This is a genomic window from Methylobacterium sp. Leaf85 (genome assembly GCF_001422125.1).
GTDB lineage: Bacteria > Pseudomonadota > Alphaproteobacteria > Rhizobiales > Beijerinckiaceae > Methylobacterium > Methylobacterium bullatum.
Genome location: NZ_LMME01000035.1, coordinates 113,721 through 171,391, shown reverse-complemented (window position 1 = coordinate 171,391; position 57,671 = coordinate 113,721). Strand labels below are relative to the sequence as shown.

Annotated in this window: 43 protein-coding genes and 1 tRNA gene (2 of these 44 cut by a window edge); 18 read left to right on the top strand and 26 right to left on the bottom strand. The window is 67.0% G+C overall.

Annotated elements, in window-relative coordinates:
* Both ASF08_RS25435 and ASF08_RS23455 read right to left on the bottom strand, forming a co-directional pair.
* Positions 1–95: the 5' portion of a hypothetical protein gene (locus ASF08_RS25435; protein WP_187273386.1), read on the bottom strand. The gene continues 67 nt to the left of window position 1, outside the view; only the first 95 of its 162 coding nucleotides appear in the window; the start codon lies at positions 93–95; its stop codon lies beyond the left edge, outside the window.
* A gap of 889 nt (positions 96–984) precedes the next feature.
* A tRNA-Glu gene (locus ASF08_RS23455) sits at positions 985–1,060 on the bottom strand.
* 95 nt (positions 1,061–1,155) lie between these two features.
* Here ASF08_RS23455 and ASF08_RS23450 point away from each other — a divergent pair.
* Together ASF08_RS23450 and rpoH are read left to right on the top strand one after the other, a co-directional pair.
* Positions 1,156–2,157, top strand: coding sequence for an RluA family pseudouridine synthase (locus ASF08_RS23450; RefSeq protein ID WP_056150111.1), 1,002 nt, complete (start codon positions 1,156–1,158; stop codon positions 2,155–2,157).
* 308 nt (positions 2,158–2,465) lie between these two features.
* A complete protein-coding gene (gene rpoH, locus ASF08_RS23445; protein WP_026175648.1) occupies positions 2,466–3,356 on the top strand; it encodes an RNA polymerase sigma factor RpoH in 891 nt (296 codons plus the stop codon).
* Between the two features lie 189 nt (positions 3,357–3,545).
* Here rpoH and ASF08_RS23440 read toward each other — a convergent pair whose 3' ends face one another.
* The 5 genes from ASF08_RS23440 to purB all read right to left on the bottom strand — a co-directional run bounded on the left by ASF08_RS23440 (position 3,546) and on the right by purB (position 9,441).
* The gene (locus tag ASF08_RS23440) at positions 3,546–5,075 is read right to left on the bottom strand and encodes a histidine kinase (RefSeq protein ID WP_425324814.1); all 1,530 of its coding nucleotides are present in this window, start codon (positions 5,073–5,075) and stop codon (positions 3,546–3,548) included.
* A gap of 250 nt (positions 5,076–5,325) precedes the next feature.
* Complete coding sequence (locus ASF08_RS23435; RefSeq protein ID WP_056150105.1) at positions 5,326–6,618, bottom strand: adenylosuccinate synthase; 1,293 nt, start codon at positions 6,616–6,618, stop codon at positions 5,326–5,328.
* A gap of 137 nt (positions 6,619–6,755) precedes the next feature.
* Positions 6,756–7,094, bottom strand: a complete 339-nt coding sequence (locus ASF08_RS23430) for a hypothetical protein (protein WP_018042152.1) — start codon at positions 7,092–7,094, stop codon at positions 6,756–6,758.
* Between the two features lie 91 nt (positions 7,095–7,185).
* Positions 7,186–8,031 (bottom strand): D-amino-acid transaminase, encoded by an 846-nt coding sequence (locus ASF08_RS23425; RefSeq protein ID WP_056150102.1) that lies wholly within the window; start codon positions 8,029–8,031, stop codon positions 7,186–7,188.
* Between the two features lie 102 nt (positions 8,032–8,133).
* The gene (gene purB / locus ASF08_RS23420; protein WP_056150099.1) at positions 8,134–9,441 is read right to left on the bottom strand and encodes an adenylosuccinate lyase; all 1,308 of its coding nucleotides are present in this window, start codon (positions 9,439–9,441) and stop codon (positions 8,134–8,136) included.
* Positions 9,442–9,873: 432 nt separating this feature from the next.
* Between purB and ASF08_RS23415 the strand changes: the two genes are divergently transcribed.
* Positions 9,874–11,970, top strand: coding sequence for a TonB-dependent receptor (locus tag ASF08_RS23415; RefSeq protein ID WP_443136833.1), 2,097 nt, complete (start codon positions 9,874–9,876; stop codon positions 11,968–11,970).
* 48 nt (positions 11,971–12,018) lie between these two features.
* On the opposite strand, the gene ASF08_RS23410 is transcribed toward ASF08_RS23415, so the two are convergent.
* A complete protein-coding gene (locus ASF08_RS23410) occupies positions 12,019–12,765 on the bottom strand; it encodes an arginyltransferase (RefSeq protein ID WP_018042156.1) in 747 nt (248 codons plus the stop codon).
* 401 nt (positions 12,766–13,166) lie between these two features.
* Between ASF08_RS23410 and ASF08_RS23405 the strand changes: the two genes are divergently transcribed.
* Positions 13,167–14,762 carry a glycosyltransferase family 39 protein gene (locus ASF08_RS23405; protein ID WP_056150094.1) on the top strand — a complete coding sequence of 532 codons (1,596 nt, stop codon included), beginning with the start codon at positions 13,167–13,169 and terminating at the stop codon, positions 14,760–14,762.
* On the top strand, positions 14,759–15,988 hold the full coding sequence (locus tag ASF08_RS23400) for a glycosyltransferase (protein ID WP_082473341.1): 1,230 nt from the start codon (positions 14,759–14,761) through the stop codon (positions 15,986–15,988). Before ASF08_RS23405 ends, ASF08_RS23400 begins: the two co-directional genes overlap by 4 nt.
* A 34-nt stretch (positions 15,989–16,022) precedes the next feature.
* Here ASF08_RS23400 and ASF08_RS23395 read toward each other — a convergent pair whose 3' ends face one another.
* The 4 genes from ASF08_RS23395 to hemB all read right to left on the bottom strand — a co-directional run bounded on the left by ASF08_RS23395 (position 16,023) and on the right by hemB (position 19,286).
* Positions 16,023–16,520: an RDD family protein gene (locus ASF08_RS23395; RefSeq protein ID WP_048437773.1), complete on the bottom strand. Its 498-nt coding sequence runs from the start codon at positions 16,518–16,520 to the stop codon at positions 16,023–16,025.
* 102 nt (positions 16,521–16,622) lie between these two features.
* Positions 16,623–17,681, bottom strand: a complete 1,059-nt coding sequence (locus ASF08_RS23390) for a methyl-accepting chemotaxis protein (RefSeq protein ID WP_274534511.1) — start codon at positions 17,679–17,681, stop codon at positions 16,623–16,625.
* A gap of 173 nt (positions 17,682–17,854) precedes the next feature.
* On the bottom strand, positions 17,855–18,229 hold the full coding sequence (locus ASF08_RS23385) for a hypothetical protein (protein WP_056150091.1): 375 nt from the start codon (positions 18,227–18,229) through the stop codon (positions 17,855–17,857).
* 1 nt (position 18,230) lies between these two features.
* Positions 18,231–19,286 carry a porphobilinogen synthase gene (gene hemB / locus ASF08_RS23380; protein WP_056150087.1) on the bottom strand — a complete coding sequence of 352 codons (1,056 nt, stop codon included), beginning with the start codon at positions 19,284–19,286 and terminating at the stop codon, positions 18,231–18,233.
* A 235-nt stretch (positions 19,287–19,521) separates the two neighbouring features.
* Here hemB and ASF08_RS23375 point away from each other — a divergent pair, with 235 nt between their 5' ends.
* The 3 genes from ASF08_RS23375 to ldtR all read left to right on the top strand — a co-directional run bounded on the left by ASF08_RS23375 (position 19,522) and on the right by ldtR (position 21,757).
* Positions 19,522–20,616, top strand: coding sequence for an enoyl-CoA hydratase/isomerase family protein (locus tag ASF08_RS23375; RefSeq protein ID WP_056150085.1), 1,095 nt, complete (start codon positions 19,522–19,524; stop codon positions 20,614–20,616).
* Positions 20,613–21,080, top strand: coding sequence for a DUF6163 family protein (locus ASF08_RS23370; RefSeq protein WP_056150082.1), 468 nt, complete (start codon positions 20,613–20,615; stop codon positions 21,078–21,080). The genes ASF08_RS23375 and ASF08_RS23370 overlap by 4 nt, the downstream gene beginning before the upstream one ends.
* 164 nt (positions 21,081–21,244) lie before the next feature.
* A complete protein-coding gene (gene ldtR / locus ASF08_RS23365; protein WP_018042165.1) occupies positions 21,245–21,757 on the top strand; it encodes a transcriptional regulator LdtR in 513 nt (170 codons plus the stop codon).
* A gap of 324 nt (positions 21,758–22,081) precedes the next feature.
* Here ldtR and ASF08_RS23360 read toward each other — a convergent pair whose 3' ends face one another.
* The 6 genes from ASF08_RS23360 to pqqA (ASF08_RS24420) form a co-directional block, all read right to left on the bottom strand.
* Positions 22,082–22,306 (bottom strand): hypothetical protein, encoded by a 225-nt coding sequence (locus ASF08_RS23360; RefSeq protein ID WP_018042166.1) that lies wholly within the window; start codon positions 22,304–22,306, stop codon positions 22,082–22,084.
* Positions 22,307–22,343: 37 nt separating this feature from the next.
* Positions 22,344–22,694 carry a 4-fold beta flower protein gene (locus ASF08_RS23355; RefSeq protein WP_056150079.1) on the bottom strand — a complete coding sequence of 117 codons (351 nt, stop codon included), beginning with the start codon at positions 22,692–22,694 and terminating at the stop codon, positions 22,344–22,346.
* A 7-nt stretch (positions 22,695–22,701) separates the two neighbouring features.
* Positions 22,702–23,052, bottom strand: coding sequence for a hypothetical protein (locus tag ASF08_RS23350; RefSeq protein ID WP_238254130.1), 351 nt, complete (start codon positions 23,050–23,052; stop codon positions 22,702–22,704).
* Between the two features lie 221 nt (positions 23,053–23,273).
* Positions 23,274–23,537 carry a hypothetical protein gene (locus ASF08_RS23345; RefSeq protein WP_026175651.1) on the bottom strand — a complete coding sequence of 88 codons (264 nt, stop codon included), beginning with the start codon at positions 23,535–23,537 and terminating at the stop codon, positions 23,274–23,276.
* A 206-nt stretch (positions 23,538–23,743) separates the two neighbouring features.
* Positions 23,744–23,833 (bottom strand): pyrroloquinoline quinone precursor peptide PqqA, encoded by a 90-nt coding sequence (gene pqqA / locus ASF08_RS23340; RefSeq protein WP_018042171.1) that lies wholly within the window; start codon positions 23,831–23,833, stop codon positions 23,744–23,746.
* A gap of 63 nt (positions 23,834–23,896) precedes the next feature.
* Positions 23,897–23,986, bottom strand: coding sequence for a pyrroloquinoline quinone precursor peptide PqqA (gene pqqA / locus ASF08_RS24420; RefSeq protein WP_081612606.1), 90 nt, complete (start codon positions 23,984–23,986; stop codon positions 23,897–23,899).
* Positions 23,987–24,514: 528 nt separating this feature from the next.
* Here pqqA (ASF08_RS24420) and mgtE point away from each other — a divergent pair.
* A complete protein-coding gene (gene mgtE, locus ASF08_RS23335) occupies positions 24,515–25,885 on the top strand; it encodes a magnesium transporter (protein ID WP_018042172.1) in 1,371 nt (456 codons plus the stop codon).
* Between the two features lie 48 nt (positions 25,886–25,933).
* Here the strand turns inward: mgtE and ASF08_RS23330 are convergent, their stop codons facing one another.
* Positions 25,934–26,404 (bottom strand): YidB family protein, encoded by a 471-nt coding sequence (locus tag ASF08_RS23330; RefSeq protein ID WP_026175652.1) that lies wholly within the window; start codon positions 26,402–26,404, stop codon positions 25,934–25,936.
* Between the two features lie 286 nt (positions 26,405–26,690).
* Here ASF08_RS23330 and treZ point away from each other — a divergent pair, with 286 nt between their 5' ends.
* The 5 genes from treZ (at position 26,691) to glgB (ending at position 42,661) form a co-directional block, all read left to right on the top strand.
* A complete protein-coding gene (gene treZ / locus ASF08_RS23325) occupies positions 26,691–28,496 on the top strand; it encodes a malto-oligosyltrehalose trehalohydrolase (protein ID WP_056150073.1) in 1,806 nt (601 codons plus the stop codon).
* Complete coding sequence (locus ASF08_RS23320; RefSeq protein WP_056150068.1) at positions 28,493–33,403, top strand: malto-oligosyltrehalose synthase; 4,911 nt, start codon at positions 28,493–28,495, stop codon at positions 33,401–33,403. The genes treZ and ASF08_RS23320 overlap by 4 nt, the downstream gene beginning before the upstream one ends.
* Before the next feature lie 134 nt (positions 33,404–33,537).
* Positions 33,538–36,921: a maltotransferase domain-containing protein gene (locus tag ASF08_RS23315; protein WP_056150064.1), complete on the top strand. Its 3,384-nt coding sequence runs from the start codon at positions 33,538–33,540 to the stop codon at positions 36,919–36,921.
* 169 nt (positions 36,922–37,090) lie between these two features.
* Positions 37,091–40,348, top strand: coding sequence for a maltose alpha-D-glucosyltransferase (gene treS, locus ASF08_RS23310; protein ID WP_056150060.1), 3,258 nt, complete (start codon positions 37,091–37,093; stop codon positions 40,346–40,348).
* Positions 40,349–42,661: a 1,4-alpha-glucan branching protein GlgB gene (glgB, locus tag ASF08_RS23305; protein ID WP_056150057.1), complete on the top strand. Its 2,313-nt coding sequence runs from the start codon at positions 40,349–40,351 to the stop codon at positions 42,659–42,661.
* 306 nt (positions 42,662–42,967) lie between these two features.
* On the opposite strand, the gene glgA is transcribed toward glgB, so the two are convergent.
* Both glgA and ASF08_RS23295 read right to left on the bottom strand, forming a co-directional pair.
* Positions 42,968–44,500: a glycogen synthase GlgA gene (gene glgA / locus ASF08_RS23300; RefSeq protein WP_056150055.1), complete on the bottom strand. Its 1,533-nt coding sequence runs from the start codon at positions 44,498–44,500 to the stop codon at positions 42,968–42,970.
* Positions 44,501–44,646: 146 nt separating this feature from the next.
* Positions 44,647–46,272, bottom strand: a complete 1,626-nt coding sequence (locus ASF08_RS23295; RefSeq protein WP_056150053.1) for an alpha-amylase family glycosyl hydrolase — start codon at positions 46,270–46,272, stop codon at positions 44,647–44,649.
* A 318-nt stretch (positions 46,273–46,590) separates the two neighbouring features.
* Here ASF08_RS23295 and ASF08_RS23290 point away from each other — a divergent pair, with 318 nt between their 5' ends.
* Positions 46,591–49,122 (top strand): glycogen/starch/alpha-glucan phosphorylase, encoded by a 2,532-nt coding sequence (locus ASF08_RS23290; protein WP_056150050.1) that lies wholly within the window; start codon positions 46,591–46,593, stop codon positions 49,120–49,122.
* A 185-nt stretch (positions 49,123–49,307) separates the two neighbouring features.
* Positions 49,308–49,682: a VOC family protein gene (locus ASF08_RS23285; protein ID WP_056150048.1), complete on the top strand. Its 375-nt coding sequence runs from the start codon at positions 49,308–49,310 to the stop codon at positions 49,680–49,682.
* Between the two features lie 128 nt (positions 49,683–49,810).
* On the opposite strand, the gene ASF08_RS23280 is transcribed toward ASF08_RS23285, so the two are convergent.
* Together ASF08_RS23280 and ASF08_RS23275 are read right to left on the bottom strand one after the other, a co-directional pair.
* The gene (locus ASF08_RS23280; protein WP_056150045.1) at positions 49,811–50,227 is read right to left on the bottom strand and encodes a DUF779 domain-containing protein; all 417 of its coding nucleotides are present in this window, start codon (positions 50,225–50,227) and stop codon (positions 49,811–49,813) included.
* Between the two features lie 59 nt (positions 50,228–50,286).
* Entirely contained in the window at positions 50,287–52,491 is a 2,205-nt protein-coding gene (locus ASF08_RS23275; protein ID WP_056150038.1) for a 3-hydroxyacyl-CoA dehydrogenase NAD-binding domain-containing protein, read from the bottom strand.
* A gap of 111 nt (positions 52,492–52,602) precedes the next feature.
* On the opposite strand from ASF08_RS23275, the gene ASF08_RS23270 reads away from it, so the two are divergent.
* Positions 52,603–53,391 (top strand): EAL domain-containing protein, encoded by a 789-nt coding sequence (locus tag ASF08_RS23270; protein WP_056150034.1) that lies wholly within the window; start codon positions 52,603–52,605, stop codon positions 53,389–53,391.
* A gap of 125 nt (positions 53,392–53,516) precedes the next feature.
* Here the strand turns inward: ASF08_RS23270 and ASF08_RS23265 are convergent, their stop codons facing one another.
* The 3 genes from ASF08_RS23265 to ASF08_RS23255 form a co-directional block, all read right to left on the bottom strand.
* Positions 53,517–54,005 (bottom strand): hypothetical protein, encoded by a 489-nt coding sequence (locus tag ASF08_RS23265; protein WP_018042186.1) that lies wholly within the window; start codon positions 54,003–54,005, stop codon positions 53,517–53,519.
* A gap of 101 nt (positions 54,006–54,106) precedes the next feature.
* Positions 54,107–55,315 carry an acetyl-CoA C-acetyltransferase gene (locus ASF08_RS23260; protein ID WP_056150031.1) on the bottom strand — a complete coding sequence of 403 codons (1,209 nt, stop codon included), beginning with the start codon at positions 55,313–55,315 and terminating at the stop codon, positions 54,107–54,109.
* A gap of 206 nt (positions 55,316–55,521) precedes the next feature.
* A complete protein-coding gene (locus tag ASF08_RS23255; protein ID WP_056150029.1) occupies positions 55,522–57,309 on the bottom strand; it encodes an acyl-CoA dehydrogenase C-terminal domain-containing protein in 1,788 nt (595 codons plus the stop codon).
* 285 nt (positions 57,310–57,594) lie between these two features.
* Between ASF08_RS23255 and ASF08_RS23250 the strand changes: the two genes are divergently transcribed.
* Positions 57,595–57,671 carry the 5' end (the start) of an SEL1-like repeat protein gene (locus ASF08_RS23250; protein WP_244474613.1) on the top strand. The gene runs 3,421 nt beyond the window's last position, so only the first 77 of its 3,498 coding nucleotides appear in the window; the start codon lies at positions 57,595–57,597; its stop codon lies beyond the right edge, outside the window.

Sequence of the window (57,671 nt, the reverse complement as noted above, 5' to 3'; positions counted from 1 at the left end):
TGGAGCCGGGTGAGGCCGCTCACGAGGGCCGTCGGCCCGCGATAGACCGTATAGGTGCCGTCATGGGTCGGTTTGACGTGAATCGTCTGGGACATGGCGTGTCTCCCGGCCTCAACGAATCGGTCGATTCGTTCTTTCGGAGTAGGCAGTGTTAATCGGGCGTTCATGAGTCGCAAGGCCGGCGAACGCCTATCCCGGCGATATTCGTCATTGCGCCGCACTTTGACGATGTGGGACGCCGGGCGGCCCGCTGCGTGAAACCTGCGTGCGTTCAACGGGTAACCGACGGGGGAGTGCAGTGCACAACGATCCGCGAGCGTTGTCGTCGCGATCAGCCTCGGGCGGGTCGGCGGGGCTCTTTCGGATGAGGAGCCATGCCGGGACGCGCAGCTCCGATGTCGACGGGGAGGGCACCCCGAGTGTCCGCCGAAGGATCGGCGACTTTCAGGACGTAGAAGCGCCTCGTCACGCCATCCTGCCGAAATATGGGGTCTGCGACGGAGAGTCGAGGACGGCGTTCATGGCGTGACCGGAGCGATCGGGGCGGACCCCGAGGGCGGGCCACGAGCGATCGCCCGAGCGACCGGGGAGGCTCCTCGAACTCGACGCCTTGCGCGGGATCGCCGCAATCCTCGTCGTCGTCTTCCACACCCCCCCCCAGAACATGCCCCAGACGCCGGCATCCCACCCTTGTGTCATGGGATCCCCCACGAAGACGAGGCGGTGCGCGCTGAGATCCTGTCCGCTGAGCCGCGCGGAGCGCTACGCTCGCGCAGTTCGGGCACCGCCAGCGCTCGAGGCCTCGCCTCCTGCGGCATCGGCTGACGTGCCGGAAGCGCCGGACAACGCGATCACCTGTTTTGCAGCGCAGAAAGGGCGAGACCGAAGAGTGTAGAGAGCAGGGTTCTGTGTATCGCTGGCCTCGAGCCGATCCGGGGGAGGGGCGAGGCCGTGTCGTCAGGACGACTGACTTACAAGAACCGCTGGCGCTCCCAAGGGGAATCGAACCCCTGTTTTCGCCGTGAGAGGGCGACGTCCTAGACCGCTAGACGATGGGAGCTTTCCGGCCGGTTGGCGATCGTATAGCGACGGTCGGGCGGGGGAGCAAGAGCTGCCGCGCGCTTAAATGTCATCGGCATCGAAAGAGATCACATCGTGCAAGAACCGCAGGATCGCCGCGTCGTCCTCGACCTGGACGCGCAGGCGGAGCGCATCGACAGGGCGCTCGCCCGCGCGCTGCCGGACGTGTCGCGCTCGCGGCTGCAGGACCTGATCCGCACCGGCCAGGTGAGCAAGGACGGAATCGTCGTCCTCGACCTGTCGCTGAAGGTCGGCGCGGGCGCCGTCCTCGACGTGACCATTCCCGCGCCGGTGGACGCGACGCCGGTGGCGGAGACCCTCGATCTCGTCATCGTGCACGAGGACGACGACCTGATCGTCATCGACAAGCCGGCGGGGCTGGTGGTCCACCCGGCCCCCGGCCACGATGCCGGAACCCTGGTGAACGGCCTCATCGCCCATTGCGGGGAAAGCCTGTCGGGCATCGGCGGCGTGCGCAGACCCGGGATCGTGCATCGGCTCGACAAGGACACGAGCGGTCTCCTCGTCGTCGCCAAGAATGATCTCGCCCACAAGGGGCTCACGGCGCAGTTCGCCGACCATGGCCGCAACGGACCCCTGGAGCGCGCCTATCTCGCCCTGACCTGGGGAGCGCCGGAGCCCCGGCTGGGCACGATCGACGTCGAACTCGGACGCAGCCAGCGCAATCGCGAGAAGATCGCCATCATGCGCCCGGGCGAGGGGCGCACGGCGATCACGCATTACGTCGTCGAGGAGATCCTGGATGCGGGAACCGAAGTCGCCCTTGTCCGGTGCCGGCTCGAGACCGGGCGAACCCACCAGATCCGCGTCCATCTGAGCCATCGCGGCCATCCGCTTCTCGGCGATGCGGTCTATGGCAACGCCTTCAAGACCAAGGCCGCGCGGCTCGGGTCGGCGGCGCGGGCCGGGCTGGAAGCCTTGGGCCGGCAGGCCCTCCATGCCGCCATTCTCGGGTTCGAACATCCCCGCACCGGCGAGGTCCTGCGCTTCGAGAGCCCGATCCCGCCGGACATGTCCGCCCTCATCGCCGCGTTGAGGGCGAACGACCGATCCTGACGAAGCGGGTGGCGCCCGGGTGCGGGCCAGTGTCCGGCCGGGGGAACCCTCGACCACCGGTCCTGTTGCAGAGGTGTCGCTGTCAAGGGTCGCCGGCAAACAGGTGTGCCGGCGCACCCCGGGGCGCGGCCTTTCGTGTCACCTTCGGGCGATCGGCTCGCTGGCGCGTTGATGGCGATGGTCGAGTCACGGACCGCTACCGCACCGTTTCCTTTCCGAGTAGTGTCGGGGAGTGGGACGGTCGGCTCGAAGAGCGGCGGTTCGTTTCTGGTCTGCCCGTTCGGGGGACCTTGCAAGGAGAGATGACTATGGCAGGCGCACTACCCGTGCTCGCCACCGAGGGTGGCCTTTCGCGCTACCTCGATGAAATCCGCAAGTTTCCGATGCTCGAGCCGAACGAGGAGTTCACGCTGGCCAAGAGCTGGCGTGAACAGGGCGACCGCGATGCGGCGCACCGCCTCGTCACCTCGCATCTTCGGCTCGTGGCGAAGATCGCCATGGGCTACCGTGGATACGGCCTGCCGATCGGCGAGGTCGTGTCCGAGGGCAACGTGGGCCTGATGCAGGCCGTCAAGCGCTTCGAGCCGGACAAGGGCTTCCGCCTTGCCACCTACGCCATGTGGTGGATCAAGGCCGCGATCCAGGAATACATCCTGCGCTCGTGGTCGCTGGTGAAGATGGGCACCACGGCGAACCAGAAGAAGCTGTTCTTCAATCTCCGGAAGGCCAAGGGCAAGATTTCCGCCCTGGACGAGGGTGATCTCAAGCCGGATCAGGTGGCTCAGATCGCCGTCAAGCTCGGCGTGCCCGAGCAGGACGTGATCGACATGAACCGCCGCCTCTCGGGCGACACCTCCCTCAACGCTCCGTTGCGTGAGGAAGGGGAGGGCGAGTGGCAGGATTGGCTGGTGGACAACAGCCCGAGCCAGGAGACCGTGCTCGCCCGCGAAGAGGAGGGCCAGAACCGTCTGACCGCCCTGCGCGACGCATTGTCGGTCCTCAATCCGCGCGAGCGCCGCATCTTCGAGGCGCGCCGTCTCGCCGATGACCCGATCACCCTCGAAGACCTGTCGGGTGAATTTGGGGTGTCACGCGAGCGCGTCCGCCAGATCGAGGTCCGGGCGTTCGAGAAGATTCAGGAAGCGGTCAAGCGAAACCTCGCCACTCGCGAGGCGCCACGGGCCGCCGCCCACGCCTGATCTAGGGCCTCGGTGAGCCTGACTCAGCGAGGCCAACCCGTGCGACCGCGCGGCGGTGGTCGTCCGCCGGAGCTCATGGATACGGACCTGTGTTTCAGGGTCGTGAAAGGTGGACGAGACGCTGCAACGGGGGGCGATGACGAAAAAGCCGGTTCCGCTGCTGCGGGACCGGCTTTCTTTGTGTCGCCCCTATCGACGCCATTGCTCGAAGGCGGAGCGGATGACCTGATTGCCCGATGAACCCTTCTCGAAGGTCAGCACGCCGCGAGGCCCGGCGGCGAACTTCATCGGCAGGTCGAACCAGTTGCGGTGCTCCAGAAGGTCGGTGTTGCGGTCCACGTCGGCCTGCAGCGACGACAGGCCGATCAGGAACAGGTTCTCCTTCACGCGCACCGGCAGGCCCGAGACCGGCGAGCCCCGGCCGCTCTCTTCTTCCTTCGCACTCAGCAGGCCGACATCCTGGACGGAATGCGTATCCCCGGCCGGACTCGTCGTGGTGAAGGCCAGTTCGATGGTGTGGGAGGCGGGGAAGGTGGCGTCGAGGTTCCGCCGGATGGTCATGACCAGAGACAGGCCGGCCTCGGCGAAGGTCACACGCCCCCGGATGACGGTTTCCAGCGGCTGGCCCTGCTCACCGTTCATCGCCTCCAGGCGCCATACGACCATGCCCTGGAAGGTGATTGGCTGGGCGTTTCCGCCCGCCGTGTTTTCCTCGAAGAGAACGGCGCGCTGCGCGACGGCCACGTCGGGCTGGGCCGGCGGTTTGGTCGGATCGGCCGGCGTCGTGGCTGGCGGCCGGGCGAGCGTCTGGCGGGCGGAGGGGTCGCGTCGTTCCGTGGAGGCGGGAGCATCCCCCCCGATCCGGTCGGCATACTTCGCGGCACCGGACTCGGAAGTCTCTTCCTGAGCCTCGGTAGTGCCGGGCTGCAGGTCCGAGGGCTTGTCGCGCAGCATGAAGGCTGCCACCGCGATCAGCCCGACGACGATGAGCAGGACGCTTCCCACGAAGACGTTGCGGATCAGACGAGGGCGGCCCTTGCGCGGGGCGACGACGTCGATGCGTGGGCGATTGCGCGCATGGCCGCCATCCGCCGCTGCGGGCATCGTTGCGCCTTCGGCGACCGGCGGCTCGGGCGTCGGCTCGCCGGCCGGTTCCGGCTGGATCCCTTCGCTCGCGGTCTCATCGTTCGATGCCTTCCGCGCGGCTTCCCGGGCGGCCTTCCTCTCGGCAACCCTGTCCACTGATTTCGCCTTGCGGGGCTTGATCGGCAGGACCGTCGCGGGCTCCTGGGAGACCGGAGCTGGTCCATCCCCCACCGGCGGCAGCGGCGCGGGCGCCGGCGCATCGGGCTGCGCGCCCGGCTGGCGATCCGGCCGGGAAGGGCGGATCCCGAGATTCGGCTCAGGGGCCGGTGGCAGGCCCGGCTCGGTGATGCGGCCTCTCTCGGTGTCGGCGGATCGCTCGGGCGCCGCCGCTTCCGGCAGCACGTCGCGCTCCTCCGGTACGGCGAAGACCGGTGGCGCGACATCGTTGGCGACGGTGGCGGGCGGCCCACCATGCTCGCTCTCGACCCGACTGATCGCGGTTTCGAGGGCCTTGCTCTCGAGGTCGATATCGGCTTCGGACAGGGGCGGTTCGAGCGAGCGGAGTTGCCCGATCAGGGCGCCGCGTGCCCGGTCGTAGACCGCCTTGCGCAAGGCCGGAGAACGATCCGGCATCGCTTGGAGCGCTCGTGCCAGCAAGGGGTAATAGTCGGCCATCGAACCTCGGTCCGCCCTATACGGGCCGGCCGGCAGGCCGCCCTCTTCTCACTGCAGGGATGGAACACCCTTGGGCGAGGCACGTCGGCATCATCCGCGATGTCCGCCCTTCGGACGAGGCTTCATCCACCCGCACGGCGCTTCATCCCCTGTCATTCGTCCACCGGTTGCCCTGGAGGAACCGGTGGGCCTCGCCTCGGCCGGACGCTCAATCCTCGAAGGGATTGTGCATCAGGATGGTGTCGTTGCGCTCCGGTGACGTGGAGAGCAGTGCCACCGGCGCTCCGATCAGTTCCTCGATCCGGCGCACGTACTTGATCGCCTGAGCGGGGAGGTCGGCCCAGGAGCGTGCTCCGGCGGTGGTGCCGGACCAGCCCTCGATGGTCTCGTAGATCGGCTCGACCTTCGCCTGCGCGGCCTGGTTGGCGGGGAGGTGGTCGAGCACCTGTCCGTCGAGGCGGTAGCCGGTGCAGACCTTGATCTCGTCGAACCCGTCGAGGATGTCGAGCTTGGTCAGGGCGATCCCGTCGATGCCGGAGGTCCGCACGGTCTGGCGCACCAGCACGGCGTCGAACCAGCCGCAGCGGCGCTTGCGCCCGGTATTGACGCCGAACTCGCGGCCCTTGGCGCCGATCGTCTCGCCGATCTCGTCGAAGAGCTCGGTGGGGAACGGCCCCTCGCCGACGCGGGTCGTATAGGCCTTGGCGATGCCGAGCACGTAGCCGATCGCCGACGGCCCCATGCCGGAGCCGGTGGCGGCCTGGGCGGCGACGATGTTCGAGGAGGTGACGAACGGGTAGGTGCCGTGATCGACGTCGAGGAGGGCACCCTGCGCGCCCTCGAACAGGATGCGCTTGCCCGCCCGGCGCTCGTCGTCGAGGAGCTTCCATACGGTGGTGGCGTAGGGGAGGATCGTCGGCGCTATCGCCTTCAGTTCGGCGAGGAGCGCGCCGGCATCGACCTCGTCGATCCCGAGGCCCCGTCGCAGGGCGTTGTGGTGGGTGAGGACCCGCTCGATCTTCGATTCCAGCGTGCTCTCGTCGGCCAGATCCACCACGCGGATGGCGCGGCGGCCGACCTTGTCCTCGTAGGCAGGGCCGATGCCGCGCTTGGTCGTGCCGATCTTCAGGCCGGCATTCGAGGTCTCGCGAAAGTGGTCGAGCTCGCGGTGCAGCGGCAGGATCAGTGTCGCGTTGTCGGCGATGCGCAGGGTCTTGGGCGAGATCTCGACGCCCTGCGCCTGGAGCCGGGCAATCTCGTCCACGAGGTGCCACGGATCGACGACGACGCCGTTGCCGATCACCGACAGCTTTCCGCCCCGGACGACGCCGGACGGGAGCAGGGCGAGCTTGTAGGTCACGCCGTCGATGACGAGCGTGTGCCCGGCATTGTGGCCGCCCTGGAAGCGGACCACCACGTCGGCCTGCTCGGAGAGCCAGTCGACGATCTTACCCTTGCCTTCGTCGCCCCACTGGGCGCCCACGACGACGACGTTCGCCATTCACTTCAACCTGTCCGGTGCCCGCGTGGAAACGCCCCGCCGCGAGGGCGGGCCGACACGCATCTCCGGGGTCTTTCCGCGATCCCTCGCAGGAAATCAAGCAAACCGCGCCCGAACGCTTGGGGTGCGCCCAATTCCTAGCGCGCTTCCGTCCCCGGTTCGCTGCCCGGCAACTGGCCCGGCTTGATCACCGGCATGCCGCTGTTCCCGGTCTCGGGAGGCTTGACCACCAGGCCCGGGGCGGAATTACCGGGTGGCGTGATGACGCCGTCGTTCTTCTCAAGCTTGTCGCTCAAGGTCGAGCCGCCGGTCCCCTCCTCGGACGGACGAACCTTCTCCGGCACCGTCTCCGTGGAGGGCGGGATGTTCGGGGAGGTGTCGCGCCCTTTCAGCGGTGCATCGGGCGACTGGGCATAGGCGCCCGACGCCGTCAGGGCGAAAGCGAGCAGTGCGGCGTGACGAAACGGTGTCGGCATCGATGTCCCCCAGGAAGTCGGGAGACAAACCGCTCCGGCGGCGATGCAGTTCCTATGGCGGCGCCGGATGACGGATGAGACCGGCCCGCCCTTATGCCCCGGCCATCTCCAGATAAAGTGCGCGCAGGCGCTTCGTCAGCGCGCCCGGCTTGCCGTCGCCCAGTTCGTGCCCGTCGATGTCGATGACGGGCATCACGAAAGCCGAAGCGCTGGTGTAGAAGGCCTCCTGCGCCGCGAACGCCTCCTCCACGGAGAACAGCCGCTCCTCGATCGTCAGGCCTGCTTCCTCGGCAAGGCGCATGACGGCAAGGCGCGTGATGCCGGGCAGCAGGGCGGTGGAGAGCGGGCGGGTGACCACCTTTCCGCCGGTGATGATGAAGGCGGTCGACGAGGAGCCCTCGGTGACGAAACCATCCTCCACCATCCAGGCTTCCGCGACGCCGGCCCTGGCCGCTTCCTGCTTGGCCAGAACCTGGGCGAGGAGCGCCACCGACTTGATGTCGCGGCGCTTCCAGCGGATGTCGGGGACGGTGATGACCTTGGCGCCCCGCTCCGCCAGCGGGTTCCTGGCCACGGTCTTGGCCTGCGTGAACATCACCACGGTGGGTTCGGTCTCGGCCGGCGGGAAAGCGAAATCCCGCTCGAAGGCGCCCCGCGTCACCTGCATGTAGACGAGGCCCTCGTCGACGCCGTTGCGACGGACCAGTTCGGTCTCGAGCCGGATCCACTCTTCGGTCGGGTAGGGATTGCGGATGCCGATCTCGCCCAGCGACCGGTCGAGCCGGGCCAGATGCGCCTCGTTGTCCACGAGACGGCCGCCGAGGACGGCGGACACCTCGTAGATGCCGTCCGCGAACAGGAAGCCCCGGTCCATGATCGACACGGTCGCGGCCTCGAAGGGCACGAACTCGCCGTTGACGTAGACGATGCGCGACATCGAACTTCCTCTTCTCTGGATAGAAACGGCGGCCTCGCCGCTACGCGATCCGCGAAGCACGAAGCGTGCTCCGCGGATCGCCGAGTCGGGGACGGTCCTGGCTCAGGCCGTACCGAAGACGCGCGAAAAAATCGTGTCCACGTGCTTGAAATGGTAGCCGAGGTCGAAGCACTCCTCGATCTGCTCCGGGCTCAGCGACGCGGTGACGTCCGCATCCGCCTTCAGCAGGGTGAGGAAGTCGCCTTCGCCGCGCCAGACCGGCATGGCGTTGCGCTGGACCAGGCGATACGCGTCCTCGCGGGACACGCCCGCCTGCGTCAGGGCCAGAAGCACCCGCTGCGAGTGGACGAGGCCGCCGAGCTTGTCGAGGTTGCGCTGCATCTGCTCGGGGTAGATCAGCAGCTTGTCGATCACGCCGGTGAGCCGCGCCAGGGCGAAGTCGAGGGTCACCGTCGCGTCGGGGCCGATCATGCGCTCCACCGAGGAATGCGAGATGTCGCGTTCGTGCCAGAGCGCCACGTTCTCCATGGCGGGCAGCGCGAAGGAGCGCACCATGCGGGCGAGGCCGGTGAGGTTCTCGGTGAGGACGGGGTTGCGCTTGTGCGGCATGGCCGACGAGCCCTTCTGCCCCTCGGAGAAGAACTCCTCCGCTTCCAGGACTTCCGTGCGTTGCAGGTGGCGCACCTCGATGGAGAGACGCTCCACCGAACTCGCGACCACGCCCAGGGTGGCGAAGAACATGGCGTGGCGGTCGCGGGGGATGACCTGCGTCGAGACCGGCTCGGGTGTGAGGCCCATCGCCTTGGCGACATATTCCTCCACGCGCGGATCGATATTGGCGAAGGTGCCGACGGCGCCCGAGATCGCGCAGGTGGCGACTTCCTCGCGGGCGGCGACGAGGCGGGCGCGGGCGCGCTCGAACTCGGCATAGGCCTGGGCGAGCTTCAGGCCGAAGGTCACGGGCTCGGCATGGATGCCGTGCGAGCGACCGATGGTCGGGGTCAGCTTGTGCTCGAAGGCCCGGCGCTTGATCGCGGAAAGAAGTGCATCGACATCCTTGATCAGGATGTCGGCGGCCCGGACGAGCTGCACGTTGAAACAGGTGTCGAGGACGTCCGACGAGGTCATGCCCTGGTGCACGAACCGCGCATCGGGGCCGACGATCTCGGCGAGATGCGTCAGGAAGGCGATGACGTCGTGCTTGGTGACCGCCTCGATGGCGTCGATGCGGGCGACGTCGAACACCGCGTCGCGGCCCTTCTCCCAGATCGTGGCGGCGGCCTCCTTGGGCACCACGCCGATCTCGGCCAGCGCCGTGGTGGCGTGAGCCTCGATCTCGAACCAGATGCGGAAGCGGCTCTCGGGAGACCAGATCGCCGTCATCTCGGGGCGGCTATAGCGGGCAATCATACGGGCGCCTCGGGTCGGACGGATCGGGACAAGGAGGCTGGCGCCTAGCATGAGCGGGGCCTGCGCTCAACGCGCGGCCCCAGGGGGCGCTCTGTGCGAAGTGATACATTTCTGCATCGCCTCGGTGAAACCAGATGTGCTCGACTCTCAGCGCTGCTTTGCGGGCGAGGCGTTTTCCGCCGCGCGTTCCGTCGCTTAGTCGGTATCTTAGAACGCTTATTAAATGACCTGCAAAATTACAGCGTTGTCAATCCGATTATGACAGGTTGCCGATCAACTATGCGTGTCTATTAGACGAATGTGATCTGCAGATAAGCGTAATATTTCTCCGCTTATGCAGAATAGTACCAATAGAATTGAGACGCGCCGATGCATCCTTTCGCCCGTATACGTCTGATCACGGTTCTCTCGGCCGTGCCTTTCCTATCGGACATGCGGGTCGCGGAAGCACAGGCCGTTGCCGCCGATCCCGGCAACCACACTGAAGTGACTCTCGACCAGCTCAGTGTGGACGGGGTGGGGGGCCATACCGTTGGCTACCGCGCCAACCGCAGCCGGAGCGCGACGAAGACGGACACCCAGCTGATCGACACCCCGCAGGCGGTGACGGTCGTGACGCGCGAGCAGGTCCAGGATCAGGGGTTTCAGGGCGTCACCGAAGCATTGCGCTACGTGCCCGGCGTGTTCCTGCACCAGGGCGCCGCCAACCGGGACGAGGTCGTGATCCGCGGGCAGCAATCCAGCGCCGATTTCTACGTGAACGGCATGCGCGACGACGCGATGTATTACCGCGATCTCTACAACGTCGAACGGATCGAAGTGCTCAAGGGGCCGAACGCGATGATCTTCGGTCGCGGCGGCGGCGGGGGCGTCGTCAACCGCGTGCTCAAGGACGCCACCGGAACCCCGGTCCGGGAAGTCATCCTTCAGGGTGGCCAGTATTTCAACAAGCGGGTGGCCGTGGATGTCGGCGACCGGGTCTCGGACAGCGTGTTCTTCCGCCTCAACGGCATGTTCGAGGACAGCGGCACCTATCGTGACTACGTCGACCTGCGGCGCTGGGGCATCAATCCGACGGCGACGATCCTGCTCGGGCCCGAGACCACGCTGAAACTGTCCTACGAGTATTTCCACGACGACCGGACGGCGGATCGCGGCATCCCGTCCCAACTCGGACGTCCCTATCGCTATCGCGACAACATCAGAACGTTCTTCGGCAATCCCGACCTCAGCTACTCCCGTGTCGATGCGCATATCGCGACGGCGGTTCTCGATCACCGCTTCGCCTCGGGCGTCGAGATGCGGAGCCAGTTCCGCTACGCCGATTACGCCAAGGCCTATCAGGTCGTGTATCCGAGCATCCGCTCCGGCGGCGCGGTGAACGCCGCCGGGACGGCCGTCGATCTCAGCGCGTTCAACAACGACACGCCGAGGACGAACTTCTTCAACCAGAACGATTTCACCTACAAATTCGCCACGGGGCCGCTGGCCCATACGCTGCTCGCGGGTTTCGAACTCGGCAAGCAGGACGGCATCACCTACCGGGAGGACGGCTTCTTCGCGACGACCGGAACGCAGACGCTGACCGTCAATCCGCTCTCGCCGGTCTCGCGAGTCCCCGTCACCTTCCGCAACCTGGCCTCGGCCTCCAACAGCCGCTACGACCTCGGATTGGCTGCGGTCTACGTCCAGGATCAGATCCAGATCGGTCCGCATGTCCAGGTGATCGGCGGCCTGCGCTACGATCACTTCGATTTCTCCTCGACGGACCGGCGCACCAACGTCACCAATTCCCGCATCGACGACCTGCTGTCGCCGAGGGTCGGGCTGGTGTTCAAGCCGGTGGACACCCTCGCCTTCTACGGCAATTACAGCGTTTCGTACCTGCCATCCGCGGGCGACCAGTTCACCGCCTTGTCCGAAGGGCTCGCCATCGCCGAGCCGGAGCGGTTCGAGAACCGCGAGGTCGGCGTGAAATGGGACGTCTCTTCGACGCTCCAGCTGACGGGCGCGCTCTACGACCTCGACCGGTTCAACCAGCGCCTCGCCGATCCGAACCGCCCCGGCTTCTTCCTGCTGAGCGGCCAGACCAACGCGAAGGGCGTCGAGATCGGCGCCAACGGCTACGTCACCGATTGGTGGCAGGTCGCGGGCGGCTATGCCTTCACCGATGCGCGCATCGTCAGCGGGTTCAGTTCCGCGGCCATCGTTCCGGGCAACCATGTGGGGTTGGTGCCGTTCAACGCGGTCACCGTGTGGAACAAGTTTGCGGTCACGCCGTCCTTCTCGTTCGGCGTCGGCGCGATCCACCAGACCCATACGTTCGCGGCGGCCGACAACACGGTCAGGCTCCCCGGCTACACCCGCTTCGACCTCGGCCTCTTCTATCAGGTCACGGATCTGGTGCGGGCGCAGATCAACATCGAGAACGTCTTCGACCGGGGCTACATCGCCACGGCGGACGGGAACAACAACATCAGCCCGGGCGCGCCGAGGATCGTTCGCGCTCAAGTCATCGCCAAATTCTGACGCGTGGTTCGCGTCGACGCCGTTCCGGCGAATGATCGGGGCGGCGGACTATTCCACCCGCTGCCAGCCCGGTCCCATCAAGCGTTCCTGGGGTCGGAAGCGGGCCTTGTAGTCCATCTTGCGCGAGCCATCGACCCAATAGCCGAGATAGAGATACGGCAGGCCGAGGGAGGCGGCGCGGCGGATATGGTCGAGGATCATGAAGGTCCCGAGCGAACGCTGGGCCTCCGCCGGATCGTAGAACGAGTAGACCATCGACAATCCGTCGGAGAGTACGTCCGTCAGGCACAGGGCCACGGTCGGCCCGGTGCCCCTTCCGTTGATCGCCGTATCGGGACCGCGCCGACGATAGGCCACGAGATGGGTGTCCACATGGCTGTCCTCGATCATCATGGCGTAGTCGAGCACGGTCATGTCGACCATGCCGCCATCGCCATGGCGCGCATCGAGATAGCGGCGAAACAGGGCATATTGCTCCGAGGCCGGGCGGTTGGGCTCGGGATTGCCGATGAGATCGGCGTTTCGCTGAAGGATGCGGCGGTGACTCGCCGAAGGCAGGAAATCCGCCACCACAACCCGCACCGAGATACAGGCCCGGCAGGTCTCGCAGGCCGGCCGATAGGCGATGGTCTGCGAGCGCCGGAAGCCGCCCTGGGTGAGAATCTCGTTGAGGTCGCGGGCGCGCCGCCCCACGAGATGGGTGAACACCTTCCGTTCCTCCTGCCCCGGCAGGTAAGGGCAGGGCGAAGGCGCCGTCAGATAGAATTGCGGTGTGTCGCGGGGATGGCTCGTCACGCTTGCAGCTGACCTCGGGGCCGGCGGGAGCGTTCCCCGCACGAGACGAGTGTACCCGCCCCGTGGCGGGGCTCAAGTGGGTGAGCGTCGCAGCGCCCCATTTTCGCGAAGGGTGGCTGGCATGGCAGGGCTGCTGCCCCTATCAATGGCGCCATAGGTAGACCGGTCGCGTTTCCGACCCAATTCGGGATGAATGCACCCGTTGTCGCGGGGTGGCCATCGGTGACGGGCGGAAACACGGTGGCAAAGTTCGCGCGCGCATGGTGCCCGCCGCCTTCCGGGGGTGGGCCGGAACACGTGAGGCGGCTTCACGGGATCGCCGGTCCCCGCCGCTGCCGAGGGTGACCCGATCTTTCAAGACCGGATAGGGAAATCGTCTCATCAACGCTCACGCAACATCGATGCCGCGTTCCGACCGTTCGCGTGAAGCCTCGGCCGGTCCCTCGCGTGAGGAAGCCGGACCTGCGGATTACACCCGTCGTGTCGTCGCTGTCCTGATCGCCTCTTTCCTCGCCCGTCTCGTGGTGGTGCGGTTCCTCGACCTCACCTTCATGGAAACCTACGGTGCGGTCGTCGCGAGGCAGCCGTCGCTCTCGTTCTTCGACCAGCCGCCGCTGACATGGTGGACGATCGCGGGCGCCATGCGCCTGTTCGGCTCCGACGATGCCTTGATCGTGCGTCTGCCGTTCCTCGTCATGTCGGTGATCTCGGGCTGGCTGATCTATCGGATCACGACGCGTCTCTTCGATTCCCGTGCGGGATTCTACGCGGTCTGCGCCTATCTGCTGTCGCCGCTTCTCGGACTTTCGGATGGGAGTCTCGCCCAGACGAACGGGCCGATGACCGTCTTCATTCTCGCGGCCCTGCTGACGTTTCTTCACATCGACTTCGCCGCGTCGCGCATCCGCGACAACGGGATCTGGTACACCTGCGCATTCCTGTTCGGATGCGCCCTCGCGTCCAAGTATCTCGCGATCCTCCTGGTCCCCGGACTGCTCGTCGCCGTGGCGAGCCGGGCGGAGGGGAGGCGCTGGCTCCTGCGGCCCGCCACCTATCTCGGCCTCGTTGTCCTGCTGGTGCCGCTTCTCCCGGTCATCGTCTGGAACGCCGAGCACCGCTGGGTCTCCTTCCTGTATCAAGGTGCCCGCGCCGGTGGGGACGGCAGCATCAACATGGCGCGGGCATTCCGCTGGACCCTGACACAGGTCTTGATCGTCCATCCCCTCGTGTTCGGCCCGGCGCTGTACATGCTGTATCGCGGCCTTCGAAACGGGCCGAGGCAGGAGGGGCCGTGGCTTCTGGCCTGCATGTCCGCGCCGGTCCTCCTGTTCATCTTCGGCGTCATGGTGTGGAGCAGCCACCCGCTGCGCGGCTATCACTGGGCCTCCATGGGCTATCTTCCATTGCTGCCCCTCGTCGGCGCCTGGGCGGGTGGCCTCGCCGCCGATCGGCCGGACGCCGCACGGCGCTGGCTCGCCACCCTGGCCGCGACGACGATCCTGGTGATCGGTCTTCTCATGACCCATGTCTTCACCGGCTGGGCCGAGCGGGTCGCCCCGGCCAAGGCTTTCCGGTCGCAGGACCCGATCCTGCTGGAACTCTACGATTGGGACGATCTTCCCGTGGCGCTGACGGCGCGCGGGTTCGATCCCTCGCGCACCTTCATCGCCGCGACCCGTTGGGAGGATTGCGCCAAGGCCTTCTATGCCGTCGGGGACAGATTCCGCAGTCTGTGCCTCGCGGGCGACAACATCCACTTCACGTATCTCGCCGATGCCGAGAAATTCCGCGGCATGGATGCCGTCATCGTAGACAGGTATGCCAATCTCGATGCGGTCAGATATAATCTCGACGGGCATTTCGAGACGTTCTCGGAAGATGTGCCCATCCGCCTGAATTTCCACGGGCGTAAGATGCATGATCTCAGGATCGTCCGGGCGACCCATTTCGATGGGACCTGGCCAAAGCCCAGGATCGGCGCGAAAGGCCGCCAGTGACGCTTCCCTCTACCCAGACATCGTCCGCCTCGCAGGCGGATCGGCCCCTCCTCACGATCGTCATCCCCACCTTCAACGAGCGGGACAACATCGCCGTCATCTGCGGCCGGATCGCCACCGCGCTCGCGCCGCACCGTTTCGAGGTGATCGTCGTCGACGACAATTCGCCCGACGGCACATCCGCCGTCGTCGAAGAACTGGCGAGGAGCGATCCGCGGATCAGGATCATCACCCGGACCGGCCGGCGGGGGCTCGCGGGAGCCTGTATCGAGGGGATGCTGGCGGCCCGTTCCGACCTCGTCGCCGTGATGGATGCGGACCTGCAGCACGAACCGGCGACGCTGACGCCGATGCTCGATCTGATGATGTCCACCGATTGCGACGTGGTCATCGCCAGCCGCTACCTCGACGATCCCGACGTGGCGGCCTTCTCGTCGGTCCGCAAGGCCCTGAGCAATGCCGGAAACCGGCTGGTGCGCGCCTTTCTCCGGGTTCAGACCAGCGATCCCATGAGCGGCTTCTTCCTCATGCGCCGGAGCATTCTGGTGGAGGCCGCGCCACGCCTGAGCCGCGACGGCTTCAAGCTCCTGGCGGATATCCTGGCCCAGGGTGGCCGGTCGCTGAAGATCGGGGAAGTCCCCTATGTCTTCGGCCCTCGACTGACCGGACAGAGCAAGCTCGACGAAAGGGTTCTCTTCGATTTCGCGGTCCTTCTCATCGCGAAATCAGCCTTCGGCGTGCTCCCGACCCGGTTCGTCTCCTTCGCCCTCGTCGGCGGCCTCGGCGTCCTCGTCCACCTGTCGCTGCTGGGGCTCATGCTCTTCGCCCTGAACGACAATTTTCTGATGTCCCAGACCATCGCCACGCTCGGCGCGATGACGGCCAACTTCTTCCTGAACAACATCCTGACGTATCGGGACCAGCGGATCGTCGGCGCCGACCTCCTGCGCGGGCTCGCGGTCTTCTGCCTGTCCTGCTCCTGCGGCGCGTTCAACAATATTCTCGTTGCCCACCTCATCTACACCGGGACCGGCATCTGGTGGCTGGCCACGGGAGCGGGCATTCTGGTGGGCGCAGCCTGCAATTACGTGCTGTCGGCCCTCACCGTATGGCGGCGCTTCGAAAAGCAGCCGGACCGGGAGAAGCAGGTCCACCAGAGCGATGCCGCTCTGGCGAAGGGCGGCGGAGACCTCGGCATTCCCCAGCCTCCCTCCCTGTCGCGGTAGTGGCGAAGTCCCAGCTGGATTTCGCCCGGTAGGCTCAGACCCGCACCACCGCCAGACCGACGAGCACGTCGTGGCCCAGGCGCCGGTCCGACCTCATGAGCCCGAACAGGATATCGACGAACCACAGCAGGAACGTCGAGATGGCGACGTAGAACAGCAGGGCGTGGATGGCGGCGGTGAGGAAATCCACCCGCAGGCCGCTGGCCGGAGTCACCACGCGCAAACCCATCATCCGCATGCCCCAGGTGCTCTGGGCGGCGCCGCCCACCGTCACCGCGCTGTAGAGGATGCCGCTGGCGGGAAGGATCGCAAACAGGGTCCAGCCGAGGCCGAAGGTCAGCACTCCGAGCACCGTGATCGCCAGGGTGAGGAGCGCGGTGAAGCCCAGGATGAAGAGGATGTCGAGGAGATAGGCGACGAAGCGCGCCCCGAGGCTCGCCCTGACGAAGGGGACCGGGAGGGCGTTCGGGAAGCCGGTCCCGTAGCGCTCGGCATAGCCGGCGGGGTCGTAGCCTGGGGGCGTATTGAGCATGGCCGATAGCCTTCGAGAGGGGAGACGATTCTCCCTCGTGAAGAAGACATGGGAGGACCCATGCCTTCGCTCAAGGTCGCACGGGCTTTGTCGGGTTCGAGGTCAGGCGGATTGCTCGATCACGCCGCGCCATCCCAGTCCGCGATACGTCTCGTAGCCCGGGGTCTCGTGGAAGGCGACGAGGCGCCCCGCTGCATCGATGTAGCTTCCCTGGCTCCGTCCGTCCGTGCGGAGGGGATAGCGCTCGGTGAGGAGGCCATTGCCCTTGGAACAGGCGATGACGCGGTTCTCGGCATCGAGCAGCATGACACGGCTATGGGCCCGCTCCGCCGGCGCGAGGCGGACGCCCTCGACGATGGTGCGTGCCTGCGGTTCCCAATCGAAATGGATCGCGAGAAAGCCGATGGGCTTGCCGTTCGCCTCGCCGCCTTCCCGCACGGAGGCGACATAGGTGGCGCTCTGTGCGCCGTTGAGCGCGGCGACCCGTGCCACGTTGGCCACCGCGAACTCATCGCCGGAGGCCAGCGGCTTGGCGCGGGCGAACCACGGCTCCTGGCTCATATCCTGGCCGACGACATTGAACCGGTCGGGCCGGCCATTGGCGATGACCTTGCCGTCGAGGCTGCACAGCCAGAGATCGAGATAGACCGTGTAGGCGGAGAGGATGACTCCGAGCCGGTGGGAGGCGTGGTTTCTGACCGCTTCGGTCGGAGAGACCGCGCATGCGACCACCGCGGCATCGGTCGCCCACCACCTCACGTCGCAGGTCCGCTCGTAGAGATTGCGGTCGATGATCTCCACGGCATTGAGCGCGAGATCGATGCAGCGCGCGGAACGGCTCTCGCTGGCCAAGTGCTCCACGGCCTGGGTCAGGCTGTCGACGCCGTCGCCGAGAGCGCTGCCGAGGCCCGAGACCAGACCCTCGATTTCGCCCGCGACGCTGCGAACCTCATTGGCGACGACAGAGAAGCCGGCGCCGCGCTCGCCCGCATGCGCCGCTTCGATGAGGGCGTTCAGGGCCAGCAGATTCATGCGCCGTGTGATGGACTTGATCGAGCCGACGCTACGATGGGTGAGAGACTTCAGCTGCTGGGTCGATGTCTCGACGAGCATCGAGAGACTGTCGGCCGGGTGATCTATCTCGTTCAGTTTTGTCGACATCGCATCCTCAAAATGGACCGCCCAAGCTCAGCGCTTGGTATTTCGTATATGTATTCAAGACTGAGATTGGCCGGCAGGCGACTGCGAACGTTTCGAGGTCTGCCGGTCAGAGACAATCCTGCCGCCTCCCCAAGCAAACCGAAGCAATAAGAATGCCAGGGCCGCGCGAATGCCTAGCGCGCCGGCGCGGGGTCGTTTGCTTCGGAATCTAATGTTTCGAGATAGTATTTCTTAAGCATGAAAAGCGCCCCGCCCGACACCGCCTTGTGGTCCATGCGGATGCCGATGAGACCCGCGCCACCGTCGAACAGGCAGTCGATGCGGTGCTGGCGTTGGCCCAAGGCGTAATCGACGCGCACGCTGTCGGGCGCCGATCCACGGCCGACATGGAGCAGACGCGGCGAGAGGTCGGCTGCCACCAGCGCGGGAAGCGTCCGCCGGCAGGTGGTGATCCGCAGCCGGTCGACGGAGCTGTCGCAGGCCGTCAGGAATGCGACGACCGCGATCGGCAGGAGCGCGCCGGCGGGCCGAGCCGCCCGCGGGCGCATCTCAGATGCCGTCGCGCAGGCGTTCGGCCACGCGGGGCGCGTAATAGGTCAGGATGCCGTCGGCGCCGGCGCGCTTGAAGGCGAGGAGGCTCTCCGTCATGGCGCGAGTGCCGTCGAGCCAGCCGTTGAGGGCGGCGGCCTCGATCATCGCGTACTCGCCCGAGACCTGATAGGCGAAGGTCGGAACGCCGAATTCGTCCTTCACCCGGCGGATGATGTCGAGATAGGGCAGGCCCGGTTTGACCATCACGGAATCCGCGCCCTCCTCGAGATCGAGGGCGACTTCCCGGAGGGCTTCGTCCGAATTGCCCGGATCCATCTGGTAGGTGCGCTTGTCGCCCACCAGGGCGGCCGAGGTGCCGATGGCGTCGCGGAACGGGCCGTAGAAGGCGCTGGCGTACTTCGCCGCGTAGGCCATGATCTGGACATCGCGAAAACCGGCCTTGTCGAGGCCGGTGCGGATCGCGCCGACGCGGCCGTCCATCATGTCGGACGGGGCGATGATGTCCGTGCCCGCCTCGGCCTGGATCAGGCTCTGCTCCACGAGGAGCGCCACCGTCTCGTCGTTGAGGATGGCCCCGTCCTCGATCAGGCCGTCATGGCCGTGGCTGGTATAGGGATCGAGGGCGACGTCGGTCATCACGCCGATTTCCGGCACCGCCTTCTTCACGGCACGCACGGCGCGGCAGACGAGGTTGTTGGAATTGAGGGCTTCCGATCCGGTCGGGTCGCGCAGGGACGCTTCGGTATAGGGAAAGAAGGAGATGGCCGGGATGCCGAGCCGCGCCGCGCGTTCCGCCTCGCGGACGATCTCGTCCACGCTGAGGCGCTCCACGCCGGGCATCGAGGCGATGGGCTCGCGCCGTCCGGTCCCCTCGATGACGAAGAGCGGCCAGATAAGGTCATCCACCGTCAGGGTATTTTCGCGCACGAGGCGGCGCGACCACTCCGCCTTGCGGTTGCGCCGGGGGCGCTGGGTGATGCTCAGCGACGCGGCGGAACTCGCCTTGGCGCTCTCGATGGCGAGGGGACGCGGGGTCGGGGTCGCTTCGGTCATGGTCTCTACGTCTCGAAGGCCCGTCGCGGGCGCGTCGGGGCCGGCCTAACACATCCCCAAAACTCTTCGAAACCCGGGCCGATCGCCGCCCCCCGATTGACGGGTCACGGCAGAGTTCGTCTAAGCGACACGGTGAACGCGGCGTTTCCTCGACCCCGCACCGCGCGACGCGCGGAATCCCGCGAGCCCCCGAGGGTGAGGCAGCCGCCGACCGGAGGCCAATCGGAGACGATGGATGACAGGCGCAGACGAACCGGAGATCCTGTTCGAGCGGCGCGGGCACGCCGGCCTGATCACCCTGAACCGGCCTAAAGCCTTGAACGCGCTCACGGTCTCCATGACGACGGCGATGTATCGCGCCCTGTGGGAGTGGGAGCGCGACGACACGATCACCCGCGTGGTCGTCCGCGGCCGGGGCGGGAGGGCGTTCTGCGCCGGCGGTGACATCCGCCAGATCCACGACCTCGCCCGCCGGGGGCTGGACGACGAGGTGAGGCGGTTCTGGCTCGCGGAGTACCACCTCAACGCCTATGTGCAGCGCTATACGAAACCCTACATCGCCCTGATTGAGGGGATCGTCATGGGCGGCGGGGTGGGTTTGTCCCTGCACGGGAGCCACCGGGTGTCCTCGGAGCGCTACACCCTGGCGATGCCGGAAGTGGGAATTGGGTTTTTTCCCGATGTGGGAATGACCCATTCGCTTCCGCGCCTGGCCGGTCGCGCAGGGGTCTATCTGGCCCTGACCGGCGCCCGGATCGGTGCCGGCGATGCCCGCGCTCTGGGGCTCGCCACCCACCATGCGGCGGCGGAGAATTTCGACGCCATCACGGACGAGCTGGCCGGCGGTGGCGCCATCGAACGGGCTTTCGACCGCCACGCGACGGCCTTTCCCGAGGTCGGTCCGATCACGGCGCATGGCGCCACGATCGAGGCTTGTTTCTCCGCCGACAGCGTCGCCGGGATCCTCGCGAGACTCGACGCGGACGGGTCGCCCTTCGCCACCGAGACCGCCGCGCTGATGCGCACGCGCTCTCCCCACTCCCTGTGCATCGCACACGAGCAGATGAGGCGGGGCATCGGCATGGACTTCGCCGAGGCGATGCAGGAGGAGTATCGCCTCGCCATGCGGGCCATGCATTGGCACGACTTCCACGAGGGGGTCCGCGCCGTGCTGGTGGACAAGGACAACCGCCCGGACTGGCGGCCCGCCGCCCTGGCCGACGTGGACCCGGCCGGGATCGCCGAGGCGTTCACCGACCTGCCCGATGGCGACGCGCCGAGATTCGATGGATCGGCGACATTCGATGGATCGGAAAGGATGCCGTCATGAGGGGACTGACCAAGGTCGGCGCAACGCGGGACGGGCGCGGGCGCGCCAACGACGTGGCCGGTGACCGCATCGAGCGGTCGCCGCGTGCGCCGCAGACGGGGTGGGACGTGGTCCTGGTCTGGTTCATGCGCGTCACGGCCGTGTTGTGGCTGGCGAAAGGCGTCTCGACCTGGGCGACGATCCTCGACATCTTTCCGGGGGCGCGCCCGTTCGAAGCCGAATCGCTCGGCCGCCAGACGGTCATCGTCTACTTCGCCGTGATCGACTTCATGGCGGCGATCGGGATGTGGCTCACCAGCGCCTGGGGCGGTGTGGTCTGGTTGCTGGCCGCCACGAGTGCCGTCACCCTGGCGATCCTCACGCCGCATCTGCTGCCGATGTCGATCCCGGTCCTCGGAAGCCTGGGTGCTATTGTTGTGATCTATTTCGCTTTGTCTTGGGCTGCGGCGCGCGAGGTCAGGTAAACAACACCTTACTGGATTACTTTCATTTTGCATTTACCGACAGAGGTAAATTGCAAATTCATCGTATCGCTTAAACCGTCTTTCACCCGTGACTCGTAGATTGGCTTCATAAGCGGTGCCGAACACAACGGCGCCCGACCCAAGAACCCTGACGAGGCACCCAGATGAAGTCCCAGTCCGCCAAGGTGATCGAGAGCAACACCTCCGCCGAGACCAGCCCGGCGCACGGTTCCTATCTCGAAGCGCTGCACCTCGTGGAGCGTCTTCACCGCCGCCTTCTCGACGTGATCAAGGACGAGTTCGAGCGTCGCGGCCGTGAGGACGTCAACAGCGTCCAGGCGCTGCTGCTCTACAACATCGGCGACAAGGAACTGACGGCCAGCGAGCTGCGGACGAAGGGCTACTATCTCGGCTCCAACGTCTCCTACAACGTCAAGAAGCTCGTGGAGGCCGGCTACCTCCACCACGCCCGGTCGAAGACCGACCGCCGCTCGGTGCGCATCAGCCTCACCGACAAGGGCCGCACGATCCACGACATCATCCAGGGCCTCTACGACAAGCACGCCCGCACCATCCAGCCGATCGGCGGCATCTCCGACGACGATTTCGGGCGCCTCAACGTCGCCCTCGGCCGCCTCGAGCGCTTCTGGACCGACCAGATCCGCTACCGGCTCTAAGTACCTGTTCGAGCGGTTCGTCCAAGGTTTCACCTCATCCAGAGATGCCGCGGAGCGGCCTCGAAGGAGGCTTCCAGGGATCGCGCGACGACTGGAGGGCTCCCTCGAGGCCTCCGCTACGCTCCGGCACCTCAGGATGAGGTGGTTGGTTTGGACGATCGACTTTGGCAGCTGTTCGGCGCTGGCGCGAGCATCCGCTGAGAAATCTCATCGAGCGGGTTTTGAGAACCGCTCCGAGACGAGCGCGCACCGCCAACCCGCTCGTCATCGACGTCCCGGAACGTCCCGGATCCGTCTCGGGCCATTCCTCGTATCGACCCAGCCCTATGAGGGCTGCTCCTCGCCGACATGTTCTTCCTCCTCCGTGAGAGGGGGCTTTTCGTCGGCATCGTCTCCGACCAGCTCGTCGAGTTCGTCGATGAGGTCGTTCACCTGATCTTCCGTGGCGAGGATGCGGAAGATCTCGCCGTCCACGGTTTCGATGGTCAGGCGATAGCCTCCGTCCGTCTCGTCGGTGAGGACGCGAGCCAGCTTCTTCGTCGGTGTCATGCGGTTTCCCTCTCGTGCGAACGGGTTCGGTTAGGGATCAGATCAGGTCGGAAAAGACGCGATCGGACCAGGCCGTGGAGGCGGCGGGGCGGGGCGGGGCTTGCCCCGGTTCGGCGCGCGCGGGCTTCGTGCGCCTCGGGCCGGGCGTCGTCTTCGCCTGCCGCGCGGGCTTGTGAGGGCCGCCCACGGCGTCGTGTTCGAAGAGGAGGCAGGCTCCGTGCTCGTCCGAGATCCAGCCTCGGTCCGCCCAGCCGATGAAGCGGCCGTCATAGGCGTAGACCTTGTCGTCATGGATGAAGGCCGCGGCTCGGCCGTTCCAGAGGTAGAGGGAGTGCCCGTCGTGGCAGTACGCCGCCTCGCCGCCCTGTCTGTCGAAGAACTCGATCATGGACGGCTCAAGCCCCGATCTGGCTGTTGTGCAGCGTGCGGAGCTCGACGTAGCTCATGGTCTCGCTGCTCCAGGTCGGTCCGTCGGAATCGTGCAGGCGCTTTGCGAGCGGCTTGTGCTTGTCGCCCTGATAGAACCCCATGATGACGGTCTGGCCGTCGGTATCCTCGGCCTCGATCCGGTAGGCCGGCTGGGTGCCCGATCCGAGCCGGCTCAGGCGAACGCGCAGGGTCGGATTGCGGGTCTGGTCGGGGACCATGTTGAGATAGACGCCCTTCAGATATTCGAGGCGGTCCGCTTTCCGTCCGGCGAGATCCGCGATCGAGACGTTCTCGGCGAGCATGTCGGGCTTGTTCATGAAGGATCTGCTTTCTAGTGGATGTGATGGGGCGCGGGCCACTCGCATAGACAGGGCGCATCGACCTGCGATGTTCCATGCGGCGACCGGAGCGGTGTCGGGTATGGGCCGGGCCATCGTCGGCGTGTTCGCCCTCTGAGGCCGGCGAGAGGGGGACGACACCACCGCCATCCACCACATCGCTTGCTGCGTGGGGCGGAGGAGGGCCGATCCGGATCGTGTCAGTGCAAGGTCGGCGGCGGTTCGAGGAACGCGCGCATGCCGTCACCGTCCTCGATGGCCTCCATGAAGGCGTCGAGGGCGTCTTCGTCGGAGGCGAAGGTCGTATCCCAGACGGTGGACCAGCCGGTCTGATCGATGACTTCGAGCGTCCACGGATCCTGCGTGCCGGCGAAGCGATAGACGTTCACCGTCACCGTGATGCCGTTCTGGGTCGCCCGTCCGGTCAGGTCCGAGAATTCCATAGTTGGCATCTCTTGGGTCATGGGGTGTTTCTCTCGAACGACGAGTTCACCGCAGGGACCCGAACGTGTCCCTATCTCATGAGCCGAAGTGCCAGTTCTAGCAGAGTTCTTGCCGGAACGGTTCCGAAAACTTTGAAACGGCCGGGCATCGAGCCCGGGCGAGCACGAAAAAGGCGGCATCCCTGCTGGAACGCCGCCCTTTCATACCGCTCTTAAAAGCGATCGACTTAGTTGAAGGTGTCGATCTCAGCCGACTCGTAGCTGGTGACTTCCATGCCGACGCACACTTCCTGAACGATGGGGGCAGACCACGTCATGACGTTTCTCCTGGCTGGTGATGATGGGGCTTGGTGACACGGGCCCGTGAGGGCGCCGATCCCTTAGTTGAAGGGATCGATTTCCGCCGACTCGTAGCTGGTGACTTCCATGCCGACGCAAACTTCTTGAACAACGGGGGCAGACCAACTCATGGCGAAACTCCTTCGTGTCCGACGCCCTCAAGATAGGCGATACATTGGGCGCAATACAAGCGGGCGCGAGACTTATATTTTTCATATGATGGCTCGTCGTGGCCGGATTTCCCCCGATAAGCGGACGATCTTCCTCCCATAGAGAAATATGTTGCAGGATTGTGCTCCGTCGGCGAGCGATCCCGGTCGTGTCGCTGCCCGTTCCGAAGGCGGAAACGGCGGCTCCCACGGCCGTCCCGCGCGTCCCGCCGGCAGGTCCGAAAGACAGGAGGAAATTCATCTTGACGCGCCCCGTGGCGGAGCGCATGGGGGCGCCGCCGACGGCTTCCCCTCGGCGATCCGCATGTGCGGATCGCAGGTGGACGCCTTGGAGCCCGAATTCCCCATCCATGCCCAGCGACAGTCCCGTCGATCCAGCCCGCCCGGCCGCTATCGTTCTGACCGCCTGAGGCCCTGTCGGGTTCACGCGCGGCTCACCGCGATCCGGCCGAACACGGCCCGATCGCACTCCTCCCCCGAGGTGAGCCCATGAACCAGATCGCCCCCTTCCCGACCAAGATCGATCCCTCCGTGCTGGCCGCCCGGTTGTCGGACGAACGCGCGCCCGACATCGTCGAGGCGCTGAACGAGGAGGCGCCCGAGGTCGCCGCCGCGATTCTGCTGGGGCTGCCCCACGACCGGGCGGTGGAGGTGCTCGACCAGCCCGAGCTCGACCTCGCCGCCGACATCATCGAGATGCTGCCGCGCGACCGGGTGGCGTCCTACCTGTCGGGCATGTCGGCGGACCGGGTGACGGACGTGTTCCGCGAGATCGAGGAGCCGGGCCGCTCCGATCTGAGGGCGCGGCTCGATGCGGAGACGCGCGGCACGATCGACCGGCTCAGCGCCTATGGCGAGGAGAGCGTGGGCTCGCTGATGACCACGGAATTCGTCACGGTGCCGGGCAACTGGACGGTGCAGCAGACCCTCGACCATGTCCGCACCGTCGAGAAGACCCGCGAGACGATCTACGCGATCTTCGTCCTCGACCCGCGCACCCAGGCGCTGACGAAGGCCGTGCCCCTGCGCCGGCTGATCTCCGGCAATCCCGACGACAACGTCCTCAGCGTCGCCGCCGGCCGGCGGCCGCTCGCCGTCTCGCCCACCGCCAGCCGCGAGGAGGCGGCGCGGCTGATCTCGAAATACGATCTGCTGGCCCTGCCGGTGGTGGATGCGGTGGGCCACCTCATCGGCATCGTCACGGTGGACGACATGATCGACGCCATGGTGGAGAAGCAGACGCAGGACGTGCAGCGCTTCGGCGGCATGGAGGCCCTGCCCGAGCCCTATATGGATATCGGCTTCGGCACGATGATCCGGAAGCGCGCCGGCTGGCTCTGCGCCCTGTTCCTCGGCGAGATGATGACCGCCACGGCGATGCAGGGGTTCGAGGGGCAGCTGGAGAAGGCCATCGTCCTCACCCTGTTCATCCCGCTCATCATGAGTTCGGGCGGCAATTCGGGCAGTCAGGCGACCTCGCTCCTCATCCGCGCGCTCGCGCTCCACGAGGTCCGCCTGCGCGACTGGTGGCGCGTGGCCCTGCGCGAGGTGCCCACCGGGTTGCTGCTGGGCGCGATCCTGGGGACGATCGGCATCGTCCGCATCGTGGTCTGGCAGAAGGCGGGGCTCTACGATTACGGCGAGCACTGGATGCTGGTGGCGGCGACGGTGGGGGCCGCCCTGGTCGGCATCGTCACCTTCGGCTCGCTGACGGGATCGATGCTGCCCTTCGTGCTCCAGCGCCTCGGCTTCGATCCGGCGACGGCCTCGGCGCCCTTCGTGGCCACCCTCGTCGATGTGACCGGCCTCGTCATCTACTTCTCGGTGGCGATGCTGATCCTGCGCGGCACGCTGCTCTGACCCTTATCGATCCTCCCGGGCGGAGTGAGCCCGGGAGGAGACGACGGCTTACGCCGGCACGCGGCCGTCGGGGGTGTAGCGGTCGATGGCCTGCGGCAATTCCCGCGACAGGCGGGACAGCAATTCCTCGCGGGTCAGTCCCGTCTGCTGCGCGAGGGTCGCCAGGATGTCCGGGCCGATCGCCTTTTCGAGGTTCTGCGGCGCGATCTCTTGGTTCGGACCCTGGTTGACCCAGGAGGACGCCGTCTCGCCGTGGCCGTTCTGGGTGAAACGCTCCACGAGCTCGCTCAAGCCCCCGCCGAGGAGGCCGCCGGCCCCGGCACCCCCGAGGGCGCCTCCCAGCTGGCCGAGGATGCCACCGAGACCGCCCTGGTTGTCGGTCGCGGCTCCCGGCGTTCCCGGAGCCGTCGTCTTGTTCGTAGCACCGCCCAGGAATTCGGCGATCTTGTCCCTGTTCTGGTAGCCCGCGACGGCGAGCAGACCCAGCAAGGCGGTCATGGACGGATATCCGCGGCTCATGCGCTGTCTCCCTTGAGGTTCGCCGCCGGCTCATCGGCGAGGCGACGCTCACTCAACGTGCCTATGGCGCGGCGGGATGCATCGGGCCGCCGGAATGCCCACGATCGAGGCGCCATGGCGCGCCGCACACAAAACTTGTCCGCCCGGCGGTTGTCGACCGTGACCCGCGCATTACGTCGCAAGCGAAGCCGTATGGCGAGGGAACCAGACCCTCGCGGACGGCCTTCTCCCCCGTGGCCGGTGCGACCCGGCCGCGAGGTTTCCCAATGAGCGAGATGGCGGTCTGATGCGGCGCACACACGACATGAACTTCGGTGCCGCGATCGCGGCGGACGGCGTGCGCTTCGCCCTCTGGGCACCCACGGCCAAGGACGTGGCCCTCGTGGTCGACGGGGCCGAGCATCCCATCCCAGAGGCCGGCGAAGGCTGGCGCCGCACCACCGTGCCGGATGTCCGCCCCGGTGCCCGCTACGGTTTCCGCATCGACGGCGACCTCGTCGTCCCGGATCCCGCCTCGCGCTTCCAGCCGGACGACGTGTCGGGCCTCAGCGAGGTCATCGACCCGAAGGCATTCGACTGGAGCGACGGCGAATGGACGGGTCGCCCGTGGGAAGAGGCCGTCCTCTACGAGCTGCATGTGGGCACCGCCACGCCGGAGGGGACCTATGCCGCCCTGGAGGCCAAGCTCGAAGACCTGACCCATCTCGGCGTCACGGCCATCGAGCTCCTGCCGCTCGCCGACTTCAAGGGCACCCGCAACTGGGGCTATGACGGCGTGCTGCCCTACGCGCCGGATGCGGCCTATGGTCGGCCGGACGAGCTCAAGCACCTGATCGACAAGGCCCATTCGCTCGGGCTGATGGTGTTCCTCGACGCGGTCTACAACCATTTCGGCCCGGCCGGGAATTACCTCCACGCCTATGCCAAGACCTTTTTCACCGAGCGTCACCAGACGCCCTGGGGTGCGGGCATCAATTTCGACGGCGAGACCAGCGGCAAGGTCGTGCGCGACTACTTCATCGAGAACGCGCTCTACTGGCTGGAGGAATACCATTTCGACGGCATCCGCTTCGACGCGGTCCACGCCATTTTGGACGATTCGCCCAAGCACTTCATCGGCGAGCTCGCGGAGACGATCCGCACGCGCCTGCCCGGACGGCACATCCACCTCGTCCTCGAGAACGAGGCCAACCAGGCCCGCTGGCTCGAGCGCAACGATCAGGCCCAGCCGCTCCAGCACACGGCGCAATGGGCCGACGACCTCCACCATTGCTGGCACGTGCTGCTGACCGGCGAGGACGCGGGCTATTACGTCAGCTTCGCCGACAAGCCGGTGGATCATCTCGCCCGCTGCCTCGCGGAAGGCTTCGCCTATCAGGGCGAGCCGTTCCCGAGCCTCGACAACCACCCGCGCGGCGAGCCCTCCGCCCATCTACCGCCCTCGGCCTTCGTCACCTTCCTCCAGAACCACGATCAGGTGGGAAACCGTGCCCTCGGTGAGCGCCTGAGCGCGCTCAGCGACCCGGACAAGCTCAGCCTGGCCCGCGCCGGCCTGCTCCTTGCTCCGCAGATCCCGATGCTGTGGATGGGCGAGGAATGGTCGGCCACGGCGCCGTTCCTGTTCTTCGTCGATTTCGCGCCGGACGAGGAGTTGAACAAAGCGGTGCGCGAGGGGCGCCGGCGTGAGTTCAAGAGCTTCGCGGCTTTCGCCGACGACACCTCGGTCATCCCCGATCCGACCGCCGAGCAGACCTTCGTCGATTCGAAGCTCGACTGGGCGGAGCCGGAGCGGCAGCCCCATCGCGGTGTCTGGGCCGACACCCGCAACCTGCTCCAGATCCGGCACCAATCCGTCGTGCCCCTGACGAAGACCCGCTATCTCGGGGCCGACGTGACCCGGCCGTCCCCGGATTCCCTCGACGTGACGTGGCGCTATGCGGGCGGCACCCTGCGCTTCGTCGCCAATTTCGGCGAGGATCCCCTCGCCGTCGATTCCCATGGAGGTCAGGTGATCTGGTCGAACGGTCATACGGGCAGCGAGATCGAGCTTCCCACCTGGACGGGTATCGTGCTGACGGGAGCCGCCCGATGAGCCGCGACCTCGAACGGCTGGCCGATCTCCTCGGCATCGCATCCGGCTATACCGACGCCTTCGGCCAGCCCGTGGCGACCGACATCGAGACCCGGCGCGGCATGGTCGCCGCCCTGGGTTTCCCGGCGGGCAACGACGACGAGATCGCCAGCAGCCTCGCGGAGGTGGAATCCGTGCGGCTCGGGCTCGTCCCGTCGCTGATTCCGGTCGAGGCGCGGCGCGCCTCGACGATCCCCGTTCACGCCGTGGACGCGCATGGCGCCGTGTCGTGGCGCCTCGTCGACGAGCGCGGCCTCGCGCGGGAGGGGAGGGCGTCGATCACGGGGGCGGGCGAACCCCGTATCGAGTTGCCGCCCCTGACGCCCGGCTACCACCGTCTCACCGTGGCGCTCGGCGAGCGGAAATCGGAATCCTGGGTCATCTCCGCCCCGCAGCGCTGCTGGCGCCCCGCCGCCTATGCCGACGAGGGCGCGCGGGATTGGGGCCTCGCCGCGCAGCTCTACGGCCTGCGCTCGCCGCACAATCTCGGCATCGGCAGCTATGCCGATGCGGGCCGCGCCGCGCGGGATGCCGGCATTCGCGGCGCCTCGTTCCTGGGCCTGAGCCCGGTCCATGCGCTGTTCGAATCGGACCGCAGCAAGATCTCGCCCTATTCGCCGTCTTCGCGCCTGTTCCTCGAGACCCTGTTTATCGAGCCCGGCGCGTTGCCCGGTTTCGCCGGCTCGCGCGCCGCTGCCTTGTTGGGAGAGAAGGCCACCGAGATCGCCGGCCTTCAGGCCGCGACCCTGGTCGACCATCCCGGTATCTGGGGTGTTCTGTCTCCCGTGCTGGAAGCGTTCTGGCACGAATCCCCGGCGCGCGCGGGTGACGACGCCGCCTTCTCGGCCTTCCGCGACGCGGGCGGCGCGGATCTCGAAGCTCATGGGACGTTCGAGGCGCTGTCCGCCCATTACAAGGCGCTCGGCGCTTATTGGTCCGGCGACTGGCCGGAGGAGATGCGCCGCGCCGGGACGCCGGCCGTGGAGGCGTTCGCGCTCGCCCATGCGGAGGCCGTCACCTACCATATCTGGCTGCAATACCTCGCCGATCGCCAATTGGCCGATGCGTCGAAGGCGGCCCTCGAGAGCGGCATGCGCCTCGGCCTCTACCGCGATCTCGCTGTCGGCGCCGATCGCGGCGGATCGGAAGTCTGGTCGCATCCCGAACGCTTCGCCAACGGCGTCTCCATCGGTGCGCCGCCCGATCTGCTGGCGCCCAAGGGCCAGGATTGGGGCCTGCCGGCCTTCCACCCCCTCGAAATGGAGCGCGACGGGCTCGCGGCGTTCCGCGCCCTGGTCCAGGCGAACATGCGCCATGCTGGCGCGATCCGCATCGACCACGCGTTCCAGCTCGCCCGCCTCTTCCTCATCCCTGTCACCGGATCGGCGAAGGACGGCGCCTATGTCGCCATGCCGTTCGAGCCCATGCTCGCGGTGCTGCGGCTGGAGAGCCACCGGGCGAAATGCCTCGTCATTGCCGAGGATCTCGGCACCGCGCCGCAGGGCTTCTCGGATGCGCTGATGCAGGCCGGCATCCTGAGCTACCGCATCCTCGCCTTCGAGCGCGAGCATGGCGGCCGCTTCAAGAGCCCCGGCGCCTATCCGCGCGACGCGCTGACCGCCATCACCACGCACGATCTGCCGACCTTCGTCGGCTGGTGGCGCGGGGTCGATACCGACACCCGCCAGGCGCTCGGCCTCTACGACGCCGAGCGGGCGGAAGCGGAGCGCCGGGAGCGCGTCACCGAACGCTCCCGCCTTACCGAGGCGCTCGCCTCCGAGCAGCTGCTGCCGAGCTACGACGTGCCCGAGGTGGCGCCGTTCGAAGCGGCGGCGCGCTACTTGGCGCGTGCACCGTCCATGCTCACGGCGGTGCAGTACGAGGACGTCGTCTCGGAATTGAGCCAGGCCAACGTGCCGGGCTCGACGGAAGGCTATCCCAACTGGCGGCGCAAGCTCGACCGCACCCTGGAGGCCATCGCCGCGCCGGGCGGTCCGCTGGCGAAGCTTGCCGCCGCGCTCTCGGCCGAGGAACGCGGCCCCCGTTCGGGTGCGGCGCGTCTCTCCTCGCCGCCGCCGCGCGCCACCTATCGGCTGCAGTTCCACAAGGACTTCACTTTCGCCGATGCCGAGCGGATCGTGCCGTATCTGGCCAAACTCGGCATCAGCCACGTCTATGCTTCGCCGATCCAGAAGGCGCGGCCGGGCTCGACCCATGGCTACGACATCGTCGACCATTCGACGATCAACCCGGAACTCGGCGGCGAGGAGGGCTTCGTCCGCTTCTCCGACGTGATGCACCGGCACGGCCTGAAGCTGCTCCTCGACATCGTACCCAACCACATGGGCGTCGGCGGCGCGGACAATCCGTGGTGGCTCTCCGTCCTCGAATGGGGCGATCTCTCGCCGCTGGCGCACGCCTTCGACATCGACTGGCAGCGGCAGGGCGCCCGCAACAACCTCGTCATCCCGTTCCTGGGCGACCGCTACGGCGAAGCCCTCGAACACGGCACCCTCGACTTGAAATACGATGCCGCCGCCGGCGCCTTCAGCGTCTGGCATTACGAGCATCAGTTCCCGATCTGCCCGCTGCAATATCCCTCGATCCTAAACCGGGCGCTTGCGGCGCATGGCGAGATCGGCGACGACGCGGCGGCAGAAGTTCTCGCCGTCTCCGAGCGGCTGCGGCTGATGAGCGAAGAGACGAATGCGGAGCGCCGCCGGGGCTTCCCGGAGGAGGCCGACGGCCTCAAGCGCCGGCTCGCCGACGCGGTGGAGGCTTCGCCGGCCATCGCGAAGGCCATCGACCGCACGCTGACCCTGCTCAACGGTTTCGAGGGACGGCCCGACAGTTTCGGGCCGCTCCACCGGCTCCTCGAGCAGCAATCCTACCGTCTCGCCCATTGGCGCGTGGCGGCCAGCGACATCAACTACCGTCGCTTCTTCGACGTGAACGGCCTCGCGGGCCTGCGCGTGGAGAAATCCGACATCTTCCACCGCTCGCACGAGACGGTGTTCCGCCTCATCTCCGAGGGGCGGATCGACGGGCTGCGGATCGACCATATCGACGGTCTCGCCGACCCGCAGGGTTATGCGCGCGCCCTGCAGAGCGCGGTCGGCCCCGGCTTCTACGTCGTGGTCGAGAAGATCCTCGAACCCGGCGAGAAGCTGCGGCCCTGGCCCGTCGCCGGAACCACCGGCTACGACGTGCTCAACCAGCTCGACGGCATCCTGGTGGACCAGGAGAAGCACACCCGGATCACCCGGTTCTATCGCTGGGCCACCGGCATGGACGAGCCCTACAAGGCGCAACTCCGGGCGGCCAAGGCGGAGATCCTCGAGATCAGCTTCGCCAGCGAGCTCGAAGTGCTCACCGCCGACCTGAAGCGCATCGCCGATGCCGACCGGCGCACGCGCGACTTCTCGGTGAACGCCATCCGCCGGGCGCTGATCGAGATCATCGCGCGCTTTCCCACCTACCGCTCCTACCTGGCGAGCGACCTCGACGAGAGCGATGTCGAGGACGAGGACGTCCGCCTCATCGAGGGGGCGGTGGCCAAGGCCAAGCGCTGGAGCGCTCTGCCGGACCGGTCGGTCCACGACTTCGCCTCGAAGGCCTTGCTCGGCCGGATCGATGCCGGGGGGCCGGGGCGTCCCGATCCCGCCGTCATCCTGCGGTTCCGCCGCCGGTTCCAGCAGCTGACCGGTCCGGTCATGGCGAAAAGCCTGGAAGACACGCTGTTCTACCGCTTCTCGGAACTCCTCGCCCTCAACGAGGTCGGCGGCGATCCGGGGGAATACGGCATCGATCTGGAGCATTTCCACGCGCTCCAGGCGGCGCGGGCGCGTGACTGGCCGAACGCCATGATCACCACGGCGACCCACGACACCAAGCGCGGCGAGGATGCCCGCTCGCGCTTGCTGGCCCTGTCCGAGATCCCCGAAGTCTGGGCCGAAGCCTGGACCATCCTCGGCCAGTCGGCCCGCACCCACCTCACCGCCATGGAGGAGGGGCCGGCGCCCGATGCCAACGACCAGTGGATGTTGCTCCAGGCCATCCTGGGCGCCTGGCCGCTCGAATTGCTGGAGCGGGACGACGAGGCCGCCATCGCGGAGTTCCGCGACCGTCTCGACGCTTATTCCGAAAAGGCCCTGCGCGAGGGCAAGCGCCGGTCGAGCTGGGTCAATGTGGATGAGCGGTACGAGGCCGCGGTCAAGCGGCTGTTCGCCGGCCTGATCGCGCCGGGCGCGAAGTTCATGACGCTCATGCGCCCGATCGCGCGGCGGCTCGCCCATCTCGGCATGATCGCCGGCCTCGGCCGGACGGTGCTGAAGGCGACCCTGCCGGGGCTCCCCGACGTCTACCAGGGCACCGAGTTCTGGGACTTCTCCTTCGTCGATCCCGACAACCGCCGCCCGGTGGATTACGCGGCGCGGGAGGAGGCCTTGAGCGACACGGCCGATCTGCCCGCCTTGCTCGACCATTGGCCGGACGGGCGGGTGAAGCAGGCGACGCTGGCGCGTCTCCTCGCCGACCGGGCGGAGCGACCCAGCTTCTATGCCGATGCCGACCATATCGCCGTGACGGCCGACGGCAGGCTCGCCGCCCATGTCATCGCATTCACACGCTCGGATGCCACAAGCGGGGAGGGCGACCTTCTCGTGGCGGTGCCGCGCCTCGTCTCCGGCCTCGTCGGCGACGCGACGTGGTCGGGCGAGGCCTTTGCCGGCACCACCCTTCCGGTGGCGGCGGAGAGCCGCTGGATCGACCTCATGACGGGCGGCGTCGTCCAGCCGGAGGGAACTTCGGTCGATCTCGGCCGGTTGTTCGCGCGTTTGCCCTACGCGGTCCTGAAGCGGATCGCCTGAGTCCCGGATCCGGGACGGTCGCCGAACCTTGAAGGGTGGTCCTCGCCGAGGACCGCCCATCCCCACCCCACCCGCCGCCGCGCGGGAGGCTCCTGCGGGAGACGGGGATACGTCTTTACGAGAACGGAGTACGCATGAACGCGCCGAGCCCAGCCAAGATCTCCGCCGAGCGGACCGAAGCCGGAACCGTGGCGCTGCCTGCGGGCCTTGCCCCCCGCGCCGAGGGGCCGCGCATCTACAACCTGTTCCCCCTCCTCGTCGGACGGGTCTCGGCCTGGACGGCGGAGCTTCCCCGCATTGCCGGGATGGGGTTCGACTGGATCTACCTCAACCCGTTCCACCAGACCGGCGGCTCGCGCAGCCTCTATGCGGTCTCCGATCCGGACCGGCTCGACGAGCGGTTCCGTGACGATGACGGCACCTCGGACGACGAGCAGATCCGCCGCTTCTGCGCCGCCGCCGCGGCGCATGGCATCGGCGTGATGACCGACCTCGTCATCAACCACACCGCCAAGGACGGTCCCCTCGCGCGGGAGCGGCCGGACCTGTTCCTGCGCGACGAGGCCGGCAACATCGAGAGCCCGGCGGCCGTCGATCCGGACGATCCGTCGATCCGCACGGTCTGGGGCGACCTCGCCGAGCTGAACTACCATTCGGCGGGTGCGCGCGAGGAGCTGACCCGGCTCTGGGCCGGCTACATCAACCGGATGCAGGATCTCGGCGTCGGCGGGTTCCGCTGCGACGCCGCCTACAAGGTGCCGCCGGACGTCTGGCGCAGCCTGATCGGCGCCGCCAAGGCGCTGGAGTCCGATTGCCTGTTCGCCGCCGAGACCCTGGGCTGCACTTTCGAGGAGGCCCAGGCCACGGCCGGCGCCGGGTTCGACTACCTGTTCAATTCCTTCGCCTGGTGGGACCTGAAGGCGCCGTGGGCGCTCGAGCAGTACGACCGCCTGCGCGTGATCGCCCCCTCCATCGCCTTCCCCGAGAACCACGACATGCCCCGCCTCGCCGCCGGCCTCGGCGGTAGCGCGGAGGCTGTGGCGCGGCACCTGAAGGCGCGCTACGCCCTGGCCGCGTTCTTCTCGGCCGGCGTGCTCCTGCCCATCGGCTACGAATGGGGCTACCGCCGCGCCCTGCACGTGGTCGAGACCACACCGGATTCCCGCGAGACCGATACCGGCATCGACATTTCCGGTTATGTGAAGGCGATCAACGCCCTGAAGGCCAGCCTCGCCTCCGCCAATGTGGAGGGCGCGCAATCCCGCATCTCCGCGCCGGATGCGGATTACGTGGCGCTCCTGAAATTCGATACCGGGCACGGCGCCTCCGCGCGCCACGCCACCCTCGTCCTGTTCAATCCCGGCTCCACTGCGGTGGCGGTGGATGCCGGGCCGCTGGTGGCGCGGACGGGCGGCATGCTCGACCGCTTCAAGGACGTCACCCCCGAGGCGGAGCCCATCGACTTCCTCCCCGGCACGAGCCTCGACCTCGCGCCCGGCGAGATCCGCATCCTCGCCGCCGAACGGCGGGTGGTGGCGAAGCCCCCGGCTCCCTCCACGCCGTCGGGGGAAGGCCGCGTCGTCATCGAGGCGGTCTCGCCCGAGATCGACGGGGGCCGCTCCCCGGTCAAGCGCGTGGTCGGCGAGCAGGTGGCGGTCTCCGCCGACATCTTCAGCGACGGCCACGAGATCATCGATGCCGCGATCCTGTCGCGCGTCGTCGGCGAGGAGGAATGGCGCCGAGACCGCATGGTGTTCGTGGACAACGACCGCTGGAGCGGCTCCTTCCCCCTCGAACACAATGCCCGCTACGAATTCACCATCGAGGCCTGGCGCGATGCCTTCTCGTCCTGGATCCGCGACACGCTGAAGAAGCGCGATGCGGGCGTGGACGTGCGCCTGGAGACCATCGAGGGCGTCACCTTCGTGCAGGGGGCGGCCGACCTCGCCACCGGACCGGACCAGGCCCGGCTCCAGGCCATCGTGTCGGCTCTCGCGGCGGAAAAGACCGGATCGGCGGCGCAGCTCGATCTCATCCTCGCGCCCGAGACCGCGTCCCTGATCCGCAGGCACGCCGAGCGGGTCAACCGCTCGCGCTATCCGGTGAACGTGCCGGTGATCGCCGACCGCCTCGCGGCCCGGTTCTCGGCCTGGTACGAGATCTTTCCGCGCTCGCAATCCATGGACGTCAACCGCCACGGCACGTTCGACGACGTGATCCGGCGCCTGCCCGAGATCCGCGAACTCGGCTTCGACGTGCTCTATTTCACGCCGATCCACCCGATCGGGAAGACCAACCGCAAGGGCAAGAACAATACCCTCAAGGCTCTCGAAGGCGATGTCGGCTCGGTCTACGCGGTCGGGTCGGAGGCGGGCGGGCATGAGGCGGTTCACCCCGAACTCGGCACCCTCGACGATTTCCGCCGTCTGGTCGCGGCCAGCCACGCCTACGGCATGGAGATCGCCCTCGATTTCGCGATCCAGTGCTCGCCCGACCATCCCTGGATCAAGAACCACCCGGAATGGTTCGAGTGGCGCCCCGACGGCACGCTGAAATTCGCCGAGAACCCGCCGAAGAAGTACGAGGATATCTCCAACGTCCACTTCTATGGCGGCGCGCTGCCCTCGCTCTGGATCGAGCTGCGCGACATCGTCATGGGCTGGGCCGAACTCGGCGCCCGCATCTTCCGGGTCGACAACCCCCACACCAAGCCGATTCCGTTCTGGGAATGGATGATCGGGCAGGTGAACGCGCGCTATCCCGACGTGATCTTCCTCGCCGAGGCCTTCACCCGGCCGAAGATGATGAAGAAGCTCGCCAAGGCCGGCTACCAGCAGAGCTACACCTACTTCACCTGGCGCAACACGAAGCAGGAGCTCATCGACTACTCTACCGAGCTCGCCGGCGAGATGGGGGAGTATTACCGGCCGAACTTCTTCGCCAACACGCCGGACATCAACCCGGTCTATCTCCAGACCAGCGGCCGCGCCGGATTCATCGTGCGGGCGACGCTGGCGGCCACCCTGTCCTCGGTCTACGGCATCTATAACGGCTTCGAGATGTGCGAGGCAGCGCCGTATCCGGGCAAGGAAGAGTATCTCAATTCAGAGAAATACGAGCTGAAGGCCTGGGACTACCACGCGCCGGGCAACATCCGTGCGCACATCATCAAGCTCAACCGCATCCGGCAGGAGAACCCGGCGCTCTGGGACTTCCGCAACGTCATCTTCACGGGGGCCTATAACGACCAGATCGTCGCCTATGCCAAGACGACGCCCGAAGGCGACAACTGCATCTTCGTGATGGTCAATCTCGATCCGAAGAACCGTCAGGAATGCACCTACGAGGTGCCGCTCTGGCTCCTCGGAGAGCCCGATGACGGCGCCGTCGAGGTGGAGGATCTGCTGCTCGGCTACAAGTTCGAGCTGCGCGGCAAGTCCCACCGCATCGCCCTCGATCCGGCGGAGCGGTCCGTGGTGATCTGGCGTCTACGCGCGCCCCGCCGGGTTGCGGAGTAGCGGCCCGCGTGTCAGCACAAAACTTCGAGTTTTCAGCCGTCCGTCGCGTTGTCGCCCAGAAGCTGGTGCCAAAGCTGCGGCCGACGCGGCTGGCACCGTTCGCATCCGCGACCGGTGCCGCTGTGACGCCGAACACGCCCTTGAACCCGACGCATGAGGCAACGACGCGATGATCGATCGTAGCGATCCGCAATGGTACCGTGACGCCATCATCTATCAGATCCACGTCAAGTCGTTCTTCGACTCGAACAACGATGGGATCGGCGATTTCGAGGGCCTGACGCAGAAACTGGACTATGTGCGGGACCTCGGGGTCACCGCCATCTGGCTGATGCCGTTCTATCCGTCGCCCCTGCGCGACGATGGCTACGATATCGGCGACTACCGCGACGTGAACCCGTCCTACGGGACGATGGAGGAGTTCCGGAAGTTCGTGGAGGCCGCGCATGATCGTGGCCTGCGCGTCATCACCGAGCTCGTCATCAACCACACGTCGGACCAGCATCCCTGGTTCCAGCGCGCCCGCGAGGCGCCGGCCGGGTCGCCGGAGCGCGACTTCTACGTCTGGTCGGACACCGACACGCCGTATTCCGACACGCGCATCATCTTCCTCGACACCGAGACCTCGAACTGGACCTGGGACCCGGTCGCCAAGCAGTATTTCTGGCACCGGTTCTACAGCCACCAGCCGGATCTCAACTTCGACAACCCCGCCGTGCTGGAGGGCGTGATCGAGGTCATGCGCTACTGGCTCGACATGGGTGTCGACGGCCTGCGCCTCGACGCGATCCCCTACCTGATCGAGCGCGACGGCACGAATTGCGAGAACCTGCCGGAGACTCACACGGTCATCAAGGCGATCCGCGCCGCCCTCGACGCGAGCTATCCCGACCGCATGCTGCTGGCGGAGGCCAACCAGTGGCCGGAGGAGACCGCGCAGTATTTCGGCGACGGCGACGAATGCCACATGGCGTTCCACTTCCCGCTGATGCCGCGCATGTACATGGCGATCGCCCGCGAGGACCGGCACCCGATCACCGACATCATGCGGCAGACCCCGGAAATCCCCGAGGGCTGCCAATGGGCCATCTTCCTGCGCAACCACGACGAGCTCACCCTCGAAATGGTCACGGCGGAAGAGCGTGATTACCTCTGGTCGTTCTATGCCGCCGAGCGCCGCGCCCGCATCAATCTCGGCATCCGCCGCCGTCTCGCTCCGCTGCTGGAGAACGACCGCCGCAAGATCGAGCTGATGAAGTCCCTCGTCCTGTCGATGCCCGGCACGCCGGTGCTCTACTACGGCGACGAGATCGGCATGGGTGACAACATCTATCTCGGCGACCGCGACGGCGTGCGGACCCCGATGCAATGGTCCCCGGACCGCAACGGCGGATTCTCCCGCGCCAATCCGGCCAAGCTGTTCCTGCCCTCGGTGCAGGACCCGATCTACGGCTTCGACGCCATCAACGTCGAGGCGCAGACCCAGTCGCAGACGAGCCTGCTGAACTGGACGCGCCGCATGATCGCCATCCGCAACAACTCGGTCGCCCTCGGGCGCGGCGCCATGCAGTTCCTGTATCCCACCAACCGCAAGGTTCTGGCCTGGATCCGCGAGTTCGAGGGCGAGCGCGTCCTCTGCGTGGCCAACCTGTCGCGCGCGCCACAGGCCGTGCAGCTGGACCTGTCCGAGTTCCGCAGCGCCGTGCCGATCGAGCTTACCGGCGGTTCGGAATTCCCGGCCATCGGCGAGTTGCCCTACCTGCTGACCCTGCCGTCCTACGGGTTCTACTGGTTCTCCCTCAACGCCGCGAATGCCGGCGAGATCGGCCCGCAGCCGGAGACGCCCGAACTGTTCACCCTCGTCCTCACCGGCGGGGTCGAGACCCTCATGGCCGGGCGCGAGCGCACCGCCTTCGAGCGCACCGTGGCGCCGCGCTTCATCGGCAGCCGCCGTTGGTTCGGCGCCAAGGGCACCCGCATCAAGTCGGTCTCGGTGATCGACAGCGCCACCCTGAAGGATGCCGGCGGCGCCACCCGCTTCCTGCTGCCGCGCGTGGCGGTGCATCTCGCCAATGGCGAGCGCCAGGATTACTTCGTGCCCCTCGGTGTCGATGAGGGCCGCGAGGACGAGACGCTGCTGTCGCACGCGGTCGCCCGCGTCCGTCGCGGACCGCGCACGGGCCTCTTGTTCGGGGCCTCCGCCTCGCCCGCCTTCTCGGTCGCCCTGATCGACGGCATGCGCAACGGCGTCGAGCTGCCGACGGAGACCGGCAAGCTCGTCTTCTCCCATACCTCGGCCTTCGATCGCGACGTCGTCGTGGATCTGGCGGAAGTCCGCAGCCTGAACGCGGAGCAGAGCAACACCTCGATCGCCATCGGCTCGAAGATGATGCTCAAGCTCCTGCGCCGCATGCAGACGGGCGTCCATCCCGAGATCGAGGTCGGCCGGTTCCTCACCGAGCAGGCGGGCTTCGCCAACACCCCGGCTCTCCTCGGCGTCGTCGAGCACGTGGCCGAGGACGGGACGCGGACGGCGCTCGCCGTGCTCCAGGCCTTCGTGCCGAACCAGGGCGATGCCTGGACGCTCATGCTGGAAGGCTTACGTCGCGACTTCGACACCGTCGTGCTCGCGCCCGAAAGCGAGGCGCCGGACCCGACCGAAGCCTTCGCCCCGCATCTGCGCTGGGCCGAGCTCCTCGGCCGCCGCACCGCCGAGCTGCACAACGCCTTCGCCATCGAGACCGACGACCCGGCCTTCGCGCCCGAGCCGTTCACGCATGACGACCTGCGCGACCTCGGGGAGGACGCGCGCCGTCTGGGCGAGCGGGCGTTCCGCGCCCTCGACGCCCTGGCGGGACGCACCTCCAGCACGGCGATCACGGAGCTCGCCGGCCGCCGCCGCGAGGTCGAGCTTCTGATCGAGGACATGACGGCGCGTGCGCCGGTGGGGGCGACCAAGACCCGCATCCACGGCGATTTCCACCTCGGTCAGGTTCTCGCCTCCGAGAGCGATCTCATCATCATCGACTTCGAGGGCGAGCCCGCTCGCCCCGCCGACGAGCGCCGCGCCAAGTCGACGCCGCTGCGCGACGTCGCCGGGATGCTGCGCTCCTTCGCCTACGGCGCCGAGACCGTCACCCGCGAGATCGCGAGCCGGTTCGCGGATTCGGAAGGCCGCGCCCGCAGCGCGTCCATCGCCTGGCGCGGCATGATCGATGCCGCGTTCCTCGACGCCTACCGTGCCGTGGCCTCTACCAGCCGCGCCGCAGTGACGGACCCGGAGACCGAGACGCGGCTGCTGTCGCTCTCACTCCTGGCGAAGGCCCTCTACGAAGTCGATTACGAGGCCAATAACCGGCCGGATTGGATCGAAATCCCAGCCCGTGGGGTTCTCACAATTCTGGACGACACCAAGAGAGGCGTTTGAATGACGGATATCGACGAGAGCCTGGCGAAGACGTCCGAGCAGGAGCGGAAGCGGTCCGAACGGATCGCGGACCGCTCGGCCGCGTCGGGGAGTTCCCGCCAGGCCGATGCCGATACGTCGACCGTTCAGGGCGTCCATCCGGACGCGGTCGCCGCGGTGATGAGGGCGGATCACGGCGATCCGTTCTCCGTGCTCGGCCCTCACCAGATCGGCCCCGGCCTCTGGGAAGTGCGGGTCATCCTGCCCGAGGCGAAGTCGGCGACTCTTCTCACCGCCGGCAAGCGCATTCCGTTCGAGCGGCGCCACCAGGACGGGTTCTACGTCGCCCGCGTGCAGAGCGAGGGGCGTCCGCTCTACGAACTCGCGGTGGAGGGCTGGGACGGCACCGAGCGCACGCGCCACGACCCCTATAGCTTCGGCTCGTCGCTGCATCAGCAGGACATCGACAACCTGCGCGAGATCGGCAGCGACGTCACCTATCGGGTGCTCGGCGCCCAATCCATGGTGCTCGACGGCATCGACGGCTTCCGCTTCGCGGTCTGGGCGCCCAATGCCCGCCGGGTGAGCATCGTCGGCGATTTCAACGAGTGGGACGGTCGCCGCCACCCCATGCGGCTCTGGCAGACCGGCGGCATCTGGGAACTGTTCGTCCCGGGCCTGCGCGCCGGCGTCCACTACAAGTTCGAGATCCGCGGACCCGACGGGTCGCTCCTGCCGCTCAAGGCCGATCCCGTCGCCTTCGCAGCGCAGAAGCCGCCCGAGACCGCCTCCGTGCTCCAGGGCACGAACGCGCCCGTCTGGAGCGACGGCAAGTGGATGGCGACGCGGGGCGAGAAGGACCCTCGCCACACCGCCATCTCGATCTACGAGGTGCATCTCGGCTCCTGGGCGCGCGTCGCCGAGGAGGGCAACCGCTACCTGACCTACAAGGAGTTGGGCGAGCGCCTGATCCCCTACGTCAAGGAGATGGGCTTCACCCATATCGAGATGCTGCCGATCACGGAGTATCCGTTCGACGGCTCATGGGGCTACCAGCCGGTCTCGCTGTTCGCGCCGACGAGCCGCTTCGGCACGCCGGACGATTTCGCGGCCTTCGTCGACACGGCCCACGAGGCCGGCATCGGCGTGATGCTGGACTGGGTGCCGGGCCACTTCCCCCTCGACGCTCACGGCCTCGGCCAGTTCGACGGGACGCATCTCTATGAGCATGCCGACCCGCGCCAGGGATTCCACCAGGACTGGGGGACCTACATCTACAATTTCGGCCGCACGGAAGTGTCGAGCTTCCTCGCCGCCAATGCCCGGTTCTGGCTCGAGCATTATCATCTCGACGGTCTGCGCGTGGATGCCGTCGCCTCCATGCTCTACCTCGACTATTCGCGCCGGCAGGGCGAGTGGATCCCCAACCAGTACGGCGGTAACGAGAATCTCGACGCCATCAACTTCCTGCGCAAGACCAACGAGGCGACCTATAGCCACGCGCCGGGCACGATGACGATCGCCGAGGAATCCACCTCCTGGCCGGGCGTCTCCCACCCGACCTATACGGGCGGACTCGGCTTCGGCTTCAAGTGGAACATGGGGTGGATGCACGACACCCTGGAATTCATGTCGAAGCAGACGATCCATCGCCGCTATCACCACCACGACCTGACCTTCGGGCTGCTCTACGCCTTCTCCGAGAACTTCATCCTGCCGCTGTCGCATGACGAAGTCGTCCATGGAAAAGGCTCGCTGCTGGACAAGATGCCGGGCGACCGCTGGCAGAAATTCGCGAATCTGCGCGCCTATTTCGGCTACATGTGGGGCCATCCGGGCAAGAAGCTGCTCTTCATGGGCGGCGAGTTCGGCCAGCAGAAAGAGTGGAACCACAACCAGAGTCTCGACTGGCACCTGCTCGACGATCCTCTGCATCGCGGCGTGAAGGATCTCGTCCGCGACCTGAACCGCCTCTACACCTCGACGCCCGCCCTCCACGTGAGGGATTGCGAGGCCGCCGGTTTCCAGTGGCTGGTCTCCGACGACCAGGACAACAGCGTCATCGCCTGGGCGCGCAAGGGCACGAATCCGGGTGAGGTCGCCGTCGTCGTCTCTAACTTCACGCCGATTCCGCGTGACGGATACCGGATCGGCGTGCCGGAGGCCGGGTTCTACCGCGAGGCGATCAACTCGGATTCCGAGCGCTATGGCGGCTCGAACGTCGGCAATATGGGCGGCGTCCAGGCGGAGCCGGTGGAGAGCCACGGCCAGCCCTATTCGCTGGTTCTCGCAGCGCCGCCGCTCGGGACGATGATCTTCGTGCGCGAGGGCTGAGATCGGCCCGTGTCACCGGGATAGTATGAGAAAAGGCGCCGGTTCGATGAACCGGCGCCTTTTTTGTTTGAGTCTGTTTGATCGGATCGCTTAACCGGTGCTCTCGCCAAAGTAGAGCATCCCACCAGACCACCTCATCCTGAGGTGCCGGAGCGCAGCGGAGGCCTCGAAGGAGTACTCCAGTTCGCGCAGTGGCTTCTGGAACCCTCCTTCGAGGCCGCTACGCGGCACCTCAGGATGAGGTCGAGACTTGGACAGGCAACTCAAATCGGCTGTTCGGACGCTAAGATCGGTCGGATGCTGACCTTAGACCGTGCGGGCGCGAAGACCGCCGCCATTGCCCAGCGCGCGGGCGTAGAGCGCCGAGTAGTCCATGGCCGCGCCGTCCCAGGTGAAGGAGCGGGACATGGCGCGGCGGCGCATGGCGTTGAGGCGCTTCTTCTCGCCGAACGTGTCGAGGGCGCGGCGGACGGCGCCGAGGAACCCCTTCTGCGAGGCTTCGCCGAAGGTGAAGCCGGTCACGCCGTCCTCCACCGTGTCGGCGAGGCCGCCGGTGCGGCGCACGATCGGCAGCGAGCCGAAACGCTGGGCGTACATCTGCGCGAGGCCGCAGGGTTCGAAGCGCGAGGGCATCAGCAGGAAGTCGCTTCCGGCGAACATCCGCCGGGCTTCCTTCTCCTCGAACCCCACCTGGACCCCGACGGAATCCGGATGGCGGCGGGCGAGATCGCTCAACGCAGTCTCGAACCGGCGCTCGCCCTCGCCGATGACGACGATCTGGCCGCCCTCGGCCACGATGGTCTCGGCCGCGCTGAGGCTGAGGTCGATGCCCTTCTGGTGGACCAGGCGCGAGACGATGGCGAAGAGCGGGCCGCGCGAGACGGCGAGGCCGAAATGGCGGCGGACCGTCTCGGCATTGGCGCGCTTGCCCTTCCAGTCGTCGGCCTCGAAGCGGGTGGCGAGGTGCGGATCGGTGCGCGGGTCCCAGCTCTCGTCGATCCCGTTGAGGATGCCGGCCAGCCGCCCCTGTGCGGCGCGGGTGCGCAGGAGGCCGTCGAGGCCGCAGCCGGATTCCGGCATCATGATCTCGCGGGCATAGGTCTCGCTCACCGTGGTGACGTGCGAGGCGTAATAGATGCCGGCCTTGAGGAAGGAGAGATGCCCGTAGAACTCGCAGCCATCCATCTGGAAGGCCCCGTCCGGGATGCCGAGGCGACCGAGGGAATCGCTCGGGAACAGGCCCTGATAGGCGAGGTTGTGGATCGTCAGGACGCTGGGGACGCGCTGCCCGGTCCATTCGAGATAGGCGGGGGCGAGCGCCGTCTGCCAGTCGTTGAGGTGAAGCAGGTCGGCCGACCAGGACGGGTCGACCCCGCCGGTCAGTTCCGCAGCCGCGAGGCTGAGGCGCGCGAAGCGCAGGTCGTTATCGCGGAAATCCCCCTGCGCGTCGCCATAGGGCGTGCCGTCGCGCTGGTAGAGATCGGCGCTCAGGATGATGTAGACCTTGAGGCCGTCACCCGTCTCGATGAGCCCGAGATCGCAGGGCGGGATGCCGGCATGGCCGCGCAGATGGGCGACGACGGGGATGTGGTCGAACCGGTCCACCACCTGGCGATAGCCGGGAATGAGCACGCGGACGTCGTAATGGCGGCGCAGCGACCGGGGCAGGGCGCCGGCGACTTCGCCCAGACCGCCGGTCTTGACGAAATCCGCCATCTCCGGGGTCGCGTAGAGGATGCGCGGCTGGAGCGAGAGGCCCCGAATTACCTCGGCGTCGGCCGCGCCGGAGGCGAAAATCGGCGAGGCGAGGTCGGCACTGGAGGTGGTCGTCGCCGGCATATGATGGAGACCTCTAGGGCAGATCGTGCTCTTCGCGATGCACAACTCAAGCCACTGGGTCGGTTAATACTACGTTCAGTTTGCTGCGGCGCGGGGAAAATGTCGCGCCGCGATAGTTTTTTCGGCCTCCCTCGGCTCCGCCGCCTTCAGTCAGGGTGCCGGAGCAGGATCACGCCCTCGTTTCCGGCCATGTCGAGCACCTCCGAGGCGCCGATATCGGCTCGTCCGGGATGGGTGGAGAGGAGGACGCTCCAGCCTGATTCGCCCACCAGCGGGAACCGGACCGGCCAGCCCGAGAAGTTCAGTACGATCCGCACGGTCTCGCCGGCCTCCACCCTCTCATAGGCGAGGACGTGTTCGAGCCCGTCCGTATCGAGCCGGCGGTAGCTTCCCACCGCCAGGGCCGGATAGGCGCGGCGGAGATGCAGGAGCCTCCGGTAGAGTGTGAGGATCGAGGTGGAATCGTCGCGCAGGGCCTCGACATGCCGCCTGTCCCGGTCGGCGCTCAAGGGCAACCAGGGTTCGGCCTCGCTGAAGCCGGCATGCTCTGTGTCGTCCCACTGCATCGGGGTCCGTTCCGGGTCGCGGCCATGGCCCGGTTCGTTGAAGCCCCAGGGGTCTCGCATCCGCTCCGGCGGGATCTCCACATGGGCGAGGCCGATCTCGTCGCCGTAATAGACCGTGGGCGTGCCGCGTAAGGTGAGGAGGAGGATCGCCGCGATCCTGGCCTGCGCCTCGCCGATCCGTGCGGCGATGCGGGGCTGGTCGTGGTTGCCCAGCACCCAGTTCGGCCAGCCGCCGGGGGGCAGCGCCTCCTCGTACTCGTCCACCAGGGCCGCCACGGCATCGGCCTGCCACGGGGTCTGGATCAGCTGGAAGTTGAACGGCAGGTCGACGCCGGTCAGACCGGGGCCGTAATAAGCCACCAGCCGCTCGATCGGCAGGTAGATCTCGCCGATAAGCACTCGGTCGTCGTAACCGTCCAGCACGCGGCGCATGCCGGCGATGATGTCGAACACTTCCGGGCGGTCGGCGGAATAGACCTGATCGAACCGGTTGATCTCCGGCTGTTCAGGGTTGAAGGCGGGGTTCGCCGGATTGTCGCGAAAGCCCTCGTCCTTCATCAGGTGCCAGATCACGTCGACGCGGAACCCGTCGATCCCCCGGTCGAGCCAGAAACGCAGGACGTCGTGCATCGCTTCCCGCACCGCCGGGTTGCGCCAGTTCAGGTCGGGCTGCTGGCTCAGGAACGCGTGGTAGTAATATTGGCCGCTGGCCTCGTCGAAGGTCCAGGCCGGGCCGCCGAAATTGCTCAGCCAGTTGTTGGGCGGCCCGCCATCCGGCGCCGGATCGCGCCAGATGTACCAGTCCCGCCGCGGATTCTCGCGCGAGGCGCGGCTCTCGGTGAACCACGGATGCGCGATGGAAGAGTGGTTCGGCACGAAGTCGAGGATGACCCTGAGCCGGCGGGCATGGGCCTCCGCGATCAGCGCGTCGAGGTCGGCGAGGCTGCCGAAGAGCGGGTCGACGCCGCAATAATCGGCGACGTCGTAGCCGTAATCCGCCATGGGCGAGGGATAGATCGGCGAGATCCAGACGGCGTCGACGCCGAGCCAGGCGAGATAGTCGAGCCGGCGCGTGATGCCGGGAAGATCGCCCACACCGTCGCCATTGGTGTCCTGGAACGAACGCGGATAGACCTGATAGACGGTCCCCCGCTTCCACCAGACGGCTTTCGCCAGATCCGGAACAGTCGTCTCGCCTGACGTCATCCGTCCCCCGATTCATACCCCGATGCCGGTCACAGCCTAGCCTGTGGCGGAGCACCAAGCGACCCCGCCCCGGGCCTCCTTCCCGCTGCCGCGCCAGCGCGCTTCCGCCGCATTCATGAAACCTTCAGCGCTAAATGGTCTCATTCCCGCACGGTTTGGATGGGAGACAGGCGAATCGCGGGGACCGGTCACCGCCAGCGGGATCGGTCGATCCCGGAAGTCCGACCTGTCCATAGCGACGCCGCCGCACGGTCACCGCCGGAAGAAGCGGGTGCCGAACAGCGCTCTGCGGCAGCGACACTGAGGGGGAATGAGACCATGCTGAACGAAATCCTGGCCGCCACCGCTCGGAGCGAGGACATCGGCACGCGTACCGCCGCCGGAGACGCCCCGGCCCGGCCGGGCTGGACCGCTCCGGCCAAGCCCGCCTCCGGCGACCCCGTGGCGGATCTGCGCGAAGCGATCCTCGCCAAGCTCGCCTATGCCATCGGCAAGACCCCCGAGACCGCCCGCGAGCGCGACTGGTTCGCCGCCACCGCCCTGGCCCTGCGCGACCGGATCGTCGATGCCTGCATGGACGGCAGGTCCACCAGCATCCCCAACAAGCGCGTCTATTACCTCTCCCTCGAATTCCTCATCGGCCGACTCCTGTCCGACGCCATGAACAATCTCGGCCTCGTGGAAACGACCCGCCGGGCCTTGCGCGACCTCGGCATCGATCTCGGCGACGTCGAGGCGGCCGAACCGGATGCGGCGCTCGGCAATGGCGGCCTCGGGCGTCTCGCCGCCTGTTTCATGGAGAGCATGGCGAGCCTGTCGATCCCCGCCATCGGCTACGGCATCCGCTACGATCACGGCCTGTTCAAGCAATCCCTGGAGGATGGCTGGCAGAAGGAGGCGCCGGAAACCTGGCTCGCCGAGGGCAATCCCTGGGAATTCGTGCGGCCCGAGGCGACCTACACGATCGGCTTCGGCGGTCACGTCACCATGTCGGCGATCTCGGACGGCGTGATCCGTCGGCACTGGCACCCGGCCGAGACCGTTCGGGCCGTGGCCCATGACGTCCCCGTGGTCGGCTGGCGCGGTAAGCACGTCAACACCCTGCGGCTCTGGAAGGCGGAGGCGAACTCGCCCCTCGAACTCGCGCAGTTCAACGGCGGCGACCATGTGGGCGCGGTGGCCGCCCGGTCCAAGGTCGAGGCGATCTCGCGGGTGCTCTATCCGAGCGATTCCTCGGAGAGCGGCCAGGAACTTCGACTGCGCCAGGAATACTTCTTCACCTCGGCCTCGCTGCAGGACCTCGTCTCCCGGCACGTGGCCGAGCGCGGCGATCTCCGCTCGCTGCCCGACCATGCCGCGATCCAGCTCAACGACACCCACCCGGCCATTGCCGTGCCGGAGCTGATGCGCATCCTCCTCGAGGATCACGGCCTCGCCTGGGAGGATGCCTGGCACATCACCACCCATACCCTGAGCTATACCAACCACACCCTCCTGCCCGAGGCGCTGGAGACATGGCCGGTGGAGCTCATGGAGCGGCTACTGCCGCGCCACATGCAGATCATCTACCTGATCAACTGGATGCATCTCGAAGAGCAGGGACGCCACGGCAGGGCCGATGCGGCGCAGCTCGCCTCGGTCTCGCTCATCGACGAGGCCAACGGTAAGCGCGTGCGGATGGGCCATCTCGCCTTCCTCGGCGCCCGCCGGGTGAACGGCGTCTCGGCGCTCCACACCGACCTGATGCGCTCCACGGTGTTCAAGGACCTCCACGCCCTCGACACCGACAAGATCGTCAACAAGACCAACGGGATCACCTTCCGGCGCTGGTTCCACAACTGCAACCCGGAGCTGACGAAGCTCGCCGTGGAGGTGGTGGGCGAGCGCGTCCTCGACGAGCCCGAGGCGCTGCTGGGGCTGGCCGATTACGCCGCCGATTCCGCCTTCCAGGCCCGCTACGCCGCCATGCGCACATCCCGGAAGGAGGCGCTGGCCAAGGTGGTAGCCGAGAATACCGGCATCGTCGTCGATCCCTCGGCCCTGTTCGACACCCAGATCAAGCGTATCCACGAATACAAGCGCCAGCTCCTCAACGTGATCGAGACTGTGGCTTTGTATCAGGCGATCAAGGCCGAGCCGCACAAGGACTGGACGCCGCGCGTCAAGATCTTCGGCGGAAAGGCCGCGCCGAGCTACGTCCAGGCCAAGCTCATCATCAAGCTCGCCTGCGATGTGGCCAAGCTCGTCAACAGTGATCCGGACGTTGCCGGCCGGCTCAAGGTGGTGTTCCTGCCGAATTACCGCGTCAGCCTCGCCGAGGCGATCATCCCCGGCTCCGACCTATCGGAGCAGATCTCCACCGCCGGCATGGAGGCGTCGGGCACCGGCAACATGAAGCTGGCGCTGAACGGCGCCCTCACCGTGGGCACACTCGACGGCGCCAATATCGAGATCCGCGACCATGTGGGGGCGGACAACATCTTCATCTTCGGCCTCGACGCGGCCGGAGTTCAGAAGCGGGCGGCCGAGCCGGATTACGCCGCCCGGGCCATCGCGGCCTCGCCGCGCCTTTCCGCCGCCCTCGACTTCATCGAGGCGGGCGGGTTCTCGCCTGAGGAGCGCGGCCGCTTCCAGCCGATCGTGGACGATTTGCGCCACAACGACCGCTACCTGCTCACCGTCGATTTCGACGATTACTGGCGCGTCCAGCGGGAGATCGACGCCGCCTGGATCGACAAGGCCAGCTGGTGGAAGAAAGCCATCCTCAACACCGCCCGGATGGCCTGGTTCTCCTCCGACCGCTCCATGCGCGAATACGCCGACGACATCTGGCGGGTGAAGGTGGGGTGAGCCGAGAGGTTCGTCCTTTATCTTCCGCAAGGCGGTCGAAAACCGACGACCCGGCTTCCATCCCGGAGCATCAGGGATTGGGAGCCGTAGTTCTGCGAAAGCCGGATGCGCGTTCGCAGACGGACTGGACTCGGCTCCAGGCTCGACCGCCGTTATCTCGTGCCGCCCCTTTCCGGAGAGACTCGATGTTCACGCACGTGATGATCGGCAGCAACGACCTGGAGCGGGCCCGAGCCTTCTACGATGCGACCTTCGTCGCATTGGGGGCCGAGCCCGGCGAGATGGATGCCAGAGGCAGGCTCATCTATTCCCATGAGGGCGGTCGGCTGATGATCACGACACCCATCGACGGCAAGCCCGCAACCGCGGCCAACGGCGGAACGGTCGGTATCGCCGCTGCGAGCCGCGACCATGTTCTCGCCTGGCATCAGGCCGGCACCGAGCGTGGGGGCAGCGCAATCGAGAGCGCTCCCTCTCAGCGTCCGAACGGCGCCTTCGTCGCCTACCTTCGTGATCCCGATGGCAACAAGCTCACCGCACGGACCGTGCCTGCGAAGTGAGGACAATCGTGGCCGCTTGGGTGGAGGCGCGGGCTGATGCCCGGGCGCAGACCCATGGGCCGTCGCAACCGTGCGCGACATCTGTCGTGCATCTCACGTCCAGACCAGCCGTGGGCGCCGCCTCCCGATCAGATCCGGCAAGCGCCTTCGAGCGCCGTGTTCTCCGCATCCGTAAAAATCCGCGAGCGGATGAGGAAGCGCTTGTCGCGGCCGTTCTCCAGGGAGAACATGCCGCCTCGGCCGGGCACCACGTCGAGGATCAGGTGGGTGTGCTTCCAGACCTGGAACTGCGGGCGGCTGATCCAGAAATCCGCGCCGGCCACCCGGCCGAGATGGACATCGCTGTCGCCGGTGAGGAAGTCGCCCACCGGGTAGCACATGGGCGAGGACCCGTCGCAGCACCCGCCCGATTGGTGGAACATCACCGGCCCGTGCTCGGCGCGCAATTCCTCAATCAGGGCGATGGCGGCCGGTGTCGCCGTGACCCGCAGGGGCGTTCCGTCGGCGCCGACCTGATCGGCGGTGGTCGCTTCGGTCGTGCTCATGGAACGCTCCCTCCCGTCATGTGACCCCGGCAGGGGATGTCCCGAGCCGGAATGTTCGTTCACGCCGCCTTCTTGGCTGCGGCCTCGCCGTAGAAAGTGCCGCCGGCCTCCGCCATGCGCAGGAGGTTCTCCGGCACCGCGAAGCGCGCCCCGTGCCTGGCCTCGAGACCCTGGGCCAGGGCCACGAACGCTTTCGCACCCATGAAGTCGATGTAGGACAGGGCGCCGCCGGTGAAAGGGGCGAAGCCGAAGCCGAGGATGGAGCCCACATCGGCCTCGCGCGGATCCGTGATCACGCCTTCGCCCACGGTGCGGGCAGCCTCCAGCGCCTGGACCACCAGTAGCCGCTGCTTCAGCTCGGTGAAATCGACGTCGTCGGGGTCGATCCGCGTCGCCTGGAGCTCCGACAATCCGGGCCAGAGCTTCTTCGAGGCGCCGTCCGGATAGTCGTAGAAGCCTTTCCGGTTCTTGCGCCCGAGCCGGCCCTCGCCCTCCACCAGGGTGGTGAGCAGAGCCTTCTGGGCGGGGTCGATCGCCTCGGCGCCGAGCTGCGCTTCGGTGGCCTTGACGATCTTCAGGGCGAGGTCGACGGCCACCTCGTCGGTGAGGGAGAGGGGCCCCACCGGCATCCCGGCCTGGCGGCCGGCATTCTCGATCATGGCGGCGGGGATGCCCTCGATGAGCATCTTGTGACCCTCGTAAAGATAGGCGCCGACGCAGCGATTGGCGAAGAAGCCACGGCTGTCGTTGACGACGATGGGCGTCTTCTTGATCGCGCGGACGTAGTCGAGGGCGGTGGCGAGCGCCGCGTCCCCGGTCTCCTCGCCCTTGATGATCTCGACGAGCATCATCTTCTCCACCGGCGAGAAGAAGTGGATGCCCACAAAATTGCCCGCGCGCCGGGACGCCTTGGCGAGGCCCGAGATCGGCAGGGTCGAGGTGTTGGAGGCGAAGATCACGTCCTCGCCGATCACCGCCTCCACCTTGGCGATGACCTCGGCCTTCACCTTGGGATCTTCGAACACCGCCTCGATCACGAGATCACAGGATGACAGGTCGGCGTAATCGGCGCTGGTGGTGATGCGCGCGAGCAGCGCCTCGCGGTCGGCGGTCTTGGCGCGACCCTTGTTGATCTGGTCGGTGACGAGCTTGTGGGCGTAGGCCTTGCCCTTCTCGGCGGCGTCCGTGGACTGGTCGAGGAGGATCACCTCCATCCCCGCATTGGCGGTGACGTAGGCGACCCCGGCCCCCATGAAGCCGGCGCCGACGACGCCCACCCGCTTCACGCTGGTCTTGGCGATCTCCTTCGGCCGGCGCGCGCCTTTGTTCAGCTCGCCCATGGAGATGAACAGCGTGCGGATCATCGCCGCCGCCTCCTTGGAGCGCAGGATCTTGGCGAAGTACCGGCTCTCGACCCGCAGGGCGAGGTCCATCGGCAGTTGCAGGCCCTCGTAGACCGAGGCGAGGATGGCCTTGGCCGCCGGGTAATTGTCGTGGGTCTCGCGGCGGTAGATCGCGTTGGCCGGGGGCCAGATCATCATGCCGGCGGGCGAATAGACCTTGCCCGAGGGTGCCTTGAACTTCGGCTGGTCCCAGGGGGCCACGGGCGAGCCGCCGGCCCTGATCCAGGCCTTGGCCTTCTCCACGATCTCGTCTTTCGGCGCGACCTCGTGGACGAGGCCCATGTTCTTGGCCATGAGCGGGCGGATCTGCTCGCCCTTGAACAACATCTGCAGGGCGTCACCGGTCTGCATCAGGCGGGGGACGCGCTGGGTCCCGCCCGCGCCGGGGAACAGCCCGACCTTGATCTCGGGCAGGCCGACGCGGGTCTTCGGATCGTCGGACAGCACCCGGTGGTGACAGGAAAGCGAAAGCTCGAAGGCGCCGCCGAGGCAGATGCCATTCACCGCCGCCGCGAAGGGCTTGCCGCAGGTCTCCAACTTGCGGAAGACCAGGGTGAGCTTGCGCGATTCCTCGAAGAAGTGGCGCATGGCCTCCTCCTCGCCCTTCTCGGCTTTCAGCGTCTCGTAAGCCTGTCCGAGACCCTGCAGCATGGTCAGGTCGGCGCCGCCGGAGAAGTTGTCCTTGCCCGAGGTGATGACGCAGCCCTTCACGGCCGGATCGGCCACCACGGCGTCGATGACCTGATGCAGGTCGCTCATCACCCCTTCGGTGAAGACGTTCATCGAGCGGCCGGGCATGTCCCAGGTCGCGAGCGCGATACCGTCGGAATCGACCTCGAAGCTGAAATTCGTGAGATTCATGTCTGATCCTTGTGGGGTCGGCTTGAGGCGTGAGGCTATTAAGACGTTTTAAAAATTTGGGCTGGATAAAGAATCCCAGGATCGAAAAGGTGGAACGAGGAAACTTATCGAATGTTGGCGCGAAACGTCTGCCAGGGATGCCGCGACGGCGCCGATCTCGACTTTACGTTTACCATGGCGTTCCAACCCATCCTCGATCTCGACGCTCAGCGCGTGTGGGGATACGAGGCGCTGGTGCGCGGCCCCGAAGGCCAGTCCGCCGCCTCCATCCTCGATCGCGTCACCGAGACGACGGTCTATCGCTTCGATCAGGCCGCGCGGGTGCGTGCCATCGAGCTGGCCGGCCGGCTGTTCCCCGTCGACGACGAGACCAAGCTGTCCATCAACTTCATGCCGAACGCGGTCTACGAGCCGGCGGCCTGCATCCGCTCCTCGCTGGAGGCGGCGCGCCGGGCCGGATTCGCACATGACCGGATCATGTTCGAGTTCACCGAGAACGAGAAGTTCCGGGACATCGACCATGTGAAGCGCATCGTCGCCGAATATCGCAAGCAGGGCTTTCTCACCGCACTGGACGATTTCGGCGCGGGCTTCGCCGGCCTCAACCTCCTGGCGAACTTCCGTCCCGACCTGATCAAGATCGACATGGAACTCCTGCGCGGCATCGACACGGACAAGGGCCGTCAGATCATCACGGCGGGGATCATCTCCATCGCGCGCCAGCTCGGCGTCTCGGTCATCGCGGAAGGTGTCGAGACGCGGGGCGAACTCGAGACCCTGCGCGAGCTCGGGGCAACGCTGTTCCAAGGCTATCATTTCGCCCGCCCCCAACTCGAAGCCCTCCCGAGTGTCGCCGGATTCGAGGCACGGGAGCCGCGCCTCGCCGCCCTGGCGTCATAGCGCTCTTCCCGGAACGCCCGTCGCGTCGCTGTGCCTGCAAGTTCGTGTCGTCGGTCTCATGCAGGGCCGCCCCAGGCGGTGCGGCCCTGCCGTCGATCCTCCGCTGGATCGACCTCAATCGGGTTTTACTTGGCCGGCGCCGTTCCGGGCAGCGGCGGTGCGCCCGCCGGCCTGTCGCCGGCCGAGGCGATGGCCAGCATGTTCAGGATCTTGGTGACCGCGCCCTGCGAGATCACCGTGACCGTCGAGGCCGGGTCCGAATTGATCGCCTGGAACTTCTGGTAGATCTTGTCGTCGTAGATGCCGCTGAGGTGCTTGAGCTCGTCGAGATTGAACTTCTCGGCATAGGCCTTCGACAATCCTTCGATCATCACCTCGCGCTGCTTGTCGAACTCGGCGCGGACCTCCTTGCGGATGGCCTCGGCCTTGTCCTCGGGCATCGGCTGCACGGTCTTTTCCAGGGCGCCGGTGAAGCCGGTTTCGAGGTTCTTGATCAGGGTCTTCTGAACCAGATCCTTGGCGACCGCGACGCGGTCGGCGGCGTCGTCCGCATGGGCGGCGAACGGCGCGCAGAGCGCGGTCGTCAGCATCAGGGTCGCGAGAAGGCGTGTCATCGTGGCGTGTCTCCCGGTGTTTATGATTGCGCCGCCGGCATCGGCGGCGGGAGTGCGCCGTTTAGCAGCGTTCCGAAGGGTTTGGGAGGGATAGCGCCCCATCACACCCGCTCGATGATCGTGGCGGTGCCCATGCCGGCGCCGATGCAGAGGGTGACGAGGGCGCGCTCCTTGCCGGTGCGCTCCAGCTCGTCGAGCACCGTGCCGAGGATCATCGCGCCGGTGGCGCCCAGCGGATGGCCCATGGCGATGGCGCCGCCATTGACGTTCACCTCGGACGGGTTGAGCCCGAAGGCCTGGCAGAAGCGCAGGACCACGGCGGCGAAGGCCTCGTTAACCTCGAACAGGTCGATATCGGCGACGGTCATGCCGGCACGCGCCAGCACCTTCTTCGTCACGTCCACCGGGCCGGTGAGCATCAGCGCCGGGTCCGAGCCGATATTGGCGAAGGCGCGGATGCGGGCGCGCGGCTTGAGGCCGGCCTTCTCGCCCGCCTCTTTCGAGCCCACCAGCACGGCGGCGGCCCCATCGACGATGCCGGACGAATTGCCGGCGTGATGCACGTGGTTCACCGTCTCCACGTCGGGATGCGCGTCGATCGCCACGGCGTCGAAGCCGCCCATCTGGCCCATCTGGACGAAGGAGGCCTTCAGCCCGGCCAGCGACTGCATGTCGGTGGAGGGACGCATGTGCTCGTCGGTGTCGAGCAAGGTGATGCCGTTGACGTCGCGCACCGGCACGACGGACTTGCCGAACAGCCCGTCGGCCCAGGATTTCGCCGAGCGCTTCTGCGACTCCACCGCATAGGCGTCGCAATCGTCGCGGGAGAAGCCGTATTTCGTGGCGATGAGGTCGGCCGAGACGCCCTGCGGCATGAACCACGACTTGATCGCGATGGCCGGGTCCACCGGCCAGGCCCCGCCCGAGGCGCCCAGACCGACGCGGCTCATGGATTCGACGCCGCCGCCGATGGTGAGGTCGTGCTGGCCGGCCATGATTTGGGCCGCGGCGAAGTTCACCGCGTCGAGGCCGGAGGCGCAGAAGCGGTTGATCTGCACGCCGGGCACGTGGTCGCCGTAATCGGCCACCAGGGCCGCCGCGCGGGCGATGTCGCCGCCGGCCTCGCCGACGGGATCGACGCAGCCGAGGATGACGTCGTCCACCTGCCGCGTGTCGAGCTCGTTGCGCTCCTTGAGGGCGCGCAGGGCCGTCTCGGCGAGGCGCAGGGCCGTCACCTCGTGCAGCGCGCCATCCGGCTTGCCGCGGCCCCGCGGCGTGCGGACGTGATCGTAGATGAAGGCCTCGGGCATATGCGCTTCCCTGTTGTCCGCTCCTGCGGAGCGACGGCTTTCAAAGTCTGCTCTCGGTCTCACCGTCATTCCGGGGCCGCGAAGCGGAGCCCGGAATCCAGATCCGCGAACACATCCAAGATTTATCGCGTCGGCGGTTCTGGATTCCGGGCTCGCTCTGCGAGCGCCCCGGAATGACGTGGTGAGCTGAAAGTCTGTCGTCCGCTCTAAAACGCCTCGGCGCCGAGCGCCATGGTCGTCTCGGCCCCGGCCTTGATCCGCACCAGCCGCAGGGCGGTCTCGGGCAGCGTCCGCTCCATGTAGAACCGGCCGGTGACGAGCTTGTCGTCCATCTCCGGCGACGGGCCCTGGGCGATGCGGGCCAGCGCCGCCTTGGCGATCCGGGCCCACATGTAGCCCATGGCGACGAGGCCGAGGAGGTGCATGTAGTCGGTGGCGCCGGCCCCGGCATTGTCCGGCTTGGAGAAGGCGTTCTGCATGAACCACATGGTGGCGCCCTGGAGGTCGTTCAGGCCGGCCTGGAGCGGCGCGGTGAACGGGGCCATGCCCTCCACCTCGGCATGGTCCTTGATGAAGGTCTGGACCTCGGCGAGGAAGCCCATCATCGCCCGGCCGCCATCCTTGGGCAGCTTGCGGCCGATGAGGTCCATGGCCTGGATGCCGTTGGCGCCCTCGTAGATCATGGCGATGCGGGCATCGCGCACGAATTGCGACATGCCCCATTCCTCGATGTAGCCGTGGCCGCCGAAGAGCTGCTGGGCCGCCACCGCGTTGTCGAACCCCTTGTCCGTGAGCACGCCTTTCACCACCGGGGTCATGAGGCCCATATGGTCCTCGGCCTTCTGGCGCTCGGCCGCGTCGTCGGAGCGATGGCCGATATCCGCCTGAAGCGCGGTCCACAGCACCAGCGCGCGGGCGGCCTCGTTGAAGGCGCGGATGCCCATGAGGGTCCGGCGCACGTCCGGGTGGACGATGATCGGGTCGGCGACCTTGTCCGGGGCCTTGGCGCCGGTGAGGGCGCGGCCCTGGAGCCGGTCCTTCGCGTAGGCCACGGCGTTCTGGTAGGCGACCTCCGACTGGGCGAGACCCTGGACGCCCACCGCGAGGCGCGCCTCGTTCATCATCACGAACATCGCGTTGAGACCGCGGTTCTCCTGGCCGACGAGCCAGCCCTTCGCGCCGTCGTAGTTCATGACGCAGGTGGAATTGCCGTGGATGCCCATCTTGTGTTCGAGGGAACCGCAGGAGACGCCGTTCCGCTCGCCCACCGAGCCATCCGCGTTGACGAGGAATTTCGGCACCACGAATAGCGAGATGCCCTTGGTGCCGGCCGGCGCACCCTCGATCCGGGCGATGACGAGATGGACGATGTTCTCCGACAGGTCGTGCTCGCCGGCCGAGATGAAGATCTTGGTGCCGGTGAGGCTGTAGGAGCCGTCGCCGTTCGGCACGGCCTTGGTCTTGAGGAGCCCGAGATCCGTGCCGCAATGGGGCTCGGTGAGGTTCATCGTGCCGGTCCAGGCACCCTCGACCATCTTCGGCAGGTAGGTCGCCTTCTGTTCCTCGGAGCCGTGGACGAGGAGGGCGGCCATCGCCCCCTGCGTCAGGCCCGGATACATCGTCAGCGCCAGATTGGCCGACGACGCGAATTCGGAGATCGCGGTGTTGATCGTGTGCGGCAGGCCCTGGCCGCCATATTCCTCCGGCACGGAAATGCCCATCCAGCCGCCCGCCGCATAAGCGGCGTAGCCGGCCTTGAACCCGTCCGGCGTGGTGACGCTGCCGTCGGCGTGCCGGGTACAGCCCTGCCTGTCGCCGATGGCGTTGAGGGGGGTCAGCACCTCTTCGGCGAGCTTGGCGCCCTCGGTGAGCACGGCCTGGATCAGGTCGGGCGACGCATCGGAGAACCCGCGCAGGTTGTTGCGGCCGTGGAACGCGAAGACGTCGTCGAGGAGAAACCGAACGTTCTCCACAGGTGCCCGGTACGTCGGCATGTCGTCTGTCCTCCACCCGTTCGACCGCGTGCTCGATTCGGCCCGGAGGCCACGGCGCGCTTGATGGTTCACATATAAACTATCGAGCCCGGGAGGGGAAGGGGGGGCGCCTTCCGGCGCCTTTCCCGAGAGATATGATCAGTTTGGCACAGGGCTTAACCCGCTGTTTACCAAGAGTATCAAATGTCGTGGGCAATCGATCCGTTTGCCTGCCGCTGCGACACCCCCACGTTGCACAACGACACGTCGGATTGGGTCACGGACCTCGCTGCCCCGGGTTTGACGATGAAACGCAACGCGACGCTGAACCTGGAAGAGTTCGACCCGGAAGTCCTCGACGCCGCGCGCGACGTGGCGCGCCG

Coding starts and splice junctions, on each gene's coding strand:
- ASF08_RS23285 (WP_056150048.1), top strand. CDS start 49,308: ATGTTCACGCACGTGATGATCGGCAGCAACGACCTGGAGCGGGCCCGA.
- ASF08_RS23425 (WP_056150102.1), bottom strand. CDS start 8,031: ATGTCGCGCATCGTCTACGTCAACGGCGAGTTCGTGCCCTTCGAGGCC.
- ASF08_RS23375 (WP_056150085.1), top strand. CDS start 19,522: ATGACAGGCGCAGACGAACCGGAGATCCTGTTCGAGCGGCGCGGGCAC.
- ASF08_RS23315 (WP_056150064.1), top strand. CDS start 33,538: ATGAACGCGCCGAGCCCAGCCAAGATCTCCGCCGAGCGGACCGAAGCC.
- ASF08_RS23385 (WP_056150091.1), bottom strand. CDS start 18,229: ATGCGCCCGCGGGCGGCTCGGCCCGCCGGCGCGCTCCTGCCGATCGCG.
- ASF08_RS23395 (WP_048437773.1), bottom strand. CDS start 16,520: ATGCTCAATACGCCCCCAGGCTACGACCCCGCCGGCTATGCCGAGCGC.
- ASF08_RS23290 (WP_056150050.1), top strand. CDS start 46,591: ATGCTGAACGAAATCCTGGCCGCCACCGCTCGGAGCGAGGACATCGGC.
- treZ (WP_056150073.1), top strand. CDS start 26,691: ATGCGGCGCACACACGACATGAACTTCGGTGCCGCGATCGCGGCGGAC.
- ASF08_RS23405 (WP_056150094.1), top strand. CDS start 13,167: ATGCCGCGTTCCGACCGTTCGCGTGAAGCCTCGGCCGGTCCCTCGCGT.
- ASF08_RS23255 (WP_056150029.1), bottom strand. CDS start 57,309: ATGCCGACGTACCGGGCACCTGTGGAGAACGTTCGGTTTCTCCTCGAC.
- glgA (WP_056150055.1), bottom strand. CDS start 44,500: ATGCCGGCGACGACCACCTCCAGTGCCGACCTCGCCTCGCCGATTTTC.
- mgtE (WP_018042172.1), top strand. CDS start 24,515: ATGAACCAGATCGCCCCCTTCCCGACCAAGATCGATCCCTCCGTGCTG.
- pqqA (WP_018042171.1), bottom strand. CDS start 23,833: ATGACGTGGTCTGCCCCCATCGTTCAGGAAGTGTGCGTCGGCATGGAA.
- ASF08_RS23415 (WP_443136833.1), top strand. CDS start 9,874: ATGCGGGTCGCGGAAGCACAGGCCGTTGCCGCCGATCCCGGCAACCAC.
- ASF08_RS23345 (WP_026175651.1), bottom strand. CDS start 23,537: ATGACCCAAGAGATGCCAACTATGGAATTCTCGGACCTGACCGGACGG.
- ASF08_RS23430 (WP_018042152.1), bottom strand. CDS start 7,094: ATGCCGACACCGTTTCGTCACGCCGCACTGCTCGCTTTCGCCCTGACG.
- purB (WP_056150099.1), bottom strand. CDS start 9,441: ATGATTGCCCGCTATAGCCGCCCCGAGATGACGGCGATCTGGTCTCCC.
- ASF08_RS23320 (WP_056150068.1), top strand. CDS start 28,493: ATGAGCCGCGACCTCGAACGGCTGGCCGATCTCCTCGGCATCGCATCC.
- ASF08_RS23440 (WP_425324814.1), bottom strand. CDS start 5,075: ATGCCGGATCGTTCTCCGGCCTTGCGCAAGGCGGTCTACGACCGGGCA.
- ASF08_RS23270 (WP_056150034.1), top strand. CDS start 52,603: ATGTTGGCGCGAAACGTCTGCCAGGGATGCCGCGACGGCGCCGATCTC.
- pqqA (WP_081612606.1), bottom strand. CDS start 23,986: ATGAGTTGGTCTGCCCCCGTTGTTCAAGAAGTTTGCGTCGGCATGGAA.
- ASF08_RS23350 (WP_238254130.1), bottom strand. CDS start 23,052: ATGAACAAGCCCGACATGCTCGCCGAGAACGTCTCGATCGCGGATCTC.
- ASF08_RS23280 (WP_056150045.1), bottom strand. CDS start 50,227: ATGAGCACGACCGAAGCGACCACCGCCGATCAGGTCGGCGCCGACGGA.
- ldtR (WP_018042165.1), top strand. CDS start 21,245: ATGAAGTCCCAGTCCGCCAAGGTGATCGAGAGCAACACCTCCGCCGAG.
- ASF08_RS23275 (WP_056150038.1), bottom strand. CDS start 52,491: ATGAATCTCACGAATTTCAGCTTCGAGGTCGATTCCGACGGTATCGCG.
- rpoH (WP_026175648.1), top strand. CDS start 2,466: ATGGCAGGCGCACTACCCGTGCTCGCCACCGAGGGTGGCCTTTCGCGC.
- ASF08_RS23265 (WP_018042186.1), bottom strand. CDS start 54,005: ATGACACGCCTTCTCGCGACCCTGATGCTGACGACCGCGCTCTGCGCG.
- ASF08_RS23260 (WP_056150031.1), bottom strand. CDS start 55,315: ATGCCCGAGGCCTTCATCTACGATCACGTCCGCACGCCGCGGGGCCGC.
- ASF08_RS23370 (WP_056150082.1), top strand. CDS start 20,613: ATGAGGGGACTGACCAAGGTCGGCGCAACGCGGGACGGGCGCGGGCGC.
- ASF08_RS23390 (WP_274534511.1), bottom strand. CDS start 17,681: ATGTCGACAAAACTGAACGAGATAGATCACCCGGCCGACAGTCTCTCG.
- ASF08_RS23435 (WP_056150105.1), bottom strand. CDS start 6,618: ATGGCGAACGTCGTCGTCGTGGGCGCCCAGTGGGGCGACGAAGGCAAG.
- ASF08_RS23360 (WP_018042166.1), bottom strand. CDS start 22,306: ATGACACCGACGAAGAAGCTGGCTCGCGTCCTCACCGACGAGACGGAC.
- ASF08_RS23295 (WP_056150053.1), bottom strand. CDS start 46,272: ATGACGTCAGGCGAGACGACTGTTCCGGATCTGGCGAAAGCCGTCTGG.
- hemB (WP_056150087.1), bottom strand. CDS start 19,286: ATGACCGAAGCGACCCCGACCCCGCGTCCCCTCGCCATCGAGAGCGCC.
- glgB (WP_056150057.1), top strand. CDS start 40,349: ATGACGGATATCGACGAGAGCCTGGCGAAGACGTCCGAGCAGGAGCGG.
- ASF08_RS23330 (WP_026175652.1), bottom strand. CDS start 26,404: ATGAGCCGCGGATATCCGTCCATGACCGCCTTGCTGGGTCTGCTCGCC.
- ASF08_RS23355 (WP_056150079.1), bottom strand. CDS start 22,694: ATGATCGAGTTCTTCGACAGACAGGGCGGCGAGGCGGCGTACTGCCAC.
- treS (WP_056150060.1), top strand. CDS start 37,091: ATGATCGATCGTAGCGATCCGCAATGGTACCGTGACGCCATCATCTAT.